General features: G+C 66.6%; 54 protein-coding genes and 1 tRNA gene (2 of these 55 running past the window's edge). 38 read left to right on the forward strand and 17 right to left on the reverse strand.

The features are described from left to right. Window positions 1–274: the 5' portion of a FadR/GntR family transcriptional regulator gene (locus AC1DZY_RS21620; protein WP_476822219.1), read on the reverse strand. The gene continues 473 nt to the left of window position 1, outside the view; only the first 274 of its 747 coding nucleotides appear in the window; its start codon is at window positions 272–274; its stop codon lies off the left edge, out of view. A gap of 220 nt (window positions 275–494) precedes the next feature. Here AC1DZY_RS21620 and AC1DZY_RS21625 point away from each other — a divergent pair, with 220 nt between their 5' ends. The 7 genes from AC1DZY_RS21625 (at window position 495) to AC1DZY_RS21655 (ending at window position 7697) form a co-directional block, all read left to right on the forward strand. Beyond that, the gene (locus tag AC1DZY_RS21625; protein WP_476822220.1) at window positions 495–1523 is read left to right on the forward strand and encodes a TRAP transporter substrate-binding protein; all 1029 of its coding nucleotides are present in this window, start codon (window positions 495–497) and stop codon (window positions 1521–1523) included. Window positions 1524–1533: 10 nt separating this feature from the next. Continuing rightward, a complete protein-coding gene (locus AC1DZY_RS21630; protein ID WP_476822221.1) occupies window positions 1534–3390 on the forward strand; it encodes a TRAP transporter large permease in 1857 nt (618 codons plus the stop codon). A gap of 33 nt (window positions 3391–3423) precedes the next feature. Further along, the gene (locus tag AC1DZY_RS21635) at window positions 3424–4386 is read left to right on the forward strand and encodes a peptidyl-alpha-hydroxyglycine alpha-amidating lyase family protein (protein ID WP_476822222.1); all 963 of its coding nucleotides are present in this window, start codon (window positions 3424–3426) and stop codon (window positions 4384–4386) included. Window positions 4387–4395: 9 nt separating this feature from the next. After that, window positions 4396–5373, forward strand: a complete 978-nt coding sequence (locus AC1DZY_RS21640) for an NAD(P)-dependent oxidoreductase (RefSeq protein ID WP_476822274.1) — start codon at window positions 4396–4398, stop codon at window positions 5371–5373. Between the two features lie 29 nt (window positions 5374–5402). Next, on the forward strand, window positions 5403–6236 hold the full coding sequence (locus tag AC1DZY_RS21645; RefSeq protein WP_476822223.1) for an amidohydrolase family protein: 834 nt from the start codon (window positions 5403–5405) through the stop codon (window positions 6234–6236). A gap of 57 nt (window positions 6237–6293) precedes the next feature. Then, entirely contained in the window at window positions 6294–6911 is a 618-nt protein-coding gene (locus AC1DZY_RS21650) for a papain-like cysteine protease family protein (RefSeq protein ID WP_476822224.1), read from the forward strand. A gap of 198 nt (window positions 6912–7109) precedes the next feature. Next, entirely contained in the window at window positions 7110–7697 is a 588-nt protein-coding gene (locus AC1DZY_RS21655; protein ID WP_476822225.1) for a transglutaminase-like cysteine peptidase, read from the forward strand. A 24-nt stretch (window positions 7698–7721) separates the two neighbouring features. On the opposite strand, the gene AC1DZY_RS21660 is transcribed toward AC1DZY_RS21655, so the two are convergent. Further along, window positions 7722–8168 (reverse strand): Ros/MucR family transcriptional regulator, encoded by a 447-nt coding sequence (locus AC1DZY_RS21660; RefSeq protein ID WP_476822226.1) that lies wholly within the window; start codon window positions 8166–8168, stop codon window positions 7722–7724. Between the two features lie 389 nt (window positions 8169–8557). On the opposite strand from AC1DZY_RS21660, the gene AC1DZY_RS21665 reads away from it, so the two are divergent. After that, the gene (locus AC1DZY_RS21665) at window positions 8558–9172 is read left to right on the forward strand and encodes an N-acetyltransferase family protein (protein WP_476822227.1); all 615 of its coding nucleotides are present in this window, start codon (window positions 8558–8560) and stop codon (window positions 9170–9172) included. 93 nt (window positions 9173–9265) lie between these two features. Here the strand turns inward: AC1DZY_RS21665 and AC1DZY_RS21670 are convergent, their stop codons facing one another. Then, window positions 9266–9946: an AprI/Inh family metalloprotease inhibitor gene (locus AC1DZY_RS21670; protein ID WP_476822228.1), complete on the reverse strand. Its 681-nt coding sequence runs from the start codon at window positions 9944–9946 to the stop codon at window positions 9266–9268. A 189-nt stretch (window positions 9947–10135) separates the two neighbouring features. Here AC1DZY_RS21670 and AC1DZY_RS21675 point away from each other — a divergent pair, with 189 nt between their 5' ends. Continuing rightward, entirely contained in the window at window positions 10136–10561 is a 426-nt protein-coding gene (locus tag AC1DZY_RS21675) for a RidA family protein (protein ID WP_476822229.1), read from the forward strand. A gap of 176 nt (window positions 10562–10737) precedes the next feature. Here the strand turns inward: AC1DZY_RS21675 and AC1DZY_RS21680 are convergent, their stop codons facing one another. Then, window positions 10738–12324, reverse strand: coding sequence for an OpgD/OpgG family glucan biosynthesis protein (locus AC1DZY_RS21680; RefSeq protein WP_476822230.1), 1587 nt, complete (start codon window positions 12322–12324; stop codon window positions 10738–10740). Between the two features lie 635 nt (window positions 12325–12959). On the opposite strand from AC1DZY_RS21680, the gene AC1DZY_RS21685 reads away from it, so the two are divergent. The 7 genes from AC1DZY_RS21685 to AC1DZY_RS21715 all read left to right on the forward strand — a co-directional run bounded on the left by AC1DZY_RS21685 (window position 12960) and on the right by AC1DZY_RS21715 (window position 20685). Continuing rightward, a complete protein-coding gene (locus AC1DZY_RS21685; RefSeq protein ID WP_476822231.1) occupies window positions 12960–14105 on the forward strand; it encodes a type III PLP-dependent enzyme in 1146 nt (381 codons plus the stop codon). Window positions 14106–14392: 287 nt separating this feature from the next. Then, window positions 14393–14932: a GNAT family N-acetyltransferase gene (locus AC1DZY_RS21690; protein WP_476822232.1), complete on the forward strand. Its 540-nt coding sequence runs from the start codon at window positions 14393–14395 to the stop codon at window positions 14930–14932. 134 nt (window positions 14933–15066) lie between these two features. After that, window positions 15067–15975 (forward strand): carbohydrate ABC transporter permease, encoded by a 909-nt coding sequence (locus AC1DZY_RS21695; RefSeq protein WP_476822275.1) that lies wholly within the window; start codon window positions 15067–15069, stop codon window positions 15973–15975. Next, a complete protein-coding gene (locus AC1DZY_RS21700) occupies window positions 15972–16805 on the forward strand; it encodes a carbohydrate ABC transporter permease (RefSeq protein WP_476822233.1) in 834 nt (277 codons plus the stop codon). Before AC1DZY_RS21695 ends, AC1DZY_RS21700 begins: the two co-directional genes overlap by 4 nt. 11 nt (window positions 16806–16816) lie before the next feature. Beyond that, the gene (locus tag AC1DZY_RS21705) at window positions 16817–18148 is read left to right on the forward strand and encodes an ABC transporter substrate-binding protein (RefSeq protein WP_476822234.1); all 1332 of its coding nucleotides are present in this window, start codon (window positions 16817–16819) and stop codon (window positions 18146–18148) included. Between the two features lie 69 nt (window positions 18149–18217). Then, a complete protein-coding gene (locus AC1DZY_RS21710; protein ID WP_476822235.1) occupies window positions 18218–19048 on the forward strand; it encodes a phosphodiesterase in 831 nt (276 codons plus the stop codon). Between the two features lie 200 nt (window positions 19049–19248). Next, window positions 19249–20685 carry a homospermidine synthase gene (locus tag AC1DZY_RS21715; RefSeq protein ID WP_476822236.1) on the forward strand — a complete coding sequence of 479 codons (1437 nt, stop codon included), beginning with the start codon at window positions 19249–19251 and terminating at the stop codon, window positions 20683–20685. Window positions 20686–20769: 84 nt separating this feature from the next. Here AC1DZY_RS21715 and AC1DZY_RS21720 read toward each other — a convergent pair whose 3' ends face one another. Together AC1DZY_RS21720 and AC1DZY_RS21725 are read right to left on the reverse strand one after the other, a co-directional pair. After that, entirely contained in the window at window positions 20770–21954 is a 1185-nt protein-coding gene (locus tag AC1DZY_RS21720; protein WP_476822237.1) for a methyl-accepting chemotaxis protein, read from the reverse strand. Window positions 21955–22266: 312 nt separating this feature from the next. Beyond that, the gene (locus tag AC1DZY_RS21725; RefSeq protein ID WP_476822238.1) at window positions 22267–22749 is read right to left on the reverse strand and encodes an Lrp/AsnC family transcriptional regulator; all 483 of its coding nucleotides are present in this window, start codon (window positions 22747–22749) and stop codon (window positions 22267–22269) included. Window positions 22750–22871: 122 nt separating this feature from the next. Here AC1DZY_RS21725 and AC1DZY_RS21730 point away from each other — a divergent pair, with 122 nt between their 5' ends. Then, window positions 22872–25265, forward strand: a complete 2394-nt coding sequence (locus AC1DZY_RS21730; RefSeq protein ID WP_476822239.1) for a transketolase-like TK C-terminal-containing protein — start codon at window positions 22872–22874, stop codon at window positions 25263–25265. Between the two features lie 109 nt (window positions 25266–25374). Here AC1DZY_RS21730 and AC1DZY_RS21735 read toward each other — a convergent pair whose 3' ends face one another. The 3 genes from AC1DZY_RS21735 to AC1DZY_RS21745 form a co-directional block, all read right to left on the reverse strand. Continuing rightward, a complete protein-coding gene (locus AC1DZY_RS21735; RefSeq protein WP_476822240.1) occupies window positions 25375–25680 on the reverse strand; it encodes a hypothetical protein in 306 nt (101 codons plus the stop codon). 99 nt (window positions 25681–25779) lie between these two features. Further along, window positions 25780–26571: a hypothetical protein gene (locus tag AC1DZY_RS21740; protein WP_476822241.1), complete on the reverse strand. Its 792-nt coding sequence runs from the start codon at window positions 26569–26571 to the stop codon at window positions 25780–25782. 23 nt (window positions 26572–26594) lie between these two features. Beyond that, window positions 26595–27647, reverse strand: coding sequence for a hypothetical protein (locus AC1DZY_RS21745; RefSeq protein WP_476822242.1), 1053 nt, complete (start codon window positions 27645–27647; stop codon window positions 26595–26597). Between the two features lie 510 nt (window positions 27648–28157). On the opposite strand from AC1DZY_RS21745, the gene AC1DZY_RS21750 reads away from it, so the two are divergent. The 4 genes from AC1DZY_RS21750 (at window position 28158) to AC1DZY_RS21765 (ending at window position 31866) form a co-directional block, all read left to right on the forward strand. Further along, the gene (locus AC1DZY_RS21750; protein WP_476822243.1) at window positions 28158–29192 is read left to right on the forward strand and encodes an aspartate-semialdehyde dehydrogenase; all 1035 of its coding nucleotides are present in this window, start codon (window positions 28158–28160) and stop codon (window positions 29190–29192) included. A gap of 153 nt (window positions 29193–29345) precedes the next feature. After that, the gene (locus AC1DZY_RS21755) at window positions 29346–30296 is read left to right on the forward strand and encodes a DMT family transporter (RefSeq protein ID WP_476822244.1); all 951 of its coding nucleotides are present in this window, start codon (window positions 29346–29348) and stop codon (window positions 30294–30296) included. 86 nt (window positions 30297–30382) lie between these two features. Continuing rightward, window positions 30383–31258 (forward strand): alpha/beta hydrolase, encoded by an 876-nt coding sequence (locus tag AC1DZY_RS21760; RefSeq protein WP_476822245.1) that lies wholly within the window; start codon window positions 30383–30385, stop codon window positions 31256–31258. 104 nt (window positions 31259–31362) lie between these two features. After that, window positions 31363–31866: a hypothetical protein gene (locus AC1DZY_RS21765; RefSeq protein WP_476822246.1), complete on the forward strand. Its 504-nt coding sequence runs from the start codon at window positions 31363–31365 to the stop codon at window positions 31864–31866. A 50-nt stretch (window positions 31867–31916) separates the two neighbouring features. Here the strand turns inward: AC1DZY_RS21765 and AC1DZY_RS21770 are convergent, their stop codons facing one another. Beyond that, a complete protein-coding gene (locus AC1DZY_RS21770; protein WP_476822247.1) occupies window positions 31917–32585 on the reverse strand; it encodes a TetR/AcrR family transcriptional regulator in 669 nt (222 codons plus the stop codon). A gap of 144 nt (window positions 32586–32729) precedes the next feature. Between AC1DZY_RS21770 and AC1DZY_RS21775 the strand changes: the two genes are divergently transcribed. The 5 genes from AC1DZY_RS21775 to bfr all read left to right on the forward strand — a co-directional run bounded on the left by AC1DZY_RS21775 (window position 32730) and on the right by bfr (window position 37234). Beyond that, window positions 32730–33923 (forward strand): HlyD family secretion protein, encoded by a 1194-nt coding sequence (locus AC1DZY_RS21775; protein ID WP_476822248.1) that lies wholly within the window; start codon window positions 32730–32732, stop codon window positions 33921–33923. 160 nt (window positions 33924–34083) lie between these two features. After that, entirely contained in the window at window positions 34084–35667 is a 1584-nt protein-coding gene (locus AC1DZY_RS21780) for a DHA2 family efflux MFS transporter permease subunit (protein WP_476822249.1), read from the forward strand. Window positions 35668–35860: 193 nt separating this feature from the next. After that, the gene (gene irrA, locus AC1DZY_RS21785) at window positions 35861–36352 is read left to right on the forward strand and encodes an iron response transcriptional regulator IrrA (RefSeq protein WP_476822276.1); all 492 of its coding nucleotides are present in this window, start codon (window positions 35861–35863) and stop codon (window positions 36350–36352) included. Then, window positions 36349–36645: a (2Fe-2S)-binding protein gene (locus AC1DZY_RS21790; RefSeq protein ID WP_476822250.1), complete on the forward strand. Its 297-nt coding sequence runs from the start codon at window positions 36349–36351 to the stop codon at window positions 36643–36645. The genes irrA and AC1DZY_RS21790 overlap by 4 nt, the downstream gene beginning before the upstream one ends. 103 nt (window positions 36646–36748) lie before the next feature. Further along, window positions 36749–37234, forward strand: a complete 486-nt coding sequence (bfr, locus tag AC1DZY_RS21795; RefSeq protein WP_476822251.1) for a bacterioferritin — start codon at window positions 36749–36751, stop codon at window positions 37232–37234. A 258-nt stretch (window positions 37235–37492) separates the two neighbouring features. Here bfr and AC1DZY_RS21800 read toward each other — a convergent pair whose 3' ends face one another. Beyond that, window positions 37493–38440: a 2-hydroxyacid dehydrogenase gene (locus tag AC1DZY_RS21800; protein ID WP_476822252.1), complete on the reverse strand. Its 948-nt coding sequence runs from the start codon at window positions 38438–38440 to the stop codon at window positions 37493–37495. A 252-nt stretch (window positions 38441–38692) separates the two neighbouring features. On the opposite strand from AC1DZY_RS21800, the gene AC1DZY_RS21805 reads away from it, so the two are divergent. Beyond that, window positions 38693–39010 (forward strand): DUF2853 family protein, encoded by a 318-nt coding sequence (locus tag AC1DZY_RS21805; protein WP_476822253.1) that lies wholly within the window; start codon window positions 38693–38695, stop codon window positions 39008–39010. 93 nt (window positions 39011–39103) lie between these two features. Here the strand turns inward: AC1DZY_RS21805 and AC1DZY_RS21810 are convergent, their stop codons facing one another. Together AC1DZY_RS21810 and AC1DZY_RS21815 are read right to left on the reverse strand one after the other, a co-directional pair. Beyond that, complete coding sequence (locus AC1DZY_RS21810) at window positions 39104–40405, reverse strand: class I SAM-dependent methyltransferase (RefSeq protein ID WP_476822254.1); 1302 nt, start codon at window positions 40403–40405, stop codon at window positions 39104–39106. A 147-nt stretch (window positions 40406–40552) separates the two neighbouring features. Beyond that, window positions 40553–40765 (reverse strand): DUF1674 domain-containing protein, encoded by a 213-nt coding sequence (locus tag AC1DZY_RS21815; RefSeq protein WP_476822255.1) that lies wholly within the window; start codon window positions 40763–40765, stop codon window positions 40553–40555. A 139-nt stretch (window positions 40766–40904) separates the two neighbouring features. On the opposite strand from AC1DZY_RS21815, the gene htpX reads away from it, so the two are divergent. The 7 genes from htpX to AC1DZY_RS21850 all read left to right on the forward strand — a co-directional run bounded on the left by htpX (window position 40905) and on the right by AC1DZY_RS21850 (window position 48716). Further along, window positions 40905–41828, forward strand: coding sequence for a zinc metalloprotease HtpX (htpX, locus tag AC1DZY_RS21820; RefSeq protein WP_476822256.1), 924 nt, complete (start codon window positions 40905–40907; stop codon window positions 41826–41828). 1 nt (window position 41829) lies between these two features. Continuing rightward, complete coding sequence (locus tag AC1DZY_RS21825) at window positions 41830–43206, forward strand: RsmB/NOP family class I SAM-dependent RNA methyltransferase (protein WP_476822257.1); 1377 nt, start codon at window positions 41830–41832, stop codon at window positions 43204–43206. Window positions 43207–43264: 58 nt separating this feature from the next. Next, window positions 43265–45010 carry a heparinase II/III family protein gene (locus AC1DZY_RS21830; RefSeq protein ID WP_476822258.1) on the forward strand — a complete coding sequence of 582 codons (1746 nt, stop codon included), beginning with the start codon at window positions 43265–43267 and terminating at the stop codon, window positions 45008–45010. 94 nt (window positions 45011–45104) lie between these two features. Beyond that, window positions 45105–46697 (forward strand): bifunctional phosphoribosylaminoimidazolecarboxamide formyltransferase/IMP cyclohydrolase, encoded by a 1593-nt coding sequence (gene purH / locus AC1DZY_RS21835; protein ID WP_476822259.1) that lies wholly within the window; start codon window positions 45105–45107, stop codon window positions 46695–46697. Window positions 46698–46766: 69 nt separating this feature from the next. Further along, the gene (locus AC1DZY_RS21840) at window positions 46767–47945 is read left to right on the forward strand and encodes a low temperature requirement protein A (protein WP_476822260.1); all 1179 of its coding nucleotides are present in this window, start codon (window positions 46767–46769) and stop codon (window positions 47943–47945) included. After that, window positions 47945–48223 carry a hypothetical protein gene (locus AC1DZY_RS21845; RefSeq protein ID WP_476822261.1) on the forward strand — a complete coding sequence of 93 codons (279 nt, stop codon included), beginning with the start codon at window positions 47945–47947 and terminating at the stop codon, window positions 48221–48223. Before AC1DZY_RS21840 ends, AC1DZY_RS21845 begins: the two co-directional genes overlap by 1 nt. A gap of 13 nt (window positions 48224–48236) precedes the next feature. After that, window positions 48237–48716, forward strand: a complete 480-nt coding sequence (locus AC1DZY_RS21850) for a YbaK/EbsC family protein (protein WP_476822262.1) — start codon at window positions 48237–48239, stop codon at window positions 48714–48716. A 3-nt stretch (window positions 48717–48719) separates the two neighbouring features. Here the strand turns inward: AC1DZY_RS21850 and AC1DZY_RS21855 are convergent, their stop codons facing one another. Further along, the gene (locus AC1DZY_RS21855; RefSeq protein WP_476822263.1) at window positions 48720–49532 is read right to left on the reverse strand and encodes a DUF72 domain-containing protein; all 813 of its coding nucleotides are present in this window, start codon (window positions 49530–49532) and stop codon (window positions 48720–48722) included. Between the two features lie 152 nt (window positions 49533–49684). Next, the gene (locus tag AC1DZY_RS21860; protein WP_476822264.1) at window positions 49685–50839 is read right to left on the reverse strand and encodes a citrate synthase family protein; all 1155 of its coding nucleotides are present in this window, start codon (window positions 50837–50839) and stop codon (window positions 49685–49687) included. A gap of 84 nt (window positions 50840–50923) precedes the next feature. On the opposite strand from AC1DZY_RS21860, the gene AC1DZY_RS21865 reads away from it, so the two are divergent. Then, complete coding sequence (locus tag AC1DZY_RS21865) at window positions 50924–52003, forward strand: citrate synthase/methylcitrate synthase (protein WP_476822265.1); 1080 nt, start codon at window positions 50924–50926, stop codon at window positions 52001–52003. A 146-nt stretch (window positions 52004–52149) separates the two neighbouring features. Beyond that, the gene (locus AC1DZY_RS21870; RefSeq protein WP_476822277.1) at window positions 52150–53277 is read left to right on the forward strand and encodes a M20 aminoacylase family protein; all 1128 of its coding nucleotides are present in this window, start codon (window positions 52150–52152) and stop codon (window positions 53275–53277) included. A 68-nt stretch (window positions 53278–53345) separates the two neighbouring features. Here AC1DZY_RS21870 and AC1DZY_RS21875 read toward each other — a convergent pair. Further along, window positions 53346–53422: transfer RNA gene (locus tag AC1DZY_RS21875), tRNA-Arg, on the reverse strand. 28 nt (window positions 53423–53450) lie between these two features. Between AC1DZY_RS21875 and AC1DZY_RS21880 the strand changes: the two genes are divergently transcribed. Both AC1DZY_RS21880 and AC1DZY_RS21885 read left to right on the forward strand, forming a co-directional pair. Continuing rightward, window positions 53451–54248, forward strand: coding sequence for a hypothetical protein (locus AC1DZY_RS21880; RefSeq protein ID WP_476822266.1), 798 nt, complete (start codon window positions 53451–53453; stop codon window positions 54246–54248). A gap of 41 nt (window positions 54249–54289) precedes the next feature. Next, window positions 54290–55738 (forward strand): M48 family metalloprotease, encoded by a 1449-nt coding sequence (locus AC1DZY_RS21885; protein WP_476822267.1) that lies wholly within the window; start codon window positions 54290–54292, stop codon window positions 55736–55738. Window positions 55739–55745: 7 nt separating this feature from the next. Here the strand turns inward: AC1DZY_RS21885 and AC1DZY_RS21890 are convergent, their stop codons facing one another. Then, window positions 55746–55760: the final stretch of an RNA polymerase factor sigma-32 gene (locus AC1DZY_RS21890; RefSeq protein WP_476822268.1), read on the reverse strand. 855 nt of this gene lie beyond the right edge of the window; 15 of the gene's 870 nt are visible here — the last part of the coding sequence; its start codon lies beyond the right edge, outside the window — the gene reads right to left on this strand; its stop codon occupies window positions 55746–55748.

Genomic DNA, 55760 nt, shown 5'->3' on the forward strand with positions numbered 1-55760 from the left:
GCCAGCGCAGCACGTCGGGATCGAGCTGGTTCCATTGCTCGGGCCGGCGCACCTTGGTGCCGCTCTTGGCTCGCGATTCGACCAGCCCCTTGCCCGTCAGCGTCCGTATGGCTTCGCGCACGACGGTCCGGCTGACATCGAGCATTTCGCAGATGCGGAGTTCGGATGGCAGCGGGTCGCCCGGCACGATATCGCCGCGTACGATGCTCAGACCGATCCGGTCGGCGATCTGGCTGTGCACGGTGCGGGCGATCGTGTTGGGCGCCTGGAACATTGAAACCTGCATGAATTGGGCAAACCACTCCCATACCCTGTTTTCGCGCCCGCAATAGCGCTTTCAGCGCCGCAGGCAACCAGGACGGCTCGGCTGCCGTCAGGCAATTTAGCACCTTGCCACCTTCTTCAATCTAGTCATACATTATGAGCAGATGCCACCCCGATGTGACATCTGAAATCAAGAGCGGACGTCAGATCTGCTCATCGGAGGAAACCAGATGTCGTCTCATTTCACCCGTCGCGGGCTCGTGAAATCGTCCCTGGCGATTTCGACCGGCCTCGTCCTGTCACCGGCCGTGATCGGCCGCGCCCAGGCCGCCGTCACCAAGCTGAAGCTCTCGTCCTCGCAGGCAAACGATCCGAAATACGCCAATGGCCGTGTCTATTATGAAAACCTGGTCAAGCATCTGAAAGGCAATGGCCTGGCCGAGCAGATCGAGGTCGCCTTCTTCCCGGACAACCAGCTCGGGCAGGAGATCGACGTCATCAACTCGGTGAAGCTCGGCGTCATCGACCTGATGGTTTCGGGCTCGTCGATCTCGGCCAATTTGGTGCCGCTCGTCGGCACCTTCGATCTCGGCTACCTGTTCTCCAGCTTTCCGCAGCAGACCAAGGCGTTCGAGGCCGGCGCGGCCAAGCCGATCGAGGAGGCCCTGCTCAAATCCGCCAACATCCGGGTGATCAGCTGGGCCTATAATTTCGGCTCGCGCAGCGTGCTTTCCAAGAAAGCCGTGAAGACGCCCGAGGATTTGACCGGGCTGAAGATCCGCACCCTGCCGAACCCGGTCATCACCGAATGCCTGCGCCTGATGGGCGCGGCCGCGACGCCACTCGCCTTCGGCGAGATCTACACCGCGCTGCAGGCCGGCGTTCTCGACGGTCTCGAGCACGATCCTCCGACCATCTTCGCCAGCAAGTTCTTCGAGACCTCGAAGTTCTACTCGTTGACGCAGCACAACTTCTCGCCGCTCGCGACCTATTTCAGCGAGGCGAGCTTCAACAAGATGGAGCCGAAGCTGCGCGAAGGCTTCCTCGACGCTGCGAAGAAAGCGGCCGCCGATACGCGGACCCATGGCCTCGCGGTCGAAAAGGAAGCTCTGGAACTGCTGACCCAGAAGGGCGTCACCGTCGTCGAATGCGACAAGGCGGCCTTCCTCAAGCGGGTGCTTCCGCAAAGCGAGAATTTCGTCAAGGCGCGGCCGGAGGCCAAGCCGATCGTCGACATGATCCGCTCGACCTCGGTCTGAACCGATGCAGATGGCTGGAGCCGTGCCGGCGCAGGCTGGCACACGGGGCGGCGCGATCAGCGCCGTCCTCTCGCTCAGCGACATGATCGCGGGCGTCCTTCTTGCCGCCGACCTGATCGTGGTCTGCGGGTCCGTGCTGATGCGCTCGCTCTGGAACGCCCCGGTCGAATGGGCCGACGACGTCGCACGCGGCCTGATGGTCGGATCGAGCTTTTTTGGCGCGGCGAGCGCGCTCGCCCGCGTCGAGAACCCCGGCGTCGCCTTTTTCGTCGACAAGCTCAGCGGATCCTCGCGACGCCTCATCGACGGTGTCGGCGCGCTGCTGGTCCTGGTCGTCTCGGCCTATGTCGCGTTCAACGCGCTGAAGCTCGGGTGGCTCACGACCGGCCAGACCACCGGCTCCGGCCTGCCGCTCGAATGGACGTTCTATCCGATGGGCGGGGGCGCCGTCTTCATGACGCTCTTCGCCGCCGATCTCTATCTGCGCCGACCGCTATCCGACATCGCGGGCTCGGCTGTCGCAACGGCGGCTGTGTTCGGCCTCTACATGGCGTGGGAAGCGCTCTCGCCCGGCACGGTTCCCGGCTCCGGCACGATGATGCTCGTCGGCTTCTTCGTCGTGCTCTGCGGCGGGCTGCCGATCGGTTTCGCGCTGGCGCTGGCGGCGCTGACCTTCATCTGGGTCGAAGGCAACCTGCCCGGCGTGATCTTCGCCCAGCAGATGGCGCGCGGCATCGACAATTTCGTGCTGCTGGCGATCCCGTTCTTCATCCTCGTCGGCTACCTGATGGAAGCCAACGGCATGTCGGTCCGGCTGATCGAGCTGCTGCAACGCCTGATCGGTCGCATGCGCGGCGGCCTCAACGTCGTCATGGTGACCTCGATGGTGCTGTTCTCCGGCATCTCGGGCTCCAAGATGGCCGATGTCGCGGCTGTCGGCTCGGTCCTGATCCCGGCGGCGCGGCGCTCGAAGCAGAACCCCGGCAATGCGGTGGCGCTGCTCGCGGCATCCGCCGTCATGGCCGAGACGATCCCGCCCTGCATCAACCTGATCATCCTCGGCTTCGTCGCCAATCTCTCGATCGGCGGGCTCTTCGTTGCCGGGCTCCTGCCCGCTGCCCTGATGGCGCTCGCCCTGATCGGCGTCTCGATCATCTTCGGCACGCGCACCGAGCCCGAGGCCGGGCCGCGGCAGACCCAGTCCATGCTCAACCTGTGGGGCGGGGCGGCGGTCTCGTTTGGACTGATCGCGATGATCTTCGGCGGCTTCAAATCCGGCTTTGCGACGGCGACCGAGATCTCCGCCTTCGCGGCGCTCTACGCGATCGTCGTCGGCGCGGTGGTGTTCCGCGAACTCGGCTGGCGTGCCGCGGTGCAAAGCTTCATCAGCGCCGCGACGCGCTCGGGGCTGATCCTGTTCATCGTCGCCGCCGCGCAGTCGCTCGCCTTCGTGCTGACCCTGCAGCAGATTCCGCATGCGGTTGCCGATTTCATGGTGGCGCTGTCGCAAACCAGCGGCACCTGGCTGTTCATGCTGCTCTCGATCGCGATCCTGATCGTCATGGGCTCGGTGCTGGAAGGCGCGGCCGCGCTGATCATCTTCGGGCCGCTGCTGGTGCCGGTCGCGATCAAGCTCGGCATCGCGCCGCTGCATTTCGGCGTCGTGCTGGTGATCGCCATGGGCATCGGCCTGTTCGCGCCGCCACTGGGTCTCGGCCTCTACGGCGCCTGCCTGATCGGCAACGTGCCGATCGAGCAGACCGTCAAGCCGATCATGGGCTATCTCGGCCTGCTCTTCCTCTGCCTGCTGCTGATCGCCTTCGTGCCGGCGATCAGCACCTTCCTGCCCCACGCCTTCGGCTACTGAGCCGGACGCGAAGCGCGCCGCCAAGGACCGACCATGAACCCCATCCTTGGCGGCGGCGACCATCGCTACCGGATCGACGAAAGCTGGGGCAAACTGCCCGACGGCTGGACCCTGCCCGATGTCGCCGCGGTCGCGGTCGATCGCCATGATCGCGTCTACGTCTTCAACCGCGGCGCCCATCCGATGATCGTCTTCGATCGCGCCGGCAATTTCCTGCGCTCCTGGGGCGAGGGCGTGTTCAAGCGACCGCACGGCCTGCATATCGGCCCCGACGACACGCTGTTCTGCACCGATGACGGCGATCACACGGTTCGCGAATGCACGCTCGACGGCAAGGTCCTGCTCGAGATCGGCGTTCCCGGCGAGCCAGCGCCCTATATGAGCGGCGAGCCCTTCAACCGCTGCACCCACACCGCGTTGTCGCCGAACGGCGATATCTATGTCAGCGACGGCTACGGCAACGCCCAGGTCCATAAATACGACCGCAGCGGCCGGCGGCTTTTGTCCTGGGGCAAGTCAGGCACCGAGCCCGGCAGCTTCAACATCGTCCACAACATCGTCTGCGACGGCGATGGCTGGGTTTATGTCGCCGACCGCGAGAACCATCGCGTCCAGGTCTTCGATGGTGGCGGCCGCTACGAGACGCAGTGGAACAATCTGCACCGGCCCTGCGGCCTGTGCCTCGCCGCGGGGCGCGACCCGCTCTGCTATATCGGCGAACTCGGCCCCGAGATGGCGGTCAATCGCGACAAGCCCAATCTCGGGCCGCGCCTCAGCATCGTCTCCGCCAAGGGCGAACTGGTCGCGCGGCTCGGCGATATCGGCGCCGGGCGCGGACCCGACCGTTTCGTCGCACCCCATGGTCTGGCCGTCGATTCGCATGGCGACATCTATGTCGGCGAGGTTTCCTACACCGTCTGGCCGCGCGTCTTTCCGGGCGAGGAACCGCCGCCCGGGCTCGCCAGTCTGCGCAAGCTCGTGAAGCTGACGGACTGAATGCCGATGCTGAAGATCCTGCTCACCCACACGCCGCGGACACGCCGCCAGTATTATGGCGACGAGGCGCTCGCAGGCTTGCGCGCCGTGGCGGAGGTGGTCCTGCACGAAGGCGACGAGCCGCTCGACGCCACGGCGCTGGCCGCGGCGGCGCGGGACGCCGACATCATCCTGTCCGACCGGATGACGCCGGGTCCGGCCGACATCTTCAGCCGCCTGCCAAACCTGCGCGCCTTCATCCGCTGCGCCGTCGACATCCGCACCATCGATGTCACCGCCGCCTCGGCTGCCGGCGTGCTGGTGACGCAGGCCGGGCCGGGCTTCGTCGCCTCGGTCGTCGAGCTAGGGCTCGGCTTCGTGATCGATCTCTCACGCGGCATCTCGCGCGCGACGGGCGACTATCGGGCCGGGCGCAGGCCCGAGATCCGGATGGGCCGCCAGCTCGCGGGATCGCGCATCGGCATCATCGGCTATGGCAGCATCGGGCGCAGGCTCGCCGATGTCGCGGCGATGCTTGGGATGGATGTTCTGATCGCCGACCCCTTCGCTAAAATCGAGGATGCGCGCTTCACGGCGCTGCCGCTCGATGCCTTGCTGGCGCGCGCCGACTACGTCGTCTGCCTCGCCATCGCCAACGCGGAGACCGAGAACCTGATCGGCTCGGCGGCGCTGGCGCTGATGAAGCGCGAAGCGTTCCTGATCAACCTCTCGCGCGGCAACCTCGTCGATGAGCCCGCGCTGATCACGGCCTTGCGCGAGAACCGCATCGCCGGGGCGGCGCTCGATGTCGGCCGCGCGCCCGACCAGATGCCCTCGTCCGAGCTGACCTGCCTGCCCAATGTGATCGCGACGCCGCATATCGGTGGCTTGACGCCGCCTTCGATCGAAAGCCAGGCGCTCGAAACCGTCCGCCAGGTCACGGCCATCGTCGCGGGAGAAATCCCGGTCGGCGCCGTCAATGCGGCGAACTGGACACGCCGTCCCTGATCACCACCGTCGAGAGATCGGACACCGCCATGACCGAGACCGCACCGAGCCTGAAAGCGCCGCAGAACAGCTGCGACTGCCACGTCCATATCTACGATCCGGCCATGAAGCTCGCGCCGAACGCGATGGGACCGGGGCCGGCCTGGGCCAGCGTTTCCGCTTATCGCGCGGTCCAGGCGCGCCTGGGCATCAGCCGCGCGATCATCGTCCAGCCGACCGCCTATGGCATGGACAACAGCTGCACAGAGGCCGCGATCGCCGCGCTCGGCCTCGATCATGCGCGTGGTGTCGCCGTGGTCGATCCCGATGTCGGCGAGGCCGAGCTGCAGCGTCTGACGAAGGCCGGGTTCCGCGGCGTCCGCTTCCAGATGCTGCCCGGCGGCGCGTTGCCCTGGGAGGCGCTGGAGCCGATCGCGGCGAAGATCGCGCCCTTCGGCTGGCATATTCAGTTGCAGATGGATGGCCGGCTCCTGTCCGAGCGCGAGGCCATGCTGCTGCGCCTGCCCTGCGCCCTGGTGGTCGACCATGTCGGCAAGTTCCTCGAGCCGGTCAGGGCGGACCATCCGGGCTTCAAGACGCTGCTGCGACTGCTCGATAGCGATCGCTGCTGGCTGAAGCTGACGGCCGCCTATGAGGTCTCCAGAAGCGGCCCGCCGCTCTACGCCGATGTCGGCGCGCTCGCCAGGGCAGCTGCGCGGCACCGGCCCGACCGCATGCTCTGGGCCAGCAACTGGCCTCACGTCTCGGTCAAGGACCTGCCCGACGACGCCCTGCAGCTCGACCTGCTGCTCGACTGGGTGCCTGCCGAAGCCAATCGCCTGCGCGTGCTCGTCGACAATCCAGCGGAGCTGTACGGCTTCTAGTGCGCTCTGTTGCTCCTCGGAATCACCGCGTCGTCCCGGACAAGCGGCGCCGCGGCTTTGACCAATGATTCCGATGGCGAGCTCCGATCGGGCGTGTATTCTCCGTATCGTTCCGGACGGGACCAGCGCCAAGCCCGTCCGCCGGAGGGTCGAGCGATGGGTGATCTCGCGTTGGAAGTGCCGCTGGTCGGCCAGAAGACCAGCTATTCCGGCCAGCCGCTTATGCAGCCCGGCGCCGATGGCAAGCTTCGGCAGCATGGCTTCATGGTATGCTGGCTCGCTTCGGCGGAAATGGTTTCATACTATTATCGCGCCGGCCCGCGACAGGGTCTCCCCGATGTCTGGAAGCCGGACAAGGGCCTGACCCTGAAAGCCATCGACGATCTGGCCAAGATCGAAGGTCTGAAGCGGCTCGCCAAGCCCGCCGATGGCCTGACGACGGCGTCCGTCGAACAACTGCTCAGGGCCAATGGACCGATCTGGGCCGCTGGCAACTATATGGACGCCTATCCGACCGCCGGCCATGTCATCGTTCTGTTTGGCGTCATGGGCGGACAGATTGCATTCAACGATCCTTGGGAACCCCAACGCAAGGTCAAGCCGGTGGATTGGATCTCCAGCAAGATGCTGAACATCCCAAACGCGATGCTAGTCAAGGATCAGACACGGTCCTGAGCGGCGACGCGCCTGGCCGCTCGACCTTGCATTCCGGCCAGACGCTGACCGCCGAGAGACAGCGGCTCAAATATCGGGGGTGATCGACACGCTGGATGGAACAGGCGAGTTGTCGAAAGGCAGCAGCGCTGCCGGCTGAACGGAATTTAAACCGCGCCGTGTCAAAGCGGTATTGAGCCCGTAGAAGCCGGACGTCGCATGATTCGCAAGACCTTCCTTCCGCCACTCATGCTGGCTCTCGGCCTGGCCCTGCCAGGGGCCGGCTGCGTTCAGCAAAGCGCCGGTTACAACGCCGGCGCGGGCCCGCAATACCGTCTCGACAATATCGGCGCGGCCCCGCTCGCCTTCGTCCGCTTCTGCATGAGCTATCGCAGCGAATGCAGCCCGGGCGGAGACAGGAACTCCGTCGTCACGCTGACGCCGTCGCTGATGGCACAGGTCGAGCGGGTCAATGCCGGCGTCAACAGCCGCATCCAGCCGATCACCAAGACCGGCCAGGGACCGATCAACGTCTGGCGCCTCAACCCGGCGAGCGGCGACTGCAACGACTACGCCGTGACGAAACGGCACGAGTTGATGAAACTGGGCGTGCCCGGCAGCGCCTTGCTGCTGGCGGTGGCGCTCACCAGCACTGGCGAGGGCCATCTCCTGCTGGTGCTGCGCTCCGATCACGGCGATCTCGTGCTCGACAACCTGACGCAGTCGATCCGGCCGAGGAGCCAGACCAGCTATTCCTGGATCAAGCGCCAGTCACCCGTCGACCCCCGCATCTGGGAAAACGTCTGAACGGCGCTCCCGGGCACAAGGGTCTCAGGCTTTTGCCTTGGCCTTTGCGCGGGCGATCGACTTGACGGTCGTTCCGGCCTTGCGACCGAGCCCAATCGATTTTGCGAGCACCGAGCGCGCCTCGGCATAGGCCGGCGCGACCATCGGATAATCGGCCGGCAGGCCCCATTTGGCGCGGTACTGGTCGGGGCTGAGGCCGTATTTGCTGTTGAGATGGCGCTTCAGCGATTTGAACTTCTTGCCGTCCTCGAGGCAGATCAGGAACTCCGGCGTGATCGAGCGCCGGATCGAGACCGCCGGCACCAGCGGCTCGGCAGGCGCTGCCACGGGTTCGCCGTCGAGGCGCTCGAAGGCCGCATAGGTGCTCTCGATCAGCCCGATCAGTTCGCCGCGCGTGACGTTGTTGTGCGCGACATAGGCCGCCACGACCATCGCCGACAGGCCAAGGCGCTCTTCGTTGTTCTCGGACATGCAAGCTCTCTTGTGGCTGGAGAATTGGCGGATCTTTACAGGTTGCGACAAAGCACACTGCAAATCACTGAGGAGATGATCCATGTCTAGCGTTCGGGTTCTGCTGTTCGCAAGCTTTTTTGCACAGATGCCCGGCCAGATATCGCGACCATCGCACAGGGGACGCCGCTGAACTGTTCTGGTTGATTTGCAGGATCGCCAATTCGCCCATGGGCGCGCAGATGGCAAGCCAACCAGCGGCGGCAGCGCCACATCCTGCCGATGGCCCAGAGAAATCCCCATCCGCCACTTGCATTGTGCGCTGCAACATACGATCTACGGAAAGAGTTAGGGAAGACACGCCTCCTTTTGGGTAGCGCATACATCCGCGCTGTTTTCAGGAGATGACATTGGCAAGTTCGACAAAAGTCGGCACCTTGACCGGCGAGGGCGAAATCCGCCGGCTCTGGCCCGCGGAACGCGACCTGTTCACCGCCCATCTGCTTCGCCTCGACGCGGTGACGCGCCGCGAGCGCTTCGGCACGGCCGTCAACGACGATTTCCTCGTCAACTACGCCGTCACGACCTTCGGTGTCGGCGGGCTGGTCTATGCCTATGTCGAGGCGGGCGAGGTCCGCGGCGCGGGCGAATTGCGCGGGCTGGAGGACATCGTGGCCCGGACCGGCGAGGCTGCCTTCAGCGTCGAGAAGCCCTGGCGCCGGCGCGGCATCGGCGAGACGCTGTTCAGCCGCCTGATCACGGCGGGGCGCAATCGCGGCATCCGCACGCTCTATATGACCTGCCTGCCCGAAAACGCCGCGATGCGCCGCCTCGCGCGCAAATTCTCGGCCGATCTCGTCGGCGGCTACAGCGATGTCGAGGGCTCGATCGCGACCGGCGGGCCGACACCCTTCACCATCCTCGACGAGGCCTTCGACAACGCCAAGGGTTTCGCGACGCTGGCGCTCACGCTGCAGCGCAAATTCTGGCCGCCGGTCTTCTTCGCGCGCTCTTTGCGGGGTTGATCGCGATCAGGCCGCAGTCATCCAGAATGCCGGCGGCGGCCGGCCATCGTGGCGATCTCGACTGCGCCGGCCTGGGCCGATTTTTGAACCCGCTCAGCGGTTGAGCGAGAGCGCCGCGCCCGATTTCGTCACCGCGCCACTCATCGCGCCGCCATCGCCGGCGCGCAGCCGCGCGACCACCGTGCCGCCCTGCTGATAGAGATAGACCTCGCCGTCGCGATAATCCCAGGCCGTGACCTTCTGCAGGTCGCGATTGGCGCAACCGGCCGCGTTCGCGCGGTAGAGATCGAGCGCCGGCGCACTGGACAGCTGGACCTTGCAGGAGCCTCCCGTCGCCTCCCGCGCCGTCCAGTTGCCGATAACGCCGTCGCGCGACGAAACCGCGCCGCGCGGCTGGCTTGCGCCGGAGCCGAGCGTGGCGATCTGGCCGCCGCCGCCGCGCAGGGTCGGAACTTCTGCCGGCTGAACCGGCGGCGGGGCCGATGGCGGCTGGGCGCCGGCATTGGGGTCGAAGAACGGGTCCTGTGGCGGCGGCAGGACGCCGGGCGATGCCGGCGCCGAGGCGACCGGATAGCCACCGGGCGGCGGCAGCGGCTCGGACGTCACCGGGGCCGAGGTGATCGGCGGGGCCGATTGCAGCTGCGGCTGGCTATAGACCGGCTGCCCGGGACCGGGGCCGACGAAACGCTGCGAGCCCGCGCAGGCGGTCAGGGCCAGCAGAGGCAGAAGGCCTGCAGCCTTGAGAAGCATGGCAGGCCGTGTGTTCGTCGTCATGGGGCATCCCATCCGGTCTTCGTGCGGCGATATCGCCCGTTTCATAACAGTTGCGCCTGAACGCGGCATGACCGGGACATCCGGGCTGCTTTAGCGCAGGGCCGGCATGTTGCGAACCCATTGCTTGCGATCTGGTTCCCGGTGGCGCGGCGCGGCATAGTCATCGGTAACCCGCCCGGAGACGCCGCAATGAAGCCGCTTGCCCCCACCTCGATCGCAAAACCTTTCGCGCGCTACAGCCACGGCGTCGAGTTGCCCGCCGGGCAGCGCCTCGTCTTCTGCTCGGGGCAGCTCGGTGTCGCAGCCGACGGCGCCATTCCCGAGGACGCCCGCGCCCAGGCCGATCTCTGCTTCTCCAACATCGCCGCGATCCTCGGCGAAGCCGGCATGAGCCTCGCCGACATCGTCCGCATCAACGCCTATGTCACGGACCGCGCCTATATGAAGGCCTATATGGAGGCGCGCGACGCCCATGTCGGGACCCCGCCACCGGCCTCGACGCTGGTCATCGTCTCCGGCTTCACGCTGCCGGTCTTCAAGGTCGAGATCGAGGTCGTCGCGGCCGCGCCGGAAAAGCGCAGGAAGGCGGCGCGGACGGGGTCGGAGAAGTTCTGACCGTCGTCATTCCAGTTCGCCCGCCCAGAAGACGGTTCGCCCCCCAAAGCCCTCATCCCGAAGCCCTCATCCCGAGGAGGCCGCCGCCGTCTCGAAGGATGCTTCCAGAGCCTTCTGAACTATCCTTCGAGACGCGCCTGCGGCGCTCCTCAGGATGAGGGCTCAAGGACGAACTCTCACGCCTCCGCCCGCCAGGGATAGCTCCAGGTCTCGGTCAGCGTCTTATCGCCACTTCTCAGGAAGGCGCGCATCTCGGCGAGCTGGCCCGGCTCGACGACGATGTCGATGAAGGCGCGGAACCCTTGCGTCTTGACGTTGGGCACGATGAAGGCGCGGTCGATCCGGCCATAGGCGATCGAGGGCACGATCTCGACCTTGTCGGGCTGGCGCAGGTGATATTCGAGGTCGCCGCCGGCAAAATCGACGATGAAGCGCCGCGCGCCGGCGGTCACCGCCTCGCCCGAGCCCAGCGCCTTCGGCTTGGCCTGGTAGGTGTTGATGATCCGCCCGCCGGGGTGCAGATCGGCGGAATCGAGCATCGCGGTCAGCTTGTATCCATAGGAGAATTCGCGGCCGGGCTCGATCGGCGTCTTAGGCGTCCACAATGCCACGACGTTGTCGTTGGTCTCGTCGGTCGTCGGCAGTTCGATCAGCTCGACGAAGCCCTCGCCCCAGTCGCCCTGCGGCTCGATCCAGTAGGACGGGCGAAACTCGTAGCTGAGATCGAGATCCTGATAATGCTCGAAGACGCGGTCGCGCTGCATCAGGCCGAAGCCCCGGACATTGCGCTCGACGAAGGATGAGACCGCCTGCTGCCGGGGATTGCGCAGCGGCCGCCAGATCCATTCCCCGGTCCCGGAGTGAATCATCAGCCCATCCGAATCGTGCAGTTCGCTGCGGAAATCGTCGTGGAAGCGGCGGTCGTTCTCGCCGGTGAAGAACATCGAGGTCAGCGGCGCGAGGCCGAGCCGCTCGATCGGCTTGCGCGGGAACAGCGTCACGCCGACATCGAGCACGCTGTCGACGTCCGGATAGATATGGAAGCGGTAGGCGCCGGTGACCGAAGCCGAGTCGAGCAGGGCATAGACCGTGACGCGGTCGGCATTGGCGGCAGGCGCCTCGACCCAGAATTCCCGAAACATCGGGAATTCCTCGCCGCCGACGACGCCAGCCCCGATCGAAAGCCCCCGCGCCGACAGGCCGTAGCGCTGGTCGCGTCCGAGCAGGCGGAAATAGCTCGCGCCGATGAAGGAGATCAGCTCATCGAGCACGCGCGGATCGTTCAGCGGATAGTGCAGCCGAAAACCGGCGAAGCCGAGATTGACCGGCAGCGGCTTCTCGAACTTGACGCGGCCATAATCGAACAGGTTGGCGGAGTAGGGCACCGGCGTCGCCACGCCGTCGCGCACGACATTGACCACCACCGGCCGCGTGAACAGGAAGCCGGGATGGAACATCTGCATCCGGAAGGGCGAGCCGGTCTGGCCCAACAGCGCCCGGTCCGGCCGGAAGCGGATGTCGCGCCAGGAATCGAAGTCGAGCTTCGAGAGCGGCTCGGGCAGCGTCGGGCCGGGCTCATAGGGTACGGCGGCGATCTCGCGAGCGCGGGCGACGACCTGCTCGAACCCGAAGCGCGGCTGCGGCGGCTGGGGTGGCGCGGGCTGCGGTTCGGGCTGCTGGGCCAGCAGGGCCGACGGCGCGACGGACGCGCAGAGTACGGCGGCGAGGCCTGCCAGAATCCGGCGGCGGTCGGTCATCATCATGGTCCGGAGAAGCCCCGTCGGTCCGCGCCGCATAAGGTGCGGTCGCGCAACGACTTAGGCGATGAAATGGGGCCGGTCTAGGGCATCGGCGTGGTGGGGGCGAACCGGCTGTCTCCGCGTGCGAAAAAATGCGGCCCCCGGATCAAAAAAAACTTGTAGAGGGGGGGCGACGCACGTATATGCAGCTCACCCAATTCGCACGTGCCTGTGGCCGCGTGTCAGTCGGTGGGCATCCGGACAAGAGGCCGGACAGCCGCCAGGTGTTGGAGACGGATGGAGGGGGATGGATATCCCCTCAAATCACGCTCCCGGTTTCCTCCCAAGGGAAACTGTCACCGAACAGCGACTGGCAGCCGGAGGCGAAACCGGCGAACCCCGAATCTCCACGGGGGACGCAGCTTAAAGCAACGACGGAACGGGCTTTTTTTGGTCTCGCTGGTCCTCCAAAGACCAGCACCGAAGAGGCTTGTCCTTCATTGCCGGGCGTGCGGGGTTAATCTCCCAATCGACGGTCATCAGAGTCCGGACGTTTCGTTCGGCACATGGCGGCGTTTCCAACGCGTCGCGATGCGCTGACGACTCAAGCCGGCTTCATGTCGCATCGGCGCCGCTTGCGCCGGAGGGAGACGCGTCTCATGACCGAGCGCATCCGTGAGTTCCTTCGTACCCGCCGCGAGGATGGGCCCTGCGTCGTCATCGATCTCGATGTCGTGCGCGAGAACTACCATGCCTTCTCGCGGGCTCTTCCCGACACGCGCGTGTTCTACGCCGTGAAGGCGAACCCCGCGCCGGAAGTGCTGGCGCTGTTGGCCAAGCTCGGCTCCTGCTTCGATTGCGCCTCGGTCGTCGAGATCGAGCTCGCGCTGTCGGCTGGCGCGACCGCCGACCGCATCTCCTTCGGCAACACGATCAAGAAGGAGCGCGACGTCGTGCGCGCCATGGAGCTCGGCGTGCGCCTCTTCGCCGTCGACTGCACGGCCGAGGTCGAGAAGGTCGCCCGCGCCGCCACTGCGACGGCCGCGAAGGACGCGCGCATCTTCTGCCGCATCCTCTGCGACGGCGCCGGCGCCGACTGGCCGCTCTCGCGCAAGTTCGGCTGCGTGCCCGAAATGGCCGCGGACGTGCTCGAGCACGGCTATCGCCTGGGCCTCCAGGCCTATGGCATCTCGTTCCACGTCGGCTCGCAGCAGGCCAACATCAACGCCTGGGATTCCGCTCTGGCCTCGGCCTCGGCGGTGTTCAAGGAGTGCGCGGTGCGTGGGCTGTCGCTCTCGATGGTCAATCTCGGCGGCGGCTTCCCGGCGCGCTACCTGCGTCCGATCCCGGGCGTCCCGGCCTATGGCGATGCGATCTTCCAGGCGCTGTCGAAGCATTTCGGCAACCGCCTGCCGCAGACCATCATCGAGCCGGGCCGCGGCATGGTCGGCGATGCCGGCCTGATCGAGACCGAGGTCGTCCTGATCTCGAAGAAGGCCAAGGACGACCAGGTCGCCTGGGTCTATCTCGACATCGGCAAGTTCAACGGTCTCGCCGAGACCATGGACGAGGCGATCCGCTACCCGATCCGCAGCGCCCGCGACGGCGATGCGACGGTGCCCTGCGTGCTGGCCGGCCCGACCTGCGATTCGGTCGACGTGATGTACGAGAAGACCCCGTACATGCTGCCGTTCAGCCTTGAGATCGGCGACAAGCTGCTGATCGAGGGCACGGGCGCCTATACGACGACCTATTCGGCCGTCGCCTTCAACGGCTTCCCGCCGTTGAGGCAGTACGTCATCTGACGTCTGGCATGATGCCGAAAAGTGGGAACCGGTTTTCGGATCACATCATGCCCATGAGCTAGGCGCGGCCTCGGCCGCGCCCTGACCAATCGGGTCCGGCGAAGCGCCCTGTCATGATCGACAGGCCGTCCCAGGATCGGGGCGGAGCGTCCGCGTCTTCCAGGAACGGAAGCGCGGCCGTGGCTCCCGCCGGACCCTCTTCCACAAACCCTGTCACGTTTGGCCGCGTCCGCGCGGCGCCGGGAAGGTCTGCCGTTCAAGGCAGGCGCTCCGGCCGGAGGTGCGTCATGATCACGATCCGCGAGGAAATCGCCTCGGACATTCCGGCCCGCGAGGCCCTGCTCGACCTGTGCCTGGGCGAGCGCCGCACGGCCAAGTCGAGCGAGCGCCTGCGTGAGGGCCGGCTGCCGGCCGAAGGGCTTGCGCTCATCGCCGAGCGCGACGGCGTCGTAATCGGCACGGTGCGCCTCTGGCATGTCGCGGCCGGCGGCAAGGCGGTCCTGCTGCTCGGCCCGCTCGCGGTCGCGCCCGCGCTTCAGGGCGAGGGCGTCGGCAAGGCGATGATGCGCGAGGCGATCTGGCGCGCAGCCTGCCATGGCCACGGCGCGATCCTGCTGGTCGGCGACGCCGGGTACTATGAGCGCTTCGGCTTCTCGGGGGATCCGACCCGCGATCTCGCCATGCCCGGCCCGGTCGAGCGCGAGCGCTTCCTCGGGCTCGAGCTGCGCGCAGGCGCGCTGGCAGGCGCCATCGGCGTGCTTGTCGCAACCGGGCAAACGCACGAAAACACCCTGCCGGTCGAGCAGCCCGCCAGGCGCGCCGCTTGACGTTGCCGTGCACGGTTCCGGGTTAGCCCGGAGCCGTCACCCAACCGTCACCGATCCGTTGCGGCTCCGTCGTCGAGGGTCGTCATGACCCCCGTAAAGGCGGGGTTATGGCGCAGGCGGTTCTGACGACGGGCATGACGAGGGAGTGGAGCGCATCGCGCTGGCGACCGCGGCCTGCCACGGTCCTGGCCTTTGCGCTGCTCGCGCCTTCCCTCGTCCTGCTTGCGCTGTTCACCTACTGGCCCGTCCTGCAGGTCCTGTGGCAGTCGTTCCACGGGCAACTCCGTGTCGGAGGCCCGCAGGCCTATATCGGCGCGGATAACTTCCTCAAACTTTTCGCCGACACGGCCTTCCGCAAGGCGCTGGTCAACAACCTCGTCTATGCCTTCGGCACGGTGGTCCCGAGCCTCGTGCTGGCGCTCGGCTTCGCCATGGCTCTGGCGAAATCCAGCAGGGTGAACGCGCTGTTCCGGGCGCTGTTTTTCCTGCCGGTGCTGCTCCCGCTGGTCGCGGCCGCCTCGATCTTCCTGTTCCTGTTCCTGCCCAATGTCGGACTGATCGACTACCACCTCGCCAAGCTTGCGATCTCGGGCCCGAACTGGCTCGGCGATCCCGATGTCGCGCTCTACGCGATCATGGGCCTGACGATCTGGAAGAACGCCGGCTATTACATGCTGTTCTTCCTGGCGGGCCTGCAAGCGGTGCCCGCCGATGCCTATGAGGCCGCAATCCTCGACGGCGCCGGCCCCTGGCAGCGGCTGCGCTGGGTCACCCTGCCCTATCTCAAGCCGACCATCGGCTTCGTGCTGGTGATCGGACTGCTCAATGTGGTCACCCAGGTCGATCACGTCTTCGTCCTGACCAAGGGCGGCCCGTCCGATTCAACCAACCTGCTGCTGTTCTACATCTACCAGCAGGCCGTCGAGAACTACGACGCCGGCCGCGCCGCCGCCGGCACGCTGGTCATGCTTGCGCTGTTGCTCGTCGTCACCTCGTCCTCGCTGCGCACGCTCGAACGCTCCTTCGGGGAGCGCGATCAATGAGCGTCGCCAACCGCGAGATGTCGCCAAGGCTCGGCTACGCCGCGACGCTGTTGATCGCGGCGCTCTGGATGGTGCCGTTTCTCTGGATGCTGGTCGCGGCCTTCAACCCCGAAAGCATCGGGGCTGGCATGGCCTCGCTGGTTCCCTCCTATGTGCCGACGCTGGCGAATTTCCGCGAGGCCTGGGCTTCGGCCGATTTCCCGCGCTACGGCCTGAACACCATGATCATCAGCCTCGGCATCCTCGCCGTGCAGGTCGTCACGATCACGCTCGCCGGCTACGCCTTCGCGCGTCTCGAATTTCCCGGCCGGACCCTGTGTTTCTATCTCTTCCTGCTGCAGCTCATGCTGGCGCCGGTCGTGCTGATCGTCCCCAACCTGACGACGATCGCGAAGCTCGGTCTCTACGATACGCTGCTGGGCGTGATGGCGCCCTATTTCGCCTCCGCCTTCGGCACTTTCCTGATGCGTCAGGCCTTCAAGGCGATCCCGCGCGAACTGGAGGAGGCCGCCCTGATCGATGGCGCCAATGTCTGGCAGCGCATTGGCCTGATCTACCTGCCGTTGGCGAAACCTTCGCTCGTCGCCTTCTCGATCGTCTCCGTCACAGCCCACTGGAACGAATTCCTGTGGCCGCTGATGGTGATCAACTCACCCGATCTGCGTCCGCTCACCGTCGGCCTCGCCTCCTTTACGCGCGGCGCCGAGGGCGCACAGGCCTGGGGCGTGATCGCGGCGGGCACGCTGCTGGTCAGCGCGCCCCTGCTGATCGCCTTCGCATTGTTCCAGCGTGCCTTCGTCAACTCCTTCGTCTCCTCCGGCATCAAATAAGGGAAACCATCATGACGACCACCCGTCGCACAATGCTCGCGGGCGCCGCGCTCAGCCTCACCTTCGCGCTCTCGCCCGCCTTCGCTCAGGCTCCAACCGAGATCGAGCTGTTCTTTCCCGTCCCCGTCGACGGCCAGCTCGCCCGCGACATGGCCGCCCTGCTCAAGGAGTTCAACGAGAAGAACCCCGCGATCAAGGCGACGCCGGTCTATACCGGCTCCTATGACGAGACCCTGATCAAGACCCGCGCCGCCATGAAGGCCGGCAAGCCGCCGGCTGCCGTCATCATGTCGGCGAACTTCCTGCTCGACCTCAAGATCGAAGGCGAAATCCAGCCGCTCGATGCGATGATCAAGGCCGACGGCAAGAGCAACGACCAGTTCATGGGTCAGTTCTTCGACGCGCTGCATGGCAACGCGGTGCTTGATCGCCAAGTCTACGGCGTGCCCTTCCACAACTCGACACCGCTGCTCTACGTCAACACCGATCACCTCAAGGAAGCCGGCCTCGATCCCGACAAGCTGCCCGCGAACTGGGAAGAGCTGGTCACGACCGCCAAGAAGCTGACCAGGCGCGACGGCGACCGCGTCACCCGCTGGGGCATGATGATGCCCTCCAACTACGATTACGGCGGCTGGATCCTGCAGGCCCTGACCCATTCCAACGGCGGCCAGTGGTTCAATGTCGATTACGGCGGCGAGGTCTACTACGATACCCCTTCAATGCTCGGCGCGCTGACCTTCTGGTCCGACCTCGTCAGCAAGCACAAGGTCCACCCGGCCGGGGTGCAGGCGGGCGGCGCGGTCTCCGGCGCCTTCCTTTCCGGCCAGACCTCGATGATGCTGCTCTCGACCGGTTCGCTGACCCATATCCGCACCAACGCCAAGTTCCCCTACAAGGTCGCTTTCGTGCCGAAGAACGTCCGCAACGAGGTTCCGATCGGCGGCGCCTCTCTGGTGATCCCGGCAGGCGTCGAGGGCGAACGCCGCAAGGCCGCCTGGACGCTGATCAACTGGATGACCTCGCCGGAGAAGTCCGGCTGGTGGAGCCGCGCGACCGGCTATTTCGCACCCAACAAGGCCTCCTACGACCTGCCGGAGATGAAGGAGTTCATCGCCAAGAACCCCGACGCCGGCATCGCGGTAAGCCAGCTCGCCGTCGCCAAGCCCTGGTTCGCAACTTACAAGACCGTGCCCGTGCGCAAGGCGATCGAGGACGAACTTGCCGCCGTGCTCTCCGGCAAGAAGCAGCCCAAGGAAGCGCTCGTCGCCGCCCAAAAGCAGGCCGACGACATCATGAAGCCCTATGTCGAGCAGACCGCGCTGAAGCTGCCGACGAACTGACGTCGGCCGCGCTTTCTTCCCGAGATGGCCGGGCCAAGCCCGGCCATGACGCCTTTGGACATCCCGATCATGCTCATCGCCCACATTACCGATCTGCACATCCGCCCACGCGGCAAGCCGGCCTATCGCGTCTCCGAGACCAACGCGCTGACCGAGCGCGCGCTCGATGCGGTGATGGCGCTGAGGCCGCGACCCGCCGTGCTCGTCATCACCGGCGACCTGACCGATTGCGGCCTGCCCGAGGAGTACGCGCTGCTGCAAAGCCTGCTCGCCCGACTTGACATGCAGGTGCTGATGGTTCCGGGCAATCACGACCGCCGCGACAATCTGATTGCGGGCTTGGCGCTCGATCCGCATACGGCTCTCGACTCCGGCTTCGTCCAGTTTTCCGCCGATCTCGGCCCGATGCGGCTGATCGGGCTCGACACGCTGGTGCCCGGCCAGAGCGCCGGCGCGCTCTGCGCAAAGCGGCTCGCCTTTCTCGAAAAGGCGCTGGATAGCGCCAGCGGCAAGCCGGTCGCGATCTTCATGCATCATCCGCCCTGTGATTGCGGCATCGCCCATATGGACGCGATCCGCCTGCTTGAGGGCGCGAATGAATTCGCCGCCATCGTGGCGCGCCATCCGAATGTCGAGCGCATCCTCTGCGGCCATCACCATCGGCCGATCGTGACGCGCTTTGCCGGCACGATCGCGCAGATCGCGCCGAGCGTGACGCATCAGGTGACGCTCGACCTGAACGAGACCAGCGACTCGACCTTTCACATGGAGCCGGCTGCCTATCTGCTGCATTCCGTCCGGGACGGCGCGGGCTTCGTCAGCCACACGGCTTATGTCGAACGCTTCCCGGGGCCCTATCCCTTCGTGCTCGATGCCGATTATCCCGGCGCGCATGTCTGATGGCCGGGTTGAGAATTGACGCTGGAAGCTATGCCCAATAGAGGCTAGCCGCATATGAGCCCTCATCCCGAGGAGCTGCGCCAGCAGCGTTTCGACGAATGTCCAGCACTCACTGGAGCATCGTTCGAGGCGCAGGCTTCGCCTGCTCCTCGGGATGGGGGCTCCGTAGTTTCGCAATGCTTGTTTGAAGGAACCCGCCCATGACCACCTGGCCCATGCACGGCAAGATCAGCGGCCCGATCGTGATGATCGGCTTCGGCTCGATCGGCCGCGGCACGCTGCCGCTGATCGAGCGGCATTTCGAGTATGACCGCTCGCGCTTTGTCGTGATCGATCCCGATGATGCCGACCGGGCGTTGCTCGACGAGCGCGGCATCCGCTTCATCCAGCAGGCGGTCACCCGCGAAAACTATCAGGACATGCTGAAGCCGCTGCTGACCGAAGGCGGCGGACAGGGTTTCTGCGTCAACCTCTCGGTCGACACCGGCTCGCTCGACATCATGCAGCTCTGCTCGGATCTCGGCGCGCTCTATATCGACACCGTCAACGAGCCCTGGATCGGCTTCTATTTCGACGCCAGCAAGGGGCCGGAAGCGCGCTCGAACTATGCGCTGCGCGAGGCCACGGTTGCGGCCAAGCATGCACGCCCGGCCGGCACGACGACGGCCGTCTCCTGCTGCGGCGCCAATCCCGGCATGGTCTCCTGGTTCGTCAAGCAGGCGCTGCTGAACATCGCCGCCGATACAGGCGTCCAGACGCCCGAGCCCAAGACCCGCGCCGATTGGGGCCAGCTTGCGCAGACGCTGGGCGTCAAGGGCATCCACATCGCCGAGCGCGACACGCAGCGGGCGAAACATCCCAAGCCGCGCGACGTCTTCGTCAACACCTGGTCGGTCGAGGGCTTCGTCTCCGAGGGCATGCAGCCGGCCGAACTCGGCTGGGGCACGCACGAGACCTGGATGCCCGAGAACGGGCGCACCCATGCGCAGGGCTGCCAGGCCGCGATCTATCTGCTCCAGCCCGGAGCCAACACCCGCGTACGCTCATGGTGCCCGACGCCCGGCCCGCAATACGGCTTCCTCGTGACGCATAACGAGTCGATCTCGATCGCGGATTATTTCACCGTGCGCGACGCGTCGGGCAAGGCGGTCTATCGGCCGACCTGCCATTACGCCTACCACCCGGCCAATGACGCGGTGCTGTCACTGCACGAGATGTTCGGCAATGCCGGCCGCGTGCAGGAGGAACACCACATCCTCGAGGAGAACGAGATCGTCGATGGCATCGACGAACTCGGCGTGCTGCTCTACGGCCATGGCAAGAACGCCTACTGGTACGGCTCGCAGCTCTCGGTCGAGGAAACCCGCCGGATCGCGCCCTACCAGAACGCCACGGGCATGCAGGTGACCTCGGCCGTGCTCGCGGGCATGGTCTGGGCGCTGGAAAACCCGACCGCCGGCATCGTCGAGGCCGACGAGATGGATTTCCGCCGCTGCCTCGAAGTGCAGACGCCCTATCTCGGCCCGGTCACCGGCGCCTATACCGACTGGACCCCGCTCGACGGCCGCCCGGGCTTCTTCCCCGAGGACATCGACACCAGCGACCCCTGGCAGTTCCGCAACATTCTGGTGCGGTGACATCCATCATTCTCGGGCGGCGCAAAGCGCCGACCCGGGAATCTCTTGCCGGAGATGCTCGGGTCTTTGCCCGAGCATGACGCGCTAGCTGGCTATCCGAAAGATTTCGCGGCCCGTTTCGCCGGGATCGAGCAGGAAGCGGCCGATCGCGCTCTGGATGCCGACAGCCTTCTCCGCGACGTCGCGCGCGACCTGCAGCGCGCCTTCGGCTGCCTCCGCCGCGTGCTCGTTGCTTTCGTTCAGCTGACCGAGCCGGGTCGCGACCTGCTGGAAGCCGTCGGCGGCCCGCACGACATGGCCAGCAATATCGAGCGTAAGCCCCTTCTGCGCCGAGATCGCCGACCCGACCGAGGTTGCAAGCTCGTTCAGTTCGCAGACCGAATCGGCGATGACGGCGACGGCTTCGACAGCCTCGCGGCTGGCGTTCTGCATGGCGAGAATCTGGATGCGGGCATCCTGTGTCGCCTTGCTGGTCTGGGTCGCCAGCGCCTTGACTTCGCTGGCGACGACGGCAAAGCCGCGCCCAGTCTCGCCGGCACGCGCCGCTTCGATCGTGGCGTTGAGCGCCAGCAGGTTGGTCTGCCGTGCGATCTCGCCGATCGAATCGAGGATGTCGCTGATCGACTGCGAGGCCGCCGCCAGATTGGCGATGGTCGCATTGGTGTTCATCGCGTTCTGCGCCGCCTGTTCGGCGACCTGCGCCGACTGGCTGGACTGACGATCGACCGTCCGCAGCGCGCTGACCAGTCCGTCCGTGGCGCGCGCGACACTTTGCGCGTCGTCGGAAGCAGCCTGGGCCGTATGCTTCAGAGCCTCGGCATTTTCGCGCGCCGTCGCGACGGAGGCGGTGACGACCGACGAATTCAGTTCGAGCTCGCGCGTTGCGAGCGCGAGTTCGGAGACCTCGTCGCCGATCCGCGCATCGAGTTCGCAGGCAAGTTCGATCAGCGAGGCGCCAGCCGGCGCCTGCGTCTCGGCATGAGCGTGGTCATCGATGCGCCAGCCGATCGCGTCCGCGAGAGCGGCAAGCTGCGGTGTTACGGCAAAGCGGCGGATATGGTCGCTATCGCCATGCCTGATCGCTTCCGCAAGTTCTTCGAGCTGGGCCGCCAGCGCTGCTGCCCTGCGCATCGCGACGACGATGCCAATGGTGGCGGCGACACAGCCAAGCGCCAGCGCCCAGACTTGCCCGACGATACTGAAAGCGACGATCACGACAACAATCACGGCCGCAAATCCGGTCAGCCGGATCCGCTTTGCTAGCTTCACGCCTGGTCCCTCCCCCGAGGATAGCGTTATCGCATCGACTGAAACGTCGAGCGATACCTGCCTTCTACGCGAGAATGTCTGAACGATGGTTTCACGATCGACAGATGAGGGGATTGCATGCCGCAACGACATGCCGCCTGCCAGCAAGGCGAGAGGGCAGGGAATGCCGTTGGTTTGAGGACGAAAGCGCTCATTTTGACTCAAATTCCGTGACGCAGGCTATGCGACGGCAATCATTTGCGTCGGCTCGCCTTGTCGTCGGCCGAGCATGCATTCGACATAGTCCGAAATACATAGACCGGCGGCGGGCTCTCAGATTCGCGTGGTCTCGACCGGCACCGAGAACGACCGCTTCACCTGCCCGAGCGCAAAACTCGATTCGATCGAAGCGACGTTGTCGAGCCGGGTCAGCTTGTCCTTGAGGAAGCGCTCATAGGCCCCGAGGTCGCTGACGATGATGCGCAGGAGGTAGTCGCGCTGTCCGGTCATCAGGTAGCAGTCGGCAACCTCCGGCCAGCGGGTGACGGCCGCGGCGAAACGGTCGAGTTCCTCCTCGCGCTGGCGCTCCAGCTTGATCGAGGCGAAGACATTGACCGGCAGGCCGAGCTTGTCCTGGTCGACGATGGCGACATAGCCCGTGATCACGCCGGCCTCCTCCAGCAGCCGGACGCGGCGCGCGCAGGGGCTGGGCGAGAGACCGACGCGGTCGGCGAGGTCATGGTTGCTCATGCGACCATCAGCCTGCAGCGCCTGCACGATGCGCCGGTCGATCTCGTCGAGTTTGTATTCTGGCATGTTTATTCGCTTTCGATCGCCAGATTAGCGGAAAGCACCAATTGAGGAAGCCTGGCTTCCGGTCTTTGGCTGCCATCGCTGCGGAAAGCGTGCATGATCGCGCCTCTGCCGTGGAGCGCTCGATGTCCGACCCCCGCCTGCCCCTGCTTGCCGAGCTGGAAAAGAAGATCCTCTGGCTGGCGTCCTGGACGATCCACAACGCCAACCATCTGCGCGAGAGCAGCGACGGCATGAAGGTCGGCGGGCATCAGGCCTCCTCAGCCTCGCTCTGCACCATCATGACCGCGCTCTACATGGCGGCACTGAAGCCGCAGGATCGGGTCGCGGTGAAGCCGCACGCTTCGCCGATCTTCCATGCGATCAACTATCTGATGGGGCTGCAGACCCGCGAAAAGCTGGAGAACTTCCGCGGCTACAAGGGCGCGCAAAGCTATCCCTCCCGCACCAAGGACATCGACGATGTCGATTTCTCGACCGGCTCGGTGGGCCTCGGCGTCGCGCAGACGCTGTTCTCCTCGCTGACGCAGGACTATCTGCGCGGCCATGGCTGGGGCACGGACCGGCCCGAAGGCCGCATGGTTTCGCTGATCGGCGATGCCGAGCTCGACGAGGGCAACATCTTCGAGGCCCTGATGGAGGGCTGGAAGCACGGCCTGCGCAACACCTGGTGGGTGATCGACTATAACCGCCAGTCGCTTGACGCCGTCATTCGCGAGGGACTTTACGACCGCTTCGAGACGATGTTCAAAAACTTCGGCTGGGACGTCGTGACGCTGAAATACGGGGCGCTGCAGAAGGCCGCCTTCAAGGAGAAGGGCGGCGAGCGGCTGAAGGCATGGATCGATTCCTGCCCGAACCAGCTCTATTCCGCATTGACCTTCCAGGGCGGCGCGGCCTGGCGCAGGCGCCTGATGGACGATCTCGGCGATCAGGGGCCAGTGACGAAGCTGATCGAGGCGCGCTCCGACGCCGAGCTCTCCAAGCTGATGTGCAATCTCGGCGGCCACGATCTGCCCTCGATCCTCGAGGCTTTCGAGGCTGTCGATCATGATCGGCCGGTCTGCTTCCTCGCCTATACCGTCAAGGGTTTCGGCCTGCCGCTGGCCGGCCACAAGGACAACCATGCCGGGCTGATGACCAAGGAGCAGATGGCTGGTTTCCAGACCGCCAACGGCGTCCGCCCCGGCCATGAATGGGATCTGTTCGAGGGGTTGTCGCTGCCGGACAGCGAGATTCGCGCCTTCCTCGACAAGGTGCCGTTCTTCGCCGAGGGGCGCCGTCGCAGGAGCGCGCCGAAGCTGCCGGTCCCCGACAAGCTCGAGGCCGGAATCCAGCCGGTGATGTCGACCCAGATGGGCTTCGGCAAGGTGCTGGACGATCTCGCCAAGCGCGGCGGCCCGCTTGCCGACCGTATCGTCACGACCGCGCCCGACGTCACCGTCTCGACCAATCTCGGGCCGTGGGTGAACCGGCGCGGGCTGTTCGCCAAGGCGGAGATGGCCGACACCTTCAAGGACGAGCGCATCCCCTCGATGCAGAAATGGGAGTTCTCGCCCAAGGGCCAGCACATCGAGCTCGGCATCGCCGAGATGAACCTGTTCATCAACCTCTCGGCGCTCGGCCTGTCGCATTCGATCTTCGGCGAGCGATTGATCCCGATCGGCACGCTCTACGATCCCTTCATCTCGCGCGGCCTCGATGCCCTGAATTATGCCTGCTACCAGGACGCCCGCTTCATGGTGGTGGCGACGCCGTCCGGCGTCACGCTCGCACCTGAAGGCGGCGCGCATCAGTCGATCGCGACGCCGCTGATCGGGATGAGCCAGGACGGACTTTGCGCCTTCGAGCCGGCCTTCGTCGACGAGCTTGCGGTGATGATGCGCTGGTCCTTCGACTACCTCCAGAAGGACGGAGAGGGCGATCCCGACGAGCGGACATGGCTGCGCGACGAGACCGGCGGCTCGGTCTATCTCAGGCTCTCGACGCTGCAGGTCGAGCAGCCCAAGCGAACAATGACGCGGGAGCTGGAGCGCGAAATCATCGACGGCGCCTACTGGCTCCGTAAACCCGGGCCCAATGCTTCCGTGGTCATCGCCTATACCGGCGCGGTCGCGGCCGAAGCCATCGAGGCGGTCGGCCTGCTGGCCGAAGATCGCCGCGATGTCGGACTGCTCGCGATCACCTCGGCCGATCGGCTCAATGCCGGCTGGCAGGCGGCCGAACGGGCGCGCCAGCGCGGCAACCACGACGCGACCAGCCATGTCGAACGGCTGCTCGGCGAGATCTCGCGCGATTGCGGCATCGTCTCGGTGCTGGACGGGCATCCGGCGACTTTGGCGTGGCTCGGCAGCGTGCGTGGTCACAGGCAGAAAGCGCTCGGCGTCGAGCATTTCGGCCAGACCGGCACGACGGCCGACCTGTACCGCCATTTCGGCATCGACGCGAACGCGATCGTCCATGCGGCGCAGGCCGCCGCTCCGGGGCGGCCGGTGCGTTATCTCAAGGCGCTGCCGTAGATTCTACACGTCATTCTCGGGCGAAGCGAAGCGCGGACCCGAGTATCGCATGACGCGAAGACACTGGTTTCCGAGATGGCCGGGTCAAGCCCGGCCATGACGGCGATCGTCAGAAACGCGGGGTCTCGAAGGTGTTGGCGAAGGGATTGCGGCCCGCGCCGATGCGGCCGGGCAGCGTATCCTCGCCATAGAAGCTGCCAGTGTTGGAATAGACCGGCGCGGAGGCGAAATGCTGGCTGGCGTAACGGTTCAGCGTGCCGACCGGCACGACCTTTCCAGCGTCGAAATAGCTGCGCTTCTGCACGGTGATGCGCAGCGGGCCGCGCCGCCCCTGCGCCTCGGCGACGGACGCCAGAACGGTCGAGCCCGCGAGCGAAACGGCAAGGATGGCGGCAAGGCGCGTGAGCGAACGCATGAAGGCGACTCCGGAAAAGCGGCGATCCGCAGGATATGGGAACGAAACGGTCAGGCAGAAGCCTAACCTACCGTAGTTAACGATTTTGTCAGCGCCGCATTATCGCCAGAGCGGATAGCTGCCGCCGCTCCTCTCTTCCAGCCGGATGACCCCGCCATTCCGGTCGCGCACGACCCGGCGCGTGCCGGGCTCGTAGAAGGTCGAGCTGGCGCAGGTCGGCGCTACGTTGGCGCGGGCGGCGAAATAGGTCAGCGCCGATGATTTGCGCTCGCTCGGCGGGAACTGGAGCCTGTCGATCATGCAGGCGAGCGGTCCGGCATCGGCCGTCTGCGCGCCGGGTGCGCAATAGAAGCCGCCCAGCGCGAAATCGGCCGTCTCGAAGGCATTGCGGAAGACGATGCAGGTCCGCGTCCGCCCGTCGAGTTCGCGGTAGAACAGATCGCGCCCGGTAAAGCGGCCCCAGCGCGTCGTCATATCGTAGGTCGGACCGCCGACGCGGGGCGCCAGCACGCGCAGGGCGTCGAACTGCCAGAACACCGGCGTCGTCATGGTGAAAGGGAAGGCGCTGTCGTTGCGCTCGGCCAGGATGATCGCGGCGAAGGCCTGCCCGGTCGCCGCGCCGCCAAACAGCAGGCCCTCCTCGCGCCCTCGGGTCGGATGCGTCGCCGTGATCGGAGCCGCCTTGACGCTGGCGAGCGGCTCAACCGGCCAGTTCATCGCCGGCTTGCCGCGGGTGACCGTCGGCACCCAGCCCGAGATCCACCATGCGACGATGAGGACCATCAGGAACACCCCGGCGCCGAGCGCTAGGAAGAAGAACCTCGCCGTGCCCATCGCCAGCCGGCCGGTGGCGCCGAGAACCGTCATCGCCTGTGTTCGCGTATCGGACATGTCTTGTCGCTCGAATTCGGCCGTTATCGTTTCGCGCCGGTTTTGGCGGGCTCGGCCACTGCTGCGCTCTTGCTGCGCAGGGCCGGGGCCGCGCCATCGGCGTCGAGCCAGGACGCCTTGCGCCCCGAAGCCGCCAGACGCGGCGGCGCGCAGGCCGGCTGCCGTGCCAGTTCCGTGCGCGAGAAGGCCGTCCGCAACGCCTTGTCCTCGCCGGCGCTGAGCAGGCTGATCTTGTCGATCAGGCAGACCAGTTGCTGGCGGTCGGCCGGCCGGCTCGCGCCGCCGCACCACCAGCCGCTCAGGCCGAGCGGCAGATCTCCCGCGCTCTTGCGGAAGGCGATGCAGGAACGGCTGCTCTGGCCGTCGCTCAGCGTCGTATCGGCGGTCTCGACCTGGCCGAAGCGCGTCTCGATCGCAGTCGGCACGCCGCTGCGCTGCACCGACATGCCGCGTTCGGCTGCCTCACGGACGGCCGCGATGATGAAGGGCTGCTGCGGCGCGGCATCGCCGCTCTCGCTGACCAGCCGCAATTGCAGATGCGGACGCGCCTCGGCGAACGCGCCGAAGGTCAGCACGTCCTGCCGGCGCGATCCGGTCTGGTTGCGCAGCGCCTCATGGACCGGCTGCTGGCGGTCGAGTTCGGCTGAATCCAGACCAAACATCGCGATCGGCCGGGCGATTCTGGTCCATTCGTCGCCGATGGCCGCGATCTGGCGTGGTTCCTGGCGCACGTCGCGGACGGGACGGATTTCCGGCGCGGGCTGTACGGTCAATGTGGCGAGGCTGTTCTCGCTTGGGCCCGGCGACAATGCGGTCACCAGAGCGGTCGCGAGCCCGACGCCGGTCAGCGCCGCGATACCGCGCCAGACCAGGCCGCCGGCGAAGCCGAAGCGGAAGCCGCGAAAACGGATGGCGGAGTGTGCGACCCTGATCAAGAAAGCGAAGCCGGTCTCGGCCATGTCGGCGAGCCGGATCAGCGCCGCGACCGGATCGAAGCCGGGACCGCGCGCGCCCATCTCGGCGCCGGGGCCGGCCAATGCCGAGGCTCCACGGCGGGCCGGCAAGAGCTGGCGCATTCTGTCCAGCAGAAGCAATGCGAATTGACGCGACACGACCGAACCCACACGCTCTGGCCGCCATTCTGCGCGGACGGCCTGTCTTCATCCGGAGGGAAGACTGCAGGCTTCCAGGTCAGCGCGCGGTTACCGGTGGACCGGAATCGCCAAACAGCGTGAAGGGGCGGTCAAGGAGGACGGTTAACGCGGCGGTCGTCGCGTCGCCCGGCCTGCGTCGAGATTGACTTTTCGGGATTTCCGGTGTTTTCACGAGCAGCGACTGGCGGACATGACCGTCGGATCGCATGACGCATCAAGGCTTCGGGACTGGCCCTGTGACCCTCCGTCAGACGACGACGAAACGCACGACCAAAACGACGACCGGCACGACCGGTACGTCGCGCTGACGCGTCGCCTTTCGTTCCGGGTCCTCTCCCCCCGGCGGGGGCTCAAGCCGAACCCGCCACTGTGATGGCGCGGGACGGCGCCTCCGGGAGAGACCAGACGGTCCAATCCAAAAGGAACATCACGATGAGCTTCAAGGTCGCGGTTGTCGGCGCCACCGGTAATGTGGGTCGCGAAATGCTCGACATTCTGGCCGAGCGCGCCTTTCCGGTCAGCGAGGTCGTGGCGCTGGCCTCCTCGCGCTCGATCGGCACGGAGGTCTCCTTCGGCGACCGGACGCTGAAGTGCAAGGCGCTGGAGCATTACGATTTTTCCGACACCGACATCTGCCTGATGTCGGCCGGCGGCGAGGTCTCGAAGGAATGGTCGCCCAAGATCGGCGCCAAGGGCTGCGTCGTGATCGACAATTCGTCCGCGTGGCGCATGCACCCGGATGTGCCGCTGGTCGTGCCGGAGGTGAACGCTGCGGCCGCCGCCGGCTTCACCAAGATGAACATCATCGCCAATCCGAACTGCTCGACGGCGCAGCTCGTCGTGGCGCTGAAGCCGCTGCATGACAAGTATGTGGTCAAGCGCGTCGTCGTCTCGACCTATCAGTCGGTTTCGGGCGCCGGCAAGGAGGGCATGGACGAGCTCTTCAACCAGACGCGGGCCGTGTTCTCGGCCGGCGAGGTCGTGACCAGGAAGTTCCCCAAGCGCATCTCCTTCAACCTCATCCCCCACATCGACGTCTTCATGGAGGACGGCTTCACCAAGGAAGAGTGGAAGATGATGGCGGAGACCAAGAAGATCCTCGACAAGAATATCAAGCTGACCGCGACCTGCGTGCGCGTGCCGGTCTTCATCGGCCATTCAGAGAGCGTCAACATCGAGTGCGAGAAGCCGATCACGGCCGACGAGGCGCGCGAGGTGCTGCGCACCGCGCCCGGCATCCTCGTGATCGACAAGCATGAGCCCGGCGGCTACATCACGCCCCATGAGGCGGCAGGCGAAGACGCGACCTATATCTCGCGCATCCGCGAGGATGCGACGGTCGAAAACGGCCTCGCCTTCTGGTGCGTCTCCGACAATCTGCGCAAGGGCGCGGCCCTGAACGCGATCCAGATCGCCGAGGTGCTGGTCAACCGCAAGCTGATCCAGCCGAGGAAGAAGGCCGCCTGAGCGCAGCCGGCAAGCATTGCTTCGGTCGAGGCGGGCGTGATGCCCGCCTTTTTCATGAGGTGGCCGCGCATGGTCGCCGTTCGATCTTTGCGCAACGCGCGGCGATGCGAATCGATTAGCCTTCAGGCGTCCTCTTCCGCCGCGCCCGGTCCTTTGCCAAACCTCCCGCTCCCAGAACCGCCCCTCGCGCCGGCACGGCCACAAGCGGCGCCTGCCGCATCGCTGCGGAGCGACAACGGCCTGCGCGGCATTGCGCTGATCCTGCTCTCGACCTTCTTCCTGACGGGGTCCGACGTCACCTCGAAATATCTGACGGCGTCGATCCCGCCGATGCAGGTGACCTGGCTGCGCTACTGCGTCTTTACCGCGATCATGCTCGCCATCGTCTGGCGCAATGGCGGCATGGCAAGGCTGGCGACGACGCGGCCGCTGCTGCAGGTCCTGCGTGGGCTTGGCGTCGCCGCCTCGTCGATCATCTTCGTGATCTCGCTGAAATACCTGCCGATCGCCGATGCGACGGCGACGAGTTTCGTCACGCCGCTCTTCGTCACGGCCCTGTCGATCCCGATGCTCGGCGAAAAGGTCGGCTGGCGGCGCTGGACCGCGACGATCGTCGGGCTTGCCGGCGTGGTGATCGTGGTCCGGCCGGGCGGCGCGGGCTTCCAGTCGGCCTCGCTGCTGCCGGCCGTTTCGGCGATGACCTGGGCTTTCGCGATGATCATCACCCGGATGATGAGCGCCACCGAAAGCCCGCTGACGACGTTGGCGTGGTCGGCTTTGATCGGTCTCGTCATCATGACCCTGCTGCTGCCGCTGCACTGGCAGCCGCCCTCGACCACGACGCTGCTGCTGGGTGCATTCATCGGCGTCGCCTCGACGATCGGCCACTGGCTCGTCATCCTCGCCTTCCGCCATGCCGACGCCTCGCTGCTGGCGCCGTTCTCCTATGCGCAACTGCTCTGGGCCTCGCTCTTCGGCTTCTTCCTTTTTGCGGTGCTGCCGGACATCTGGACGCTGGTCGGCGCGGTGATCATCGCGGCGTCGGGCCTCTACACCGCCCATCGCGAGCGCCTGCGGGCACGTCGGGTGTTGGCTGCCGCCTGAGACCGGCGCGAAATCCCTGTTCAAGGCTCGTTCGCGCGCTATCTTCAAACAGCGCGACCGGCCCCGAATCGTATCAGCGGACAACCATGCCCGACCAGACCCTTCGCTCCGGCCTCAGCCGGCGGGCTCTCATCACTGGTGTGGGCGCGAGTAGCCTTGCCGCCTGTTCGCCGCTGAGCATGATCAACACGGTGCTGCCGAGCGATGGCGGCTCCAGACTTGCCGCGCGCGACGTGGCCTATGGCGGCGATCCGCGCCAGCGGCTCGACATCTACGTGCCCGAGAGCGCTCCCGCGAATGCACCGGTGATGATGTTCATCTATGGCGGCGGCTGGAACGACGGCTCGAAGAACGACTATTCCTTCGTCGGACACGCCTTCGCCTCGCGCGGCTTCGTCACCGTCGTACCCGACTACCGGCTGGTGCCGCAGGTGCGGTTTCCCGATTTTCTCCATGATTGCGCGCAGGCGCTGCGCTGGACCCAGGACAATATCGCAGGCCAGGGCGGCGATCCCGGCAGGGTGCATCTCAGCGGCCATTCCGCCGGGGCCTACAACGCGATGATGATCGCGCTCGACGCGCGCTATGGCGCCCGGGCCGGCGTCAGGCCCGGGCTGGTGAAGAGCGTCTCGGGGCTGGCCGGCCCCTATGACTTCCTGCCGCTCGACGACCCCCGCACGATCGATACCTTCGGCCAGTTCCCGAAGCTGTCGGAAACGCAGCCGATCAACTTCGTGCGGGCTGGCGCGCCGCGCGTGTTCATTGCGACGGGCGACGCCGACACGACGGTCTTTCCGCGCAATACCTACGCACTGGGCAAGACGCTGAAGGCGGCCGGCGCGAAGGTCGAGGTCAAGACCTATCCCGGCATCGGCCATCCCGGCATCCTGCTCGCGCTCGGCAAAAGCTTTCGCGGCAACGCGCCGGCGCTGGACGATATCGTGCGGTTCGCCGGCGGCTAGACCATCGGGTCCCAGGTCGGCGGGATATGGCTGGCGCGGCGCGGCGCGCCGTGTAGGTTGTCGTCGCGCGACCCGACCGCCTGCGCGCGCCAAGGATCATTCCAATGCCATCCAGCTTTGTCCGCGTCGTCTTGACGGCCGCCTGCCTTGTCCTGCTGCCCACACTGACGAACGCCAAGACCTATTCGATTCCAGACCCCAATCCCGTCGCGGTCATCACGCTTCCCGATGATTGGGAATCGACCGAGATCGCCAAGGGTGTCGAATCCACGTCCGACGACGACACCGTCTATGTCGCGGTCGAGGTGACCGAACTGAAGGACGCCGCCAAGGCGATCGCCGAAGCCGTGGTCTGGCTGAAGAGCAAGGACGTGGTCATCGACGAGAAGACGATGGAGCAGAAGCCCTTCTCGATCAACGGGCTCGACGGCGTCCAGGTGAAATGGACCGGCAAGGACGAGGATGGCCCGACCAATATCAGCCTGACCCTGCTGCAGGTGACCGACACCAAGGGTCTCGTGCTGACCTACTGGGCCTCGCCCGCCGGCGAGAAGGAAAACATCAAGGAACTCATCGCCATCATCAACAGCCTGAAGGCGCTGAAGTAATCGGCAGCCGGCGCGGGCTGGCCAATGACATCCCGCGGTCGCACTGCTGTCTAGGCTTTCGCACGCGGGGCGTACTGCGCCAGGAACATTTCGACGGCGGCGGCGACCACGCGGCTGATCTGCACCGGGGTCGGCGGCTTGCGGTCCGCGTTGAAAAGCCTTGGCCGCACCAAAGTCGACTGGCAGAGATCGAGGAACTGGGTCGCGGCGAGTTCGGGATCGTCGATCACGAGCAGCCCGGCCTGCGTTTTGCGCTCAAGGAACGACGCCAGCCGCTGCGCGCCCTGCATCGGGCCGCGCTCGTAGAATTCGCGGCCGAGATCGGGCATGCGCTCGGCGACACCCAGCACGATGCGATGAGCGCTGACCGCGAAATCGCTGACCAGCAATCGGACCAACCCCTCGCCGAACCCGGTCAGGGCGTGGGAGAGATCGGGGTCGTCGTTCAGCGCCTCGAACGCGCCCCGTCGTTGTGTCTCGCGCTCGCGCTCGATCAGCGCGACGAAGAGATGCTCCTTGTCCTCGAAATAGACGTAGAGCGTGCCTTTGGAGACGCCCGCGACGGTCGCGATGTCGTTCATGCTGGCGGCGTCGAAGCCGCGCGCGGTAAACACCGCCAGCGCGCCGTCGAGAATCTGGCGGCGCTTGTCGGCGTCCATGCCGGCGACGCGTCGATTGCGCGGTGTCGGCTTAACCATCGGCTCAGCGGTGTCGCTCATAATCCCTGTCCGGAGGCAGCGCCTCGTTGTGGAAAAAAGAATCGAACCGCTCGGTTCGATTTCACTTGATATGCGTCATCGGCAGCGCTATTTCAACTGAAATCGAACCTGATGGTTCGAATTGGAAAGCCGACAGGATAGAGCATGTCCGCCGAGACCATTACCGACAAGCGCCGCGACCGGCTCAAGCTGGTCGATCCCACTCTGGAGACGACCCAGGCCCCGCAGGCCCGCCAGACCGGCGATGCGCCGCCTGTTGCCGCGAGCGAAACCCCTGCCGCCGCCAAGCCGAAGGGCAAGGGACTGCGCCGCGCCGGCCTGATGCTGCTGGCGACAGCCGCGATCGGCGTCGGCGTCTGGTATGGCACGGACTGGTGGAAGACCGGCCGCTTCATCATCTCGACCGACGACGCCTATGTCGGCGCGGAGATGGCGACGATCTCGGCCAAGCTCGCCGCCAATATCGCGACGGTTTCGGTGGTGCAAAACCAGGAGGTCAAGGCCGGCCAGCCACTGGTCGCGCTCGATGACGGCGACTGGCGGATTGCGCTCGAGAGCGCCCGCGCCAAGAGCGCCACCGCGCAGGCGACGCTCGCGCGCATCGACAGCCAGATCGGGGCTGGCCGCGCCAGTCTCGAACAGGCGCAGGCTCAAGCCGTCTCGGCCCAGGCGGGCGTGACCCGCACCGTCGCCGATTTCGACCGCGCCAACAGCCTGGCGGCGAAGTCCTACGGCTCGCAGGCGACGCTGGATGCTGCCATCGCCGCGCGCGATCAGGCGAAGGCCGCGCTCGGCGCGGCGGAAGCCGGCGTCTCCGCCGCGAAGGCCAATATCGAGGTGTTGAAGGCACAGCGCGTCGAGGCGGCGCGCCAGGGCGACGAACTCAAGGTCGCCGAGCAGAAGGCCGAGCGCGACCTGACCTTCACCAGGGTCAACGCGCCGATCGACGGGCTCGTCGCCAACACCAATGTCCAGCTCGGCGACCTCGTCAGCGCCGGCAAGCGCCTGATGTCGATCGTCCCGCTCGACAAGGTCTATGTCGATGCGAACTTCAAGGAGACGCAGGTCGGCCCGCTGAAGATCGGCGACAAGGCCTCGATCACGGTCGATGCGCTGCCCGGGCAGGTCTTCGAGGGCATCGTCAGCGGCATCGCTGGCGGCACTGGCTCGGTCTTCACCTTGCTGCCGCCCGACAACGCGACCGGCAATTTCACCAAGATCGTCCAGCGTGTGCCGGTGCGGATCGCGCTGACCTCTGAATCGGCGGGTCGGCACATCCTGCGGCCGGGCATGTCGGTCGTGGTCAAGATCGATCCGAGGCCTGCCGACAAGCGCTGAAGAACGATTTGAGGAAACACCGCCGTCATTCCGGGCGAAGCGAAGCGGAGACCCGGAAACCATCGTAAGGCGCGATCGTGCTCGATGATGGCTTCCGGATCGGCGCCGCTTGGCGGCTTGTCTGGAATGACGACGCGTCTGGCTGGAAGAAGAAGTCATCATGGCCACCGCGACCCTGAGCAGCCCCGCCGGAGCGCCCCCGGCTTCCGACGCCATTCCGATGCGGCGCATCTTCGCCTTCATCGCCATGGTTTTCGGCATGTTCATGGCGATCCTGGACATCCAGATCGTCTCGGCCTCGCTGGCCGAGATTCAGGCGGGGCTGTCGGCATCGTCCGACGAGATCGCCTGGGTCCAGACCGCCTATCTGATCGCCGAAGTCATCATGATTCCGCTGTCTGGCTATCTCAGCCGGGCGCTCTCGACGCGGGTGTTCTTCTCGTTTGCCGCAGCGGGCTTCACCGTCGCAAGCATCCTGTGCGCGACCTCGTCCTCGATCAACGAGATGATCCTGTGGCGCGCGATCCAGGGCTTCATCGGCGGCGGCATGATCCCCGGCGTGTTCGCGGCCGCCTTCACCATCTTCCCGGCCTCCAAGCGGCCGATCGTTTCGCCGCTGATCGGGCTCGTCGCCACGCTCGCGCCGACGATCGGCCCGACCGTCGGCGGCTATCTCAGTAGCGCCTTCTCCTGGCACTGGCTGTTTCTGGTCAATGTCGTGCCCGGCATCCTGGTCTCGATTGCGGCCTGGAACCTGATCGATTTCGACAAGCCGCAGGCCGGCCTGCTCAAGCGCTTCGACTGGCTTGGCCTCGCCGGCATGGCGGCCTTCCTCGGCAGCCTCGAATATGTGCTGGAGGAAGGCACGCGGCTGGAGTGGTTCGACAGTCCCGAGATTGTCGCCTTCAGCGTGCTGATGGTCGCCGGCGCCGTGCTGTTCTTCTGGCGTGCGCTGACGCGCGACGATCCGCTGGTCGATCTCTACGCCTTCACCAACCGAAACTTCGCCTTCGGCTCGCTGTTCTCGTTCACCATGGGCATCGGGCTCTACGGGCTGACCTATCTCTACCCGGTCTATCTCGGGCGCATTCGCGGCTATGACGCGCTGCAGATCGGCGAGACCATGTTCGTCACCGGCCTGTGCATGTTCTTGACCGCGCCGATCGCCGGCCGGCTGTCGCAGAAAATCGATCCGCGCGTGCAGATGATGATCGGCTTCGCGGGCTTCGCGCTGGGCACCTGGATGGCCCATTTCATCACCTCGGACTGGGATTTCTACGAGCTTCTGTTGCCGCAGATCCTGCGCGGCGTCTCGCTGATGCTGTGCATGGTGCCGATCAACAATCTGGCGCTCGGCACCCTGCCGCCGGCCCAGCTCAAGAACGCGTCGGGCCTCTACAACCTGACCCGCAATCTCGGCGGCGCGGTCGGGCTGGCGCTGATCAACACCATGCTCAACACGCGCACCGACCTGCACATCACGCGGCTGCATGAAATGGTCTCCGCCGGCCGGCAGGTCGCCGAGGAGAGCCTCGCCAACATGACGCAGCGTTTCGTCGATTTCGGCGACGCCGCGCAGTCGATGGCGCTCGCCTTGATCAACCAGCGCGCCCACAAGCAGGCGCTGATCATGGCCTTCGGCGACGTCTTCCTTGGGCTCACCTTCGTCTTTGCCAGTCTCGTGCTGCTGGCGCTGTTCATGCGCAAGCCGCCCAAGGCCGCGCCGGCCGGCGGGGGGCACTGAGCGCTTCACATTTCGGGTGATGCGCAATGTCGCAGCCGCTCCGGAATTGACATATGCCGACGGCTGCGACAAATATAACAACGATATCAGTAGTTTAGATATTTTCTAAACTGCGGGGCCGGAGATCCGGCATTGTTGGAAGGCGTCGTCGATGAGCATTTTGTCCGCGAAGGAACTCGGTCAGCCCCGCATCATGGCGGACCATATCCCGTGGCCGCAGAAAAGCCCGACCTCCTGCCCGATCAGCGCCGTCAAGACGCGCCTGCGCACGGCCGGCCTCCGGCCGACGCGGCAGCGCATGGCGCTGGGCTGGCTGCTCTTCGCCAAGGGCGACCGCCATGTCTCGGCCGAAATGCTCTACGAGGAGGCGATCCGCGCCCGCGAGCCGCTTTCGCTGGCGACCGTCTACAACACGCTGCGCCAGTTCTCGGAAGCCGGCCTGCTGCGCCAGGTCTCGGTGTCGGGACCCAAGACCTTCTTCGACACCAACGTCTCCGAGCATCATCATTTCTACAATGAGGACGACGAGACCGTCGTCGACATCCCCGGCTCGACCATTCAGGTCGCCGGATTGCCCCAGGCTCCGCAGGGCATGGAGATCTCCTCCGTCGAGGTCATCGTGCGGCTGCGCCGTGCCGATGGCCAGGAGAGCGAGATGCGCGTTGCCGGGGGGCGGCACGCGTGATCGTCTGCTCCTGCAATGTCCTGTCGTGCCGGCAGATCAAGGGCACGATCGCCCCTGACGGCAGTGGCCCGGCGACCGCGGGGCAGGCCTATGACTGTCTCGGCTGCAGCGCGAGCTGCGGGCGTTGCGCGCGGCAGGTCCGCGCCATTCTCGCCGAGGCCAAGGCCGCCTGCATGACGCAGTGCGGCTCCTGCGCCAGCCGCGATATCGAATGCGCCGTCCACATCTCGGCGGCCCATGTCGTCGGCCAGATGATGGATGGGCTCGTGCTCGCCAGCGAACGCGCGGCCTAGTACGGGGCCCGAAAAAGCGCGCAAGCGCGCATTTCATCCTTTCCTTTCGCTGCGCACGTGTCTACATTAGGATCATTCTAATGTACCGCCGAGGAGCGCCGCCATGAAGGGTGACAAGAAGGTCATCGAATATCTCAACAAGGGGCTTCGCTCGGAGCTCACCGCGATCAACCAGTACTGGCTGCATTACCGGATCCTCGACAACTGGGGTCTGAAGGAGATGGCCAAGACCTGGAAGAAGGAATCGATCGAGGAGATGGTCCATGCCGACCGCTTCGTCGACCGCATCCTGTTCCTTGAAGGGTTTCCCAACATGCAGACGCTCGACGCGCTGCGCATTGGCGAGAGCGTCAAGGAGGTCATCGAATGCGACCTCAAGGCCGAGGTCGAGGCCCGCGCGCTCTATCAGGAAGCGGCGAAATACTGCCGCGAGGTCGGCGACTACCCATCGGAGGACCTGTTCAAGGCGCTGATGAAGGATGAGGAAGGCCATATCGACTTCCTCGAAACACAGCTCGAGCTGATCGCGCGCATCGGCATCGAGCTTTACACCCAGAAGCATGTCGGCGGCCTCGACGAAGGTCACTGAGCCCTTGTAGACTGTCATCTCTGTTTGCGCCCGACCCGCTTATGCGGATCTGGCGTTTTCATTGACGGACGATCCAGATCATCTCGCCTCCTGCGTGAATCACCCTGCGGGTCATCCCGGACAAGCTGCGAAGCGGCGCCGATCCGGGATCCATTCCGGAACGCTGATGGAAGAGGTTCAGGAATGGATCCCGGGTCTCCGCTTCGCTGCGCCCGGGATGACAACGTCAAGTCAACCTGAACGCGAACGGCTGTAGCCTTAAAGCGTCACACCCGAGAGCAGCGGCTTGCCCGCAAAAAACGCATCAAGATTGCCGAGCAGCAGTTCCTGTTGGGCAAGTTGCGCCGATTCCGCATTGGCGGCGATGTGGGGCGTCAGCACGGCCTTCTCCTGCGCCTTCAATCGCTCGGAGACATTGGGTTCGTTGTCGTAGACATCGAGCGCCGCCCCGGCGATCACGCCCGTTTCCAGCGCCTCGCACAAGGCCGCCTCGTCGACCGCGATGCCGCGCGAAATGTTGACCAGATGACCCTGCGGCCCGAGCGCACGCAGGACATCGGCGTTGATCGCATGGCGCGTCTCGCTGCTGGCGCGCACGGCCACCATCAGCACATCGGCCCACTCCGCCAGCCCGATCAGGCTGTCGTGATAGAGATAGGGCAGCTCCGGCCGGCGCGAGCGGTTGTGGTAGCCGATCTCCATGTCGAAGGCGGCGGCGCGGGTGGCGACGCGGGCGCCGATCGCGCCGAGGCCGTAAATGCCGAGTTTGCGCCCGGCGAGCCCCGGTACATGGGCCATACGCTCGATCCCATTGCCCTTCCAGCGCCCGGCCCGCAGGAAACGGTCGCCCGAGACGATCTGCCGGGCCGAGGCCAGCAGCGCGCCCATCGCGAACTCCGCGACGCTCGTCGCATTGGCGTCCGAGGCATTGCTGAGCAGGAGGCCGCGCGCCTTGGCGTGGACGCGGTCGACGCCTTCGATGCCGGTGCCGTAGCAGGCGATCAGTCCAAGCTTCGGCAAGGCGTCGATCAACGCGGCCTCGGTCTTCCAGCCACCGACGGTGATCAGAACCTGCGCCGCATCGGCGCCTTGCGGCAGCATCTCGGGCGCAGGGCGCTCCATCGGACCGAGCAGAGTATAGCGCTCCTGCAGCGTCTGTGTGAGGCGCGCGGGCATGCGCGGCGCCATCAGGATCGTTGGCTTCATCGCTGTGAAAAACTCCACCTGTTTCGCGCTGCATCGCAGCATCTTGCCGGGCATCTCTCAACCCGCCTCCGCGCGGGAGCCGGCATATCCCCGGCGCATCCCGGCGCAAGCGCCGATGACGCAATGCAGCATCGAAAAAGCCTGGTCAGATCGAAGCTGGCCCTCGCCTGCGACAAAAAAGCGCGTTAACGTTTCAGGGCGCGACACCAGACACGCCCGGCGCGCAACAGCCGGGCCCACAAGGGGCTAAAGATGGATCATCTCGCCGACGTCAAGAAATTCGCCAAGAAGCCGCTCAACGAGGCGGCATTCGCCGGGATGTCGAAATCCTACGCCCTCGTCATGGGTAAGGCCGACACGCGTTATGTCGCCTGCTCGGACCCTGCCGAACTCGACCGCGTCCGCGAGAATTTCCTGAAGAAGAAGCTCGGCCTCAAGACGACCGATCTCGACGCCTCGATCAAGGCGACCTGCGAACACATGAAGGCCGACAAGACCAAGTCGCGGCTGACCTTCTACTATGTGCTGGCCGAGCATTACGGCAAGCTCGACCTCTTCGTGAAGAAGTGACGCCGTCATTCTCGGGCGAAGCATAGCGCCGGCCTGAGAATCTCCAGCGGGAGATGGTCGGCTCAAGGCCGACCATGGCGCTGCCGATCCCGCTCAGCGATACAGATCGGCCCGCGACAGCGGCACCTCGGACGCGCCCTTGCGGCGCTTCGAGGCCAGCGTCTGGTTGATCATCAGGCCGCCGCGCTCGAAGCCGAGCGAGACGCCGGCGAGATAGAGCAGCCAGGTCCGCGTCCGCTCCGGTCCGATCTCGGCTTCCGCCTCGGCCTTGCGCGCGTTTAGGCGCTCCCACCAGATCCGGGTGGTGCGCTGATAATGCTCGCGCCAGCCCTCGACGTCATGCACCTCGAAACCGGCGCGCTCCAGATTGGTGATCGACATGCCGAGATGGTCGAGTTCGCCGCCGGGAAAGATGTAGCGCACGATCGCCTTGTATTCCGGCGGCTTGTGGTTGAAGGCCCGGTCGGTCTTCTTGGCGCGGCGCGCAATGGTGTGGTGCAGGTAGAGGCCCTGCGGGCGCAGGAGCCGGTTCACCGCCTTGAAATAGGCGGGGTGGTTGGCGATGCCGACATGCTCGAACATGCCGATCGAGGCGATCTTGTCGAACTCGCCTTCGAGCTGGCTGAAATCCTTCAAGTGCAGCGTGATCCTGTCGGAGAGGCCGAGCCTCTCGATCTTTTCGCGCGCCAGTTTCAGCTGCTCCTCGGCCAGCGTCACGCCATGGGCCTCGACGCCGTAGTGCTGCACGGCGTGGCAGACGAGCGCGCCCCAGCCGCAGCCGATGTCGAGGAAGCGGTCGCCGGGTTTCAGGCGCAGCTTGCGGCAGATCATGTCGAGCTTGTCGCGCTGGGCGCGGCCGATGTCGTGGTGATCCTCAGTGAAGTAGCCGCAGCTATAGACCATCTCATCGTCGAGAAAGAGCCGATAGAAGGCGTTCGAAACGTCGTAGTGATAGGCGATATTGGCTTTGTTGACCGCCGGATCGCCACCAGGCGCGCTGGTGTCGCCCTCGCGATGGCTGATCGCGGGCGGCGCCTCGCCCGGCTGAAAGGCGAAGCGGCGGACGACGTCGAAGACGGCGCCTTTCGGGATCTGCTTCGCCAGACGCCCGACCTTGCCCTGCGGTCTTGCCGCGACCAGATCGAAGATCGAGCCGTTGACGATGGCGATGCGGTCGGCGATGTGCAGGTTGACCAGCCGGTCGAGGGTCGGCCGCCGCACCAGCGCCGCGACCACGCCGGGGTCGCGGATCGCGATGGCGATGGCGTCCGCAGACCAGTCCGCCGGGACGCTTGAACCGTCCCAGAGCCGGAAGCCGAGCTTCAGCCCGAGCTTGTCATGCGCCTCGCCGAGGAGACGCCGCAACGCCGCGAGAGGTTTGTCGTTTGTCTGCATCGGATGTCGCCAATTCCCTGCTCAGCCGCTTCTTGGCGACAGCAGAGCCAATTGGCAACATTCAGACACTCACCGCCGTTCACATCTCGCCGCTTCGGGAATTCCGAGTCGGGCCAGTGCGGATGAAGCGAAGCCAAAACAGCGGCTTCAGAAATCGCTCGCGATGCCCTTCACTTCCCAGTCGTCATAGCGGACCGGCTCCAGCCCGCCGCGCCCGTTGAGTTCCTTGTCGCGGCCGAGACTGGAGGCGCGCGCGTCGATTTCCGCGCGGCGCGCCTGTGCTTCGGCCAGCGCCCGCTGGGCCGCCGGCGTAAGCGGTTTTGCCGGCGCGGGCGCTTCGGGGTGGGGCTTGACGGGCATCTGACTCTCTTGTCGGCGAGATCGTTTGCGGGTGGGATCACTTGCAGCGACGGCATGCGCCTCACCACATAAGGCCCAAGCTTGCGTTTTGGGAGGGCAAATCCGCCGCGCCAGACGCCATATCCGTTCGAGGAGAACCATGAACTACGTCCGCACCTTCATGCTGATGGCCGGCCTCACCGCGCTGTTTGGCGCAGTCGGCTACCTTCTGGGCGGCGCGGGCGGCATGCTGGTCGCGCTCGCCATCGCGGCCGCGACCAATCTGTTCAGCTACTGGAACTCCGACCGGCTGGCTCTGTCGGCCCATAACGCGCAGGAGGTCGACGCGACGAGCGCGCCCGAGCTCTACGGCATGGTGCGCGATCTGGCGGCGCGGGCGAACCTGCCGATGCCGCGCGTCTACCTGATCCAGGAGGATCAGCCCAACGCCTTCGCCACCGGCCGCAATCCGCAGAATGCGGCGGTGGCGGCGACGACCGGCATTCTGCGCACGCTGACCTATGAGGAGCTTGCCGGCGTGATGGCGCATGAGCTGGCGCATATCAAAAACCACGACACCCTGACCATGACGATCACGGCGACCATGGCCGGCGCGATCTCGTCGCTGACCAGCTTCGGCATGTTCTTCGGCTCGCGCGAGAACCGGCCGAATTTTCTGATCCAGATCCTGATCTCGGTGCTCGCCCCGCTGGCGGCCATGGTGATCCAGATGGCGATCTCGCGCTCGCGCGAATACGAGGCCGACCGGCTGGGCGGCGAGATCGCCGGCAATCCGGTCTGGCTTGCCAATGCGCTTGCCAAGATCGCCGGCGCCGTCGAGCACATTCCCAACGAGACGGCGGAGGCGAAGCCTGCTACGGCGCACATGTTCATCATCAATCCCCTGAGCGGACGCGGCATGGATTCCCTGTTTTCGACCCACCCCGATACCGGCAACCGCATCGCGGCGCTGATGGAGCAGGCGCAGCGCATGGGCGTGGACGCGTCCGGTGGCTTTGCGAGCCAGGGCCCGTGGGCCGGCGATCGCCAGCCAAGTGGTCACCAGCCGGGACCGTGGGGCTGACATGGTCAAGCAAGCGGGCGCGAGCCAAGACACCACCGAGCCGGAAGCCGACGCGGCGGAGTCCGCGCCCGGCCTGCCGGCGCGCCGCCTCGCCGCGACGCTGATCGACGAGGTGCTGAAGGCGCGGCTGGCGCTCGACGAAACCTTCGAGCGCCTCGCGCCTGCGTTCAAGCTCGATCCCGGCGATGCCGGGCTGGCGCGCGCCATCGCCATTACCGCCTTTCGCCGGCTCGGTACGATCCAGCACGCGATCAACGCCCGGCTCGAGCGCGGCAGCCCGCGCAATTCCGGGCTGTTCGAGCCGATCATCGTCGCGGCGGCGGCCCAGATCCTGTTCCTCGGCGTGCCCGACCACGCCGCCGTCGATCTCGCGATCCGCCATCTGCACGAGGATGCCCGCTCCTCGCGCTATGTCTCGCTCGGCAACGCGCTGCTGCGCCGGCTCGCCCGCGAGCGCGACGCCATCCTGTCGGAGGCGCTCGATCCCTTCCTCGATACGCCCGAATGGCTCGCCGAAAGCTGGATCGAGAGCTATGGCGAGGAGACCGCCGCCGCCATCGCCGCGAGCCATCGCGACGAGCCGCCGCTCGACATCTCGATCAAGGGCGAGACGACCGGTGAAGGACTTGCCGGCTGGGCCGAGAAGCTCGACGGGTTGGCCCTGCCGACCGGTTCGATCCGGCTGCGCGAGCGCCAGGGCATTGCCAGTCTGCCGGGCTTCGACGAGGGCGCATGGTGGGTGCAGGACGCCGCCGCCGCGCTGCCGGTGCGCCTGCTTGCGCCCAAGGCCGGCGAGCGCATCGCCGATCTCTGCGCCGCGCCCGGCGGCAAGACGGCGCAGCTCGCAGCCGCCGGCGCTCTTGTCACCGCCGTCGATCGCTCGGGCCCGCGCCTGCGCCGACTGCGCGCCAATCTTGAGCGGCTCGGCCTGAACGCCGAGATCGTCACCAAGGACGTGACGCTGTGGCAGGCCGAGCCCTTCGACGCCGTCCTGCTCGACGCGCCCTGCAGCGCGACAGGCACGATCCGCCGCCATCCCGACGTCGCCTGGACCAAGGTGCCGGAGGATCGCGACAAGCTCAGCCATCTGCAGGCGCGGCTGCTGGAGGCGGCCGCGCGGTTGACGAAACCCGGCGGACGGCTGGTCTATTGCACCTGTTCGCTGGAGCCGCAGGAGGGCGAGCAGCAGATCGAGACGTTCCTCGCCGAAAATCCTGATTTCAGGCGCGCGCCCGTTACAGTCGACGAGATCGGCGGCGTTGCCGGCGCGATCGACCGTCATGGCGATCTGCGCACGCTGCCGCATCAACTCGCCGGGGAGAGCCCGCGTCTTTCGGGCTGGGCCGGATTTTACGCGAGCCGCCTGATCAGGCTATGACGGCACCGGGATTCGCATGGCGGGGGCGTCATGCGTTGGGTCGGGGCGTGCGAGGTCATTGAGCGGCTGGTCTGAGCGACGGGGACTGGCCCAGGCGGCGTTGGGCCGGGCGGCACGGCGGACGCGTGGCCAATTCGTCGGCGTCGGGCGCAGGCTATGGCCGTTCAGCCGCAAGCAGGCGACGCGGCTGCTCTTCGCGCCCCATGATCTGCGCACCGCCGATCCGACGACAGCGAGCGACATCTATTCGGGGTATTACTCCTTCGCCGGTCGCACGCTGCGCACGCATGGCGAATCGCCTTTCGACAGCGAGGCCCCGAGCGAGGCCTGGGCGGAGGCGCTCGGGGGCTTCGGCTGGCTGCGCCATATGCGGGCCGCCGACACTGCGATCGCCCGCGCCAATGCGCGCGCGCTCGTCGAGGACTTTATCGCGAGGAAACGCGACCGCGACGATATCGCCCGTCGCCCCCAGGTTGCGGCAAGGCGACTGATCTCGCTGCTCTCGCATTCGCCACTGCTGCTGGAGGGCGCCGACCACGCCTTCTACGAGCGCTTCCTGCGCCATGTCTCGCGCCTGACCGACCGTCTGACGCTCGCGCTTGCGGGCTCGGTCGAGGGCGCAGCCCGCCTGCAATGCCTGATCGCGGTCTCCTTCGCCACGATCAGCCTGGATGGCCAGGACGGCCGCCGCCGGCGCTACGACATCGCCCTGTCCGACGAGCTCGACAACCAGATCCTGCCCGATGGCGGCCACCTCAGCCGCAATCCGCGTCTGCTGATCGAACTCCTGCTCGACCTGCTGCCGCTGCGCGAGACCTTCGCCGCGCGCGGCATGGAGCCGCCGCGCGGCGTCATGATGGCGATCGAGCGGATGATGCCGCATCTGCGCCTCTTCCGTCACGGCGACGGCTCGCTCGCCCTGTTCAACGGGATGGGCACGACGCCGCCCGATTTGATGGCGACGCTGGCTGCCTATGACGACGCCCGCGCCCGGCCGATCGAGCATGCGGCCTATTCCGGCTATGGCCGGCTGACCGGAGACCTCAGCATCGTCGTGGTCGATGCCGGCGCGCCGCCGCGTGGCGCGCATTCGATCGAGCATCATGCCGGCTGCCTCGCCTTCGAATTCTCCAGCGCCGCCCAGCGCATCGTCGTCAATTGCGGGGCGAACCGTTTCGGCCCGCCCGAGCTTCGCTTCGCCGCCCGCACGACCGCGGCGCACTCGACGGTCACGCTCGACGAACGCTCCAGCGCGAATTTTGGCCTGGTTCTGGGCGAACGGCGCATCGTCTCCGGGCCGAAGGATGTCCGCGTCGCCCGGCAGGAGACCGAAGCCGGGCATGAATGGGTTGCCAGCCATGACGGCTATCGCCGCAGCCTCGGCGCGGTCCACACCCGCCGTCTGGTGCTCGCGCGCGACGGCGCGACCCTGACCGGCGAGGACGGCATCGTGCTGACCGGGACGCCCGGCGCCTTGCCGGCCGTGGCGCGCTTCCATCTCCATCCGGGCGTCAAGGCGAGCCTGGTTCGCGAAGGCGAGGGCGCGCTTCTGGCCCTGCCATCGGGCGAGGTCTGGGCTTTTGAGGCGGGCGGGCTGGCGGTGACGATCGAGGAGAGCATCTTCCTCGCCTCGGTCGACGGACGGCGGCGCAGCGATCAGCTCTGCCTGAGTTTCGACGCTGTCGCGACGCCGCAGATCGGCTGGCGCTTCAGCCGCGTCAGCGCCGCGTCGCCGCGCCCAGGCAGGACGGGCGCGGAGCCCGCGGCAATGGAGCCGCCGGCTGCTGTGACGCCGGACGCCTGAGCGCCCTGCGGCGTCGGCGCTTTGCTTAAGCGGCCCGGCGTGATAGCCCGCCCGCAACCGCCTTTTCTCGATCCAGCACCGGACTTCAGCCCAGATGCCGACAGAGCTTCGCCGCGTCGAACGCGCCCTTCTTTCCGTCTCCGACAAGAGCGGCCTGATCGATTTCGCCCGCGCGCTGAACCGGCTCGGCATCGCGCTGGTCTCGACCGGCGGCACCGCAAAAGCGATCGCCGAGGCCGGCCTGCCTGTCACCGACGTCTCCGACCTGACCGGCTTTCCGGAGATGATGGATGGCCGCGTCAAGACGTTGCATCCCAAGGTGCATGGCGGCCTGCTGGCGATCCGCTCCCATCCCGAGCATCAGGCCTCGATGATCGGCCATGGCATCGCGCCGATCGACCTCCTTGTCGTCAACCTCTATCCGTTCGAGGCGACGGTCGCGGCAGGCAAACCCTATGATGACTGCATCGAGAACATCGACATCGGCGGCCCCGCCATGATCCGCGCCGCCGCCAAGAACCACAACGACGTCGCCGTGGTGGTCGAGCCTGCCGACTATGCGGCGGTCCTCGACGACCTCAACGCCCATAAGGGCTCGACCACGCTGACGCTGCGCCGCAAGCTCGCGCAGAAGGCCTATGCCCGGACGGCAGCCTATGATTCCGCGATCTCGAACTGGTTCGCAAACGAGCTCGGCGACACCGCGCCTGCTTTCCGCGCACTTGGCGGCGCGCTCGTCCAGAGCATGCGCTATGGCGAAAACCCGCATCAATGGGCCGCCTTCTACAGCACGCCCGAACACCGGCCCGGCGTCTCGACCGCGCGCCAGCTCCAGGGCAAGCAACTCTCCTACAACAACATCAACGACACCGACGCCGCCTTCGAATGCGTCTCGGAGTTCGATCCGGCGGTCTCGGCGGCCTGCGCCATCATCAAGCATGCCAACCCCTGCGGCGTCGCGACGGGCGCCGATCTCGCGCAGGCCTATGCGCGCGCACTGGCCTGCGACCCCGTCTCCGCCTTCGGCGGCATCATCGCCTTCAACCGCATGCTGGACGGGCCGACGGCGCGCGAGATCGTCAAGATCCTGACCGAGGTGATCATCGCGCCCGATGCCGACGAGGAGGCGATCGCCGTGATCGCGGGCAAGAAGAACCTGCGCCTGCTCCTGACGGGAGGCCTGTCGGACCCGCGCGCCACCGGCCTGTCGCTGCGCACGGTCTCGGGCGGCTTCCTCGCCCAGTCGCGCGATAACGCCGTCGTCGACGACATGGAGCTCAAGGTCGTGACCAAGCGCCAGCCGAGCGAGGCCGAACTCGCCGATCTGCGCTTCGCCTTCCGCGTCGCCAAACACGTCAAGTCGAACGCCATCGTCTATGTGAAGGACGGCGCGACCGTCGGTATCGGCGCTGGCCAGATGAGCCGGGTCGATTCCTCGCGCATCGCCGCCTGGAAGGCTGGCGAGGCGGCGAAGGCTGCTGGACTGTCCGAGACTCTGGCCAAGGGCTCGGTCGTGGCGTCGGACGCATTCTTCCCCTTCGCCGATGGCCTGCTCGCGGCGGCAGAGGCCGGAGCGACGGCGGTGATCCAGCCCGGCGGCTCGATGCGCGACGACGAGGTGATCAGGGCCGCCGACGAGGCCGGCCTCGCCATGGTCTTCACTGGCCACCGCCATTTCCGGCACTAGGCGGGCCGGGGCGGCTCGACCGCAGGCGGCGGCTGGCTTTATGCTGGAACCCGCGGCGACGAGGGCGGTATGACGCAGGGCAGCAAACGGGGCGCGCTTCTGCGCAAGCGCGCCGAACACCAGCACGCGAAGGTCTCCTTCGTCGAACTGTTCTTCGACCTCGTCTTCGTCTTCGCCATCACCCAGATCTCGCACACGCTGCTGGAACATTTTTCCGGCGAAGGGCTGGCGCAGGCGGCGCTGCTGCTCGGCGCGGTCTGGTGGGTCTGGATCTATACGAGCTGGGTCACCAACTGGCTCGATCCCGAGACCACGCCGGTCCGGCTGATGCTGTTTGCGCTGATGTTCGCCGGCCTCGTCCTGTCGGCGTCGCTGCCGCAGGCCTTCGGCGCCGGAGGCCCCGTCTTCGCCTGCGCCTATGTCGCGATCCAGCTCGGCCGCAGCCTGTTCACGCTGGCGAGCCTGAAGGCGCACAGCCCGGCGAATTACCGCAACTTCCAGCGCATCACGCTCTGGCTCGTGCTTTCCGGGCTGTTCTGGATCGCGGGCGGCTTCAGCGAGGGCGCGACGCGCTTTTCGCTCTGGGCCGTGGCGCTCGGCCTCGAACTCGCCTCCCCCGCGATCGGCTTCTATGTGCCGGGGCTGGGACGCTCGACCACGGCGGACTGGGATGTCGAGGGCGGACACCTCGCCGAGCGCTGCGCGCTCTTCATCATCATTGCGCTCGGCGAATCGATCCTGGTCACGGGCGCGACGGCGGCCAAGCTGTCGGTGACGCCGGCAAACCTCGCCGCCTTCGCCAACGCCTTCCTGTCGAGCATCGCGATGTGGTGGATCTACTTCCACATCGGCGCCGAACGGGCGAGCGAGCGCATCGCCCATTCGCATGATCCCGGCCGTATCGCCCGGCTGGCCTACACCTATGTCCACCTCCTGCTGGTCGCCGGCATCATCCTGGTCGCGGTCGGGGACGAATTCGTCATCGCCCATCCCGGCGGCCATACCGAGGTCAAGGTCGCGCTCGCGGTCATCGGTGGGCCCGTCCTCTACCTCGCCGGCAATCTGCTGTTCAAGCGCGTCACCGCCGGCTGGTTTCCGCTGTCGCATCTGGTCGGGCTGGGCCTGCTCCTGCTGCTCGCGCCGGCCGCGACCATGCTCGCCCCGCTTGCGCTCAGCCTTTGTGCCAGCGCCGTCCTCGTCATCGTCGCGGCCTGGGAAGCGATGTCGCTGCAGCCGAAGGAGGCCTGATGCACACTGTCAGAATGCTCGCAGCCGGCTTTGCCCTGCTTGGCCTATTGCTGCTGATTTCACCGCGGCTCAAGGCCGCCGGCGCACAGCCGATCGTCTTCGCCGCCAAGATCTTCGTTCCGCTCTGGTTCGTCGCGGCCATGATCAATCTCTGGATCGGCATCAACCGCGCCGGCTACAGCGCCGCGCAGGAATGGCCGATCTTCGTGCTGGTCTTCGGCGTTCCCGCAGCCGTCGCCTGGCTGCTGCGCTGGTGGTTTGGCAGGACGCAGCCATGAATCGGGACGCGCCATGAGCCTCGAATCCGTCCGCGCCTTCTTCGCCGCGCATGCGCCCGAGATCGCGATCATCGAGACGCCCGAGAGCAGCGCGACCGTCGCGTTGGCGGCGGCCGCTCATGGCGTCGAGCCGGCGCGCATCGCAAAGACCCTGTCGCTGCGCATCGGCGAGCGCGTCGTGCTGGTGGTGGCCCGAGGTGACGCCCGCCTCGACAACCGCAAGGCAAAGGCTGCCTTCGGCGGCAAGCCGCGCATGCTCGATCCCGATGAGGTCGCGGCGATCACCGGCCATCCGGTCGGGGGCGTCTGTCCGTTCGGGCTCAGCCACCCGCTGCCGGTCTATTGCGATGTCTCGCTGAAGGCCTTCGACGAGGTGGTGCCGGCGGCGGGCTCGACGCAGAGCGCCGTCCGCATCAGCCCGATCCGCATGGCCGAGCTGACGCAGGCCGAATGGGTCGATGTCTGCCAGGAGTTGCCCGCCGACCCTGCCTGACGGTCAGCCCTTGCCGCCGACGCGCTCGATCAATGCCATGGCGGTGGCGGGGTTGCGCACCTTGTCGCCGCTGATCACGTAGAGGAAGACGTCGCGGGCGGTCGCCGCGGCTGCGACCGGCGAGGCGGTGTCGAGACCGGCCGGAACGCCGCCTTCCGCCCAGGCCTTTGCCCGCTCAGCCCAGCTATCGAGCGCCTTTTCCGGGTAGCCCAGCGGCTCGGCCTCCCTGGTGCCCATGATCCGGGCGTAGATGAAGGGCGCGGTCGCGTCGGCGATCTGCGGAAAGTCGGAATCGCCTGCCGTGATCGCGGCGACCTTGTACTCCCTGAGCAGCGCGATGAAATCCGGCGAGCTGAAGCTGCCATGCCGCACCTCGACGGCGTGCCGCAGCTTCACCCCGTCGACCTCGGCCGGCAGCAGTTTGAGGAAGGCCTCGAAATCCCGTGGATCGAAGGCCTTGGTCGCCATGAACTGCCAGTTGATCGGGCCGAGCTTCTCCTTCAGTTCACTGAGCCCGCTGGTCACGAATTTCTCGATCGAAGGGCCGGCCTCGGCCAGCACGCGCCGGTTCGTCACGTAGCGCGAGCCCTTCAGCGCGAACATGAAGCCGTCGGGCGTCTCGGCGCGCCATTTGGCGAAGCTTTCGGGTTTCTGCGAGCCGTAATAGGTGCCGTTGATCTCGATCGAGGTCAGCTTCGAACCGGCATATTCGAGCTCGCGCTTCTGCGACAGGCCGGCAGGGTAGAACGCCCCGCGCCAGGGCTCGAACACCCAGCCGCCGATGCCGATATGGATCTTGCCCGAACTGCCGGCCATGTCCCGTCCCCGCTGTCGTCAGTGCGGCCTGCGCCGTGAGCGATGCCAGCGCCGACTATTTCAGCACGCCATCGCCGATGCCACCCGTTTTCCAGGATGCCCCGCGCGCCCACCTGCATGACGGCGACGACAAGGCGCGTCAGCAGCACAGGTCAGGACGCATGGCCCGCGTCGGGCGCCGGACCGGTATAGCGCGCCCGTGGCCGGATCAGCCGTCCGGTCTGGAACTGCTCCAGCGCATGCGCGATCCAGCCGGTGCAGCGCGCCGCCGCGAAGATCTGGAACGAGGCGTCGTGATCCAGGCCGAGGGACGAAGCCAAAGCCGTCAGCGCGAAATCGATATTTGGAATCTCGCCGGTGATCGTCTCGGTGATGCGTCGGACCTCCTCGAATTCAGGGGGCGGCGCGAAAGCTGCGAGCAGGCAGCGCGCTCGCGGGTCGCCATCGGGATAGAGCGGATGCCCGAAGCCCGGAACCGGCGCACCGGTTTCGAGGCGCGAACGCACCGCCGTGTCGACGCCGTCGCGTCTGGTCTCGTCCAGAAAGGCGCGGACACGGCGCGCCATGCCGCCATGCAGCGGCCCCGTCAGCGCGGCGAGGCCGGCGAGTACGCAGGCCGCAAACGAGGCGCGCGTCGAGGCGGTGACGCGGACCGCGAAGGTCGAGGCGTTGAGCTCGTGGTCCGCCAGCAGCACCAGCGCCATGCGGATCAACTCGGCTCCCCTGGCGTCGCAGCCCCAGGCGCGGGCGATACGCTGATGGATCGGGCCTTCGCCCGGACCGCCGGCAACGGCGTCGACAAGAGCGTCGAGCACGGAGGCGGCTTCGAAATAGAGCGCCTTTGGGGTGCGGCCGGCGATGACCGGATCGTTCGCCGCGCGGGCCGCCATCATCGCAAACATCCGCTGCTGGCCGCTGCCGGGTGCGATGAGATTGATCTGCGTCGGGAAGCGCGCCTCGCCGCAGGCCCAGAGCAGACGCGCGATATCCTCCAGCCGCGCCGACTTCGCCAGCAGCTCGGCATCCTGGCCGCGATACCACAGCCGGCCATGCGCGATCGTCGTGATGCTGGAGGCCAGCACCGGCTCGCCCCAGGCGATCGCATCCTCGGCGATGCTGGCGACCCTGCGACCGCGCGACTTGCGGTATTCCAGCCGCGCGACGTCGGCGGCGCGATAAAGCCGCCGGCGCGGGTCGTCGCCATCGGCCCTGGCCTCGATCCGGCCCCGGCTGACATAGGCGTAGAGCGTCTGCGGTTTCAGCCGCAGCCGCGTCATCACCTCCCGAGCCGTCAGCCAGTCGCTCATCGCCATACATTGATTTTATGGTTCAAGATTGATTCTACTTCGCGCAAGCCCGATTCTCAAGGCGTTGCCGAAGGGAGTTTTGCGATGTCTGACGGGCTTGAGGATGTTGTCGCGGCGCGGACCGTGCTGTCGGAGGTCGATGGCGCGGCGGGCCGCCTGATCATCCGTGGCCACGGTCTCGACGAACTCGCCGGGCGCACGAGCTTCGCGCAGGCTGCTGAACTGATGCTCGACGGGTTCTTTCCCGATCTGCCCTCCGGCGACGCCTTCGCGGCGGCGCTCGGCCGCGGCCGGGTGGAGGTTTTCGCGGAGGTCGGCGCGCTTGATCCGAGGCTCCTTGCGCGCGCGCCGGTCGAGGTGGTTCGCGCGCTGATGGCGCGCCTCGCAGACGGCGACGATGTCGCGACGGCGATGCGGTTGCTGGCGGCTCCAGCCGTGTTCACGCCGGCGGTGATCCGGGCAAGGCGGGGACTGACGCCGGTTGCGCCCGATGCGGCGTTGCCGCACGCGGCAGATATCCTGAGGATGATGGCCGCAGAGGCCGCCGGCCCCGCGCAGGCGGCGGCTCTCGACGCCTATCTCGTCACCGTCTGCGATCACGGCCTCAACGCCTCGACCTTCGCCGCCCGCGTCGTCGCCTCGACCCAGGCCGGGCTGACCTCGGCGGTGCTGGCGGGCCTGAGCGCGCTGAAGGGGCCGCTGCATGGCGGCGCGCCGGGGCCGGTGATCGAGATGCTCGATAGCATCGGCGAGGCGTCCGACGCCCGCGCCTGGCTCGAGGCGGCGCTCGAACGCGGCGACCGGCTGATGGGGTTCGGCCACCGCATCTATCGCGTGCGCGATCCGCGCGCCGACGCGCTCAAGCGCGCCATCGGCAAGCTTGGCGCGAGATCGGGCCGGCTTGCTTTTGCGGAAGCCGTCGAGGCGGCGGCGCTCGCTATCCTGCGCGAGCGCAAGCCCAATCGGGCGCTGCAGACCAATGTCGAGTTCTACACGGCGCTGCTGCTGGAGGCGTTGGCCTTCCCGCCCGACAGCTTCACCTGCGTCTTCGCGATCGGCCGCAGCATCGGCTGGATCGCCCATGCGCAGGAGCAGATCGCCGGCGGCAGGTTGATCCGGCCGCAGTCGGTCTATATCGGCCCGGCGCCGAAACAGGCGGCGTGAACTGCATCGCGATGAGGTTCGTTTTGCGGCGTGCAGGCAAGACATAGTCACCGCGCCCCGCTATGGATGCGCCGGACTTGATCGTCGGCGCAGCGGCGGGGGACACCAGCGTGACGAAGACCGATCCGGCCGCGCTCCACGCGGCCATGACCGCTTGGCGGCGCGATCTCCACGCCAATCCCGAATTCGGTTTCGAGGAGACGCGGACGGCGCGCTTCGTCGCAGCAAAGCTGCGCGAATTCGGGCTGGACGATGTCACCGAGGGCATCGGCGGCACGGGCGTGGTCGGCACGCTGAAGCGTGGCGCGGGCAACCGTTCGATCGCGCTTCGCGCCGACATGGACGCGCTGCGCATCGCCGAGCAGGGGCAGGCCTCCTATCGTTCGCTTACGCCGGGTACCATGCATGCCTGCGGCCATGACGGGCACACCGCCATGCTGCTGGGCGCGGCGAAGACGCTGGCCGAGGAGGGTGGCTTCGAGGGGACCGTCCGCTTCATCTTCCAGCCGGCCGAGGAATGGGGCCGTGGTGCGCTCGCCATGATCGCCGACGGCCTGCTGGAGCGCTTCCCCTTCGAGGAGATCTACGGGCTGCACAACATGCCCGGCCTCGCCATCGGCCGGTTCGAGACGCGTCCAGGCCCGATCATGTCGGCGGAGGACAATTTCGAGATCGTGCTGACCGGTATCGGCGGCCATGCCGCCCGCCCCCACGACGGCAGGGAGACGCTGGTCGCGGCCTGCGCGCTCGTCACCAATCTTCAAAGTATCGTCTCGCGACGCCTGAGCCCGACCGAGATCGGCGTCGTCTCGGTGACCGAGCTGATCACCGACGGGACACGTAACGCGCTGCCTGGGCAGGCCCGCATCCTCGGCGACGCGCGCAGCTTCAGGCCGCAGATCAGCGCCGAGATCGAGAAGCAGATGCGGATCATCGCGCAAGGCACGGCGCTGGCCTACGACGTCAGTGCGGAGGTGACCTATACGCGCGAATTCGTGCCGCTGCTCAACGATGAGGCGCTGGTCGATGAAGCCTTCGCGGCGGCGCGCGAGGTGTTCGGAAACGGTGGCGTCGCGGTCGCGCGGGAACCGATGACCGGATCGGAGGATTTCGCCCGCTTTCTCGACCATGTGCCGGGCTGTTTCGTCTTCGTCGGCAATGGCGAGGCGTCGGCTCCGCTCCACAACGCGAATTACGACTTCGACGATGCCGGGCTGCTCCATGGCGCGCGCTTCCACGCGGCGATCGCACGCAGACGCCTGCCCGGGACCTGATCGGTTTTCGCGCGGTGAAGCGTCTTCGCCCGCCCGCCGGCCCGCACGTCATCGCTATCGAAGGATTTTGGCGTCCCGGAAGGGAATCGAACCCCTGACCCCAGGTTTAGGAAACCTGTGCTCTATCCTGCTGAGCTACCGGGACGCGCGAAAAACCGTGTAGCATAATCACCATGCCGGTGAAGCCTCTTCTCGTCGCTTTTGTCGTGGCGCTGCGCTTTTCCGGGCCGGCCGGTGCGCTCGAGGCTTGCCTCGGCCTGACGCCGGAGACGCCGACGGTCAAACTCGCCGGGCTCGATTCGGCCGGCGATCCCGTGCTGACCGATGGCCGGACGCTGCGGCTCGTCGGCATCGCGCCGCGCCAGGATTCAGCCGAGCAGGCCCGCTTTGCTGCCGGGATCGCCGCATGGCAGGGCCGCGATGTCAGGCTCGTGGCGCTTGGCGGGGTCGACCGCTGGGGTCGACAGCCGGCGCGGCTGCTGCTGGTGTCGGAGGAGGCAGGCGTCGAGCCGCTCGATGTTTCGGTCGCGCTGACCGGCAGCGGCGCGGCCTCGAAACTGCCGGAGGCGCTGGCCGGTTGCGCCGCGCCCCGGCGCATCGCGAAAGCGCCCGCCGCCCGGGCGCCCGCCGCGAAAGCGCAGCCGGCAGCGCTGCCGACCCCGGCGGATGGGGTCGTCGATGGTCACGATATTGCCGCCTTGAAGGTGCAGGCGGGGCGTCTGGTGGCGATCGAGGGCACGGTCGCCTCGGTCGGCGAGCGGGCGCAGCGGACCTATCTCAATTTCTCGCGGCGGCGCGCCGAGGCCGGGTCGATCGTGATGTCGCGGAAGCTGTGGCGTGAGATGCAGGATGCCGGCTGGACCGCGAGCGGCCTGAACGGTAAACGCGTGCGGGCCCGCGGCGTGCTCTCGGGGCAGGATGGTCTCCTGCTCGACGTGACATCGGCGCTCGCTCTGGAGCTGATCGACTGACCCGCATGCTGGCGTTCTGGCGACATGGACCTCGCATCACCATGAACCGGCTTGCGGCGCTCGCGCTGCCGGCGCTGCTGCTCGTCGCCTGCGCCGGCGACCAGAACGTGCTGCTGCCGCCGCAGCGCCCGAGCGATGGAGAGGTTGCGCCGCGCGTCAGTTCGATCCAGCGCGCCTCGGATTCCGAGCATCTGCGCCTTCTGGCGGCGTTTGGCGGTGAGTATCGCGCGCCCAACGCCCGCGCCATGCTCGACGAAGTCGTGCAGCGCCTGGCCAAGGCCAGCGACGGCCAGATCGGCGCTTACGAGATCACCATCCTGAATTCGCCGGTGGTCAACGCCTTCGCGCTGCCCAATGGCCGGCTTTATGTGACGCGCGGCCTGTTGGCGCTGGCCAACGACACTGCCGAGATCGCCTCGGTGCTCGCCCATGAGATCGCCCATGTCACGGCCCAGCACGCGGTCGAGCGCGCCGAGAAAGAGCTTGAATCGGCGCTCGTCAGCAATGTCGTTTCGCAGGTGCTGAATGATCCTGCGGCGGGCGCGGCGGTGCAGGCCGGCTCAAAGCTCTCGCTGGCGCGCTTTTCGCGGCAGCAGGAACTCACGGCCGACCAGATCAGCGTGCGCAACATCTCGCGCGCCGGCTACGACCCCTACGGCGCCGGGCGTTTCCTCGCGGCGCTCGGCCGCAACACCGCGTTCCGCAATGCCGGGCAAGGCCAGAGCTCCGACGAGAAGCGGCTGGACATCCTGTCGAGCCACCCCTCGACGCCCGAGCGCGTGGCCGCCGTCACCAATGCCGCCCGCCAGATCGGCGCGCCCGGCATTGGCGAGCGCGACGCCGGCAAATGGCTCGCCGCGATCGACGGCATCGCCTATGGCGACGATCCGCGCGACGGGGTGGTGCGCGGCCGGCGCTATCTCAACAGCGCGCTGCGCATCGCCTTCACCGCGCCCGACGGCTTCAATCTCGAATCGGCGCGCGACATGGTGATCGGCGTCAGCGCCAATGGCGCGCAGGCGCTGCGCTTCGATTCCGTCACGCTGAAGCCGGACCAGACGCTGGAGGCCTATGTCGCCTCGGGCTGGATCGAGGGCGTCGAGACCAGCGGCGTCGAGACGCTCGACCTTGCCGGCCAGCCGGCCGTCATCGCCTCGGGCAAGGGCACGGACTGGACCTTTCGGCTCGCTGCGATCCAGACTGGCGGGCGGGTCTACCGCTTCATCCTCGCGGCGAAAGGCGGCTCCGATCCGGAGCGGCCGATGCGCGCGGTGCTCGACAGTTTCCGAGCCCTGACGCCGGCCGAGGCGCAAGCCGCCCGGCCGCTGCAGATTCGCCTCGTCGCCGCGGCTGCGGGCGACAACGCCGCGAGCATGGCCGCGCGCATGCCCAACCAGGACCGTGCGCTCGAACTGTTCAATGTCCTGAACGGGCTTGATCGCGGCGGTGCGCTGGCGCCGGGCCAGCGCTACAAGATCGTCGCGGAATAGCAGCGCTTCAGATCAGCGTGGC

This window comes from Allobosea sp. P2_A10 (assembly GCF_056405115.1).

Bases quoted from the DNA above. Each gene is read 5' to 3' on its own strand.
- AC1DZY_RS21625 (WP_476822220.1), top strand. From the start codon at position 495: ATGTCGTCTCATTTCACCCGTCGCGGGCTCGTGAAATCGTCCCTGGCG.
- AC1DZY_RS21630 (WP_476822221.1), top strand. From the start codon at position 1,534: ATGGCTGGAGCCGTGCCGGCGCAGGCTGGCACACGGGGCGGCGCGATC.
- AC1DZY_RS21635 (WP_476822222.1), top strand. From the start codon at position 3,424: ATGAACCCCATCCTTGGCGGCGGCGACCATCGCTACCGGATCGACGAA.
- AC1DZY_RS21645 (WP_476822223.1), top strand. From the start codon at position 5,403: ATGACCGAGACCGCACCGAGCCTGAAAGCGCCGCAGAACAGCTGCGAC.
- AC1DZY_RS21655 (WP_476822225.1), top strand. From the start codon at position 7,110: ATGATTCGCAAGACCTTCCTTCCGCCACTCATGCTGGCTCTCGGCCTG.
- AC1DZY_RS21660 (WP_476822226.1), bottom strand. From the start codon at position 8,168: ATGTCCGAGAACAACGAAGAGCGCCTTGGCCTGTCGGCGATGGTCGTG.
- AC1DZY_RS21670 (WP_476822228.1), bottom strand. From the start codon at position 9,946: ATGACGACGAACACACGGCCTGCCATGCTTCTCAAGGCTGCAGGCCTT.
- AC1DZY_RS21675 (WP_476822229.1), top strand. From the start codon at position 10,136: ATGAAGCCGCTTGCCCCCACCTCGATCGCAAAACCTTTCGCGCGCTAC.
- AC1DZY_RS21680 (WP_476822230.1), bottom strand. From the start codon at position 12,324: ATGATGATGACCGACCGCCGCCGGATTCTGGCAGGCCTCGCCGCCGTA.
- AC1DZY_RS21685 (WP_476822231.1), top strand. From the start codon at position 12,960: ATGACCGAGCGCATCCGTGAGTTCCTTCGTACCCGCCGCGAGGATGGG.
- AC1DZY_RS21690 (WP_476822232.1), top strand. From the start codon at position 14,393: ATGATCACGATCCGCGAGGAAATCGCCTCGGACATTCCGGCCCGCGAG.
- AC1DZY_RS21695 (WP_476822275.1), top strand. From the start codon at position 15,067: ATGACGAGGGAGTGGAGCGCATCGCGCTGGCGACCGCGGCCTGCCACG.
- AC1DZY_RS21700 (WP_476822233.1), top strand. From the start codon at position 15,972: ATGAGCGTCGCCAACCGCGAGATGTCGCCAAGGCTCGGCTACGCCGCG.
- AC1DZY_RS21705 (WP_476822234.1), top strand. From the start codon at position 16,817: ATGACGACCACCCGTCGCACAATGCTCGCGGGCGCCGCGCTCAGCCTC.
- AC1DZY_RS21710 (WP_476822235.1), top strand. From the start codon at position 18,218: ATGCTCATCGCCCACATTACCGATCTGCACATCCGCCCACGCGGCAAG.
- AC1DZY_RS21715 (WP_476822236.1), top strand. From the start codon at position 19,249: ATGACCACCTGGCCCATGCACGGCAAGATCAGCGGCCCGATCGTGATG.
- AC1DZY_RS21725 (WP_476822238.1), bottom strand. From the start codon at position 22,749: ATGCCAGAATACAAACTCGACGAGATCGACCGGCGCATCGTGCAGGCG.
- AC1DZY_RS21730 (WP_476822239.1), top strand. From the start codon at position 22,872: ATGTCCGACCCCCGCCTGCCCCTGCTTGCCGAGCTGGAAAAGAAGATC.
- AC1DZY_RS21735 (WP_476822240.1), bottom strand. From the start codon at position 25,680: ATGCGTTCGCTCACGCGCCTTGCCGCCATCCTTGCCGTTTCGCTCGCG.
- AC1DZY_RS21740 (WP_476822241.1), bottom strand. From the start codon at position 26,571: ATGTCCGATACGCGAACACAGGCGATGACGGTTCTCGGCGCCACCGGC.
- AC1DZY_RS21745 (WP_476822242.1), bottom strand. From the start codon at position 27,647: ATGCGCCAGCTCTTGCCGGCCCGCCGTGGAGCCTCGGCATTGGCCGGC.
- AC1DZY_RS21750 (WP_476822243.1), top strand. From the start codon at position 28,158: ATGAGCTTCAAGGTCGCGGTTGTCGGCGCCACCGGTAATGTGGGTCGC.
- AC1DZY_RS21760 (WP_476822245.1), top strand. From the start codon at position 30,383: ATGCCCGACCAGACCCTTCGCTCCGGCCTCAGCCGGCGGGCTCTCATC.
- AC1DZY_RS21765 (WP_476822246.1), top strand. From the start codon at position 31,363: ATGCCATCCAGCTTTGTCCGCGTCGTCTTGACGGCCGCCTGCCTTGTC.
- AC1DZY_RS21770 (WP_476822247.1), bottom strand. From the start codon at position 32,585: ATGAGCGACACCGCTGAGCCGATGGTTAAGCCGACACCGCGCAATCGA.
- AC1DZY_RS21775 (WP_476822248.1), top strand. From the start codon at position 32,730: ATGTCCGCCGAGACCATTACCGACAAGCGCCGCGACCGGCTCAAGCTG.
- AC1DZY_RS21780 (WP_476822249.1), top strand. From the start codon at position 34,084: ATGGCCACCGCGACCCTGAGCAGCCCCGCCGGAGCGCCCCCGGCTTCC.
- irrA (WP_476822276.1), top strand. From the start codon at position 35,861: ATGGCGGACCATATCCCGTGGCCGCAGAAAAGCCCGACCTCCTGCCCG.
- bfr (WP_476822251.1), top strand. From the start codon at position 36,749: ATGAAGGGTGACAAGAAGGTCATCGAATATCTCAACAAGGGGCTTCGC.
- AC1DZY_RS21800 (WP_476822252.1), bottom strand. From the start codon at position 38,440: ATGAAGCCAACGATCCTGATGGCGCCGCGCATGCCCGCGCGCCTCACA.
- AC1DZY_RS21805 (WP_476822253.1), top strand. From the start codon at position 38,693: ATGGATCATCTCGCCGACGTCAAGAAATTCGCCAAGAAGCCGCTCAAC.
- AC1DZY_RS21810 (WP_476822254.1), bottom strand. From the start codon at position 40,405: ATGCAGACAAACGACAAACCTCTCGCGGCGTTGCGGCGTCTCCTCGGC.
- AC1DZY_RS21815 (WP_476822255.1), bottom strand. From the start codon at position 40,765: ATGCCCGTCAAGCCCCACCCCGAAGCGCCCGCGCCGGCAAAACCGCTT.
- htpX (WP_476822256.1), top strand. From the start codon at position 40,905: ATGAACTACGTCCGCACCTTCATGCTGATGGCCGGCCTCACCGCGCTG.
- AC1DZY_RS21825 (WP_476822257.1), top strand. From the start codon at position 41,830: ATGGTCAAGCAAGCGGGCGCGAGCCAAGACACCACCGAGCCGGAAGCC.
- purH (WP_476822259.1), top strand. From the start codon at position 45,105: ATGCCGACAGAGCTTCGCCGCGTCGAACGCGCCCTTCTTTCCGTCTCC.
- AC1DZY_RS21840 (WP_476822260.1), top strand. From the start codon at position 46,767: ATGACGCAGGGCAGCAAACGGGGCGCGCTTCTGCGCAAGCGCGCCGAA.
- AC1DZY_RS21845 (WP_476822261.1), top strand. From the start codon at position 47,945: ATGCACACTGTCAGAATGCTCGCAGCCGGCTTTGCCCTGCTTGGCCTA.
- AC1DZY_RS21850 (WP_476822262.1), top strand. From the start codon at position 48,237: ATGAGCCTCGAATCCGTCCGCGCCTTCTTCGCCGCGCATGCGCCCGAG.
- AC1DZY_RS21855 (WP_476822263.1), bottom strand. From the start codon at position 49,532: ATGGCCGGCAGTTCGGGCAAGATCCATATCGGCATCGGCGGCTGGGTG.
- AC1DZY_RS21860 (WP_476822264.1), bottom strand. From the start codon at position 50,839: ATGAGCGACTGGCTGACGGCTCGGGAGGTGATGACGCGGCTGCGGCTG.
- AC1DZY_RS21865 (WP_476822265.1), top strand. From the start codon at position 50,924: ATGTCTGACGGGCTTGAGGATGTTGTCGCGGCGCGGACCGTGCTGTCG.
- AC1DZY_RS21870 (WP_476822277.1), top strand. From the start codon at position 52,150: ATGACCGCTTGGCGGCGCGATCTCCACGCCAATCCCGAATTCGGTTTC.
- AC1DZY_RS21880 (WP_476822266.1), top strand. From the start codon at position 53,451: ATGCCGGTGAAGCCTCTTCTCGTCGCTTTTGTCGTGGCGCTGCGCTTT.
- AC1DZY_RS21885 (WP_476822267.1), top strand. From the start codon at position 54,290: ATGAACCGGCTTGCGGCGCTCGCGCTGCCGGCGCTGCTGCTCGTCGCC.